This is a genomic window from Pseudomonas lundensis, assembly GCF_015377145.2.
GTDB classification, from domain to species: Bacteria; Pseudomonadota; Gammaproteobacteria; order Pseudomonadales; family Pseudomonadaceae; genus Aquipseudomonas; species Aquipseudomonas lundensis.
The window spans coordinates 227,574-284,048 of the sequence record NZ_CP062158.2 but is presented as its reverse complement, the minus strand read 5'-3'; the positions used below and the strand labels follow the sequence as shown (position 1 = coordinate 284,048).

The 56,475-nt window shown below is 58.8% G+C and carries 55 protein-coding genes (1 of these 55 cut by a window edge); 24 read left to right on the top strand and 31 right to left on the bottom strand.

Annotated features, from left to right (window positions below; all coding sequences use genetic code 11):
* Positions 1 to 422, bottom strand: the beginning of a protein-coding gene (locus IF654_RS01585; RefSeq protein WP_194862822.1) for a heavy metal translocating P-type ATPase. 1,864 nt of this gene lie to the left of the window's left edge; 422 of the gene's 2,286 nt are visible here — the first part of the coding sequence; its start codon is at positions 420 to 422; the stop codon falls past the left edge of the window.
* Between the two features lie 86 nt (positions 423 to 508).
* Between IF654_RS01585 and cadR the strand changes: the two genes are divergently transcribed.
* Positions 509 to 958: a Cd(II)/Pb(II)-responsive transcriptional regulator gene (gene cadR, locus IF654_RS01580; protein WP_047278480.1), complete on the top strand. Its 450-nt coding sequence runs from the start codon at positions 509 to 511 to the stop codon at positions 956 to 958.
* Between the two features lie 56 nt (positions 959 to 1,014).
* On the opposite strand, the gene IF654_RS01575 is transcribed toward cadR, so the two are convergent.
* The 4 genes from IF654_RS01575 to IF654_RS01560 all read right to left on the bottom strand — a co-directional run bounded on the left by IF654_RS01575 (position 1,015) and on the right by IF654_RS01560 (position 4,655).
* Positions 1,015 to 1,863, bottom strand: a complete 849-nt coding sequence (locus tag IF654_RS01575) for a hypothetical protein (protein WP_194862823.1) — start codon at positions 1,861 to 1,863, stop codon at positions 1,015 to 1,017.
* A 169-nt stretch (positions 1,864 to 2,032) separates the two neighbouring features.
* Positions 2,033 to 3,004, bottom strand: coding sequence for a thymidylate synthase (locus tag IF654_RS01570; protein ID WP_047283250.1), 972 nt, complete (start codon positions 3,002 to 3,004; stop codon positions 2,033 to 2,035).
* A 49-nt stretch (positions 3,005 to 3,053) separates the two neighbouring features.
* A complete protein-coding gene (lgt, locus tag IF654_RS01565) occupies positions 3,054 to 3,860 on the bottom strand; it encodes a prolipoprotein diacylglyceryl transferase (RefSeq protein ID WP_047278487.1) in 807 nt (268 codons plus the stop codon).
* A gap of 12 nt (positions 3,861 to 3,872) precedes the next feature.
* Positions 3,873 to 4,655 (bottom strand): sulfite exporter TauE/SafE family protein, encoded by a 783-nt coding sequence (locus tag IF654_RS01560; protein WP_047279198.1) that lies wholly within the window; start codon positions 4,653 to 4,655, stop codon positions 3,873 to 3,875.
* A gap of 118 nt (positions 4,656 to 4,773) precedes the next feature.
* Here IF654_RS01560 and IF654_RS01555 point away from each other — a divergent pair, with 118 nt between their 5' ends.
* On the top strand, positions 4,774 to 5,529 hold the full coding sequence (locus IF654_RS01555) for an NRDE family protein (protein WP_194862824.1): 756 nt from the start codon (positions 4,774 to 4,776) through the stop codon (positions 5,527 to 5,529).
* A 36-nt stretch (positions 5,530 to 5,565) separates the two neighbouring features.
* Here IF654_RS01555 and ptsP read toward each other — a convergent pair whose 3' ends face one another.
* Together ptsP and IF654_RS01545 are read right to left on the bottom strand one after the other, a co-directional pair.
* Positions 5,566 to 7,845, bottom strand: a complete 2,280-nt coding sequence (gene ptsP, locus IF654_RS01550) for a phosphoenolpyruvate--protein phosphotransferase (RefSeq protein WP_047278490.1) — start codon at positions 7,843 to 7,845, stop codon at positions 5,566 to 5,568.
* A gap of 21 nt (positions 7,846 to 7,866) precedes the next feature.
* On the bottom strand, positions 7,867 to 8,346 hold the full coding sequence (locus tag IF654_RS01545) for an RNA pyrophosphohydrolase (protein ID WP_047278492.1): 480 nt from the start codon (positions 8,344 to 8,346) through the stop codon (positions 7,867 to 7,869).
* Between the two features lie 143 nt (positions 8,347 to 8,489).
* Between IF654_RS01545 and IF654_RS01540 the strand changes: the two genes are divergently transcribed.
* Positions 8,490 to 9,146 (top strand): histidinol-phosphatase, encoded by a 657-nt coding sequence (locus tag IF654_RS01540; RefSeq protein ID WP_047281505.1) that lies wholly within the window; start codon positions 8,490 to 8,492, stop codon positions 9,144 to 9,146.
* A gap of 49 nt (positions 9,147 to 9,195) precedes the next feature.
* Here IF654_RS01540 and IF654_RS01535 read toward each other — a convergent pair whose 3' ends face one another.
* Positions 9,196 to 9,624, bottom strand: a complete 429-nt coding sequence (locus IF654_RS01535) for a DUF2269 family protein (RefSeq protein ID WP_047281506.1) — start codon at positions 9,622 to 9,624, stop codon at positions 9,196 to 9,198.
* A 40-nt stretch (positions 9,625 to 9,664) separates the two neighbouring features.
* On the bottom strand, positions 9,665 to 11,179 hold the full coding sequence (ilvA, locus tag IF654_RS01530; protein ID WP_047278497.1) for a threonine ammonia-lyase, biosynthetic: 1,515 nt from the start codon (positions 11,177 to 11,179) through the stop codon (positions 9,665 to 9,667).
* Between the two features lie 219 nt (positions 11,180 to 11,398).
* On the opposite strand from ilvA, the gene rpiA reads away from it, so the two are divergent.
* On the top strand, positions 11,399 to 12,070 hold the full coding sequence (gene rpiA, locus IF654_RS01525) for a ribose-5-phosphate isomerase RpiA (protein ID WP_047278499.1): 672 nt from the start codon (positions 11,399 to 11,401) through the stop codon (positions 12,068 to 12,070).
* Between the two features lie 54 nt (positions 12,071 to 12,124).
* Here the strand turns inward: rpiA and IF654_RS01520 are convergent, their stop codons facing one another.
* Together IF654_RS01520 and IF654_RS01515 are read right to left on the bottom strand one after the other, a co-directional pair.
* Positions 12,125 to 12,346 (bottom strand): DUF1161 domain-containing protein, encoded by a 222-nt coding sequence (locus tag IF654_RS01520; RefSeq protein ID WP_047278501.1) that lies wholly within the window; start codon positions 12,344 to 12,346, stop codon positions 12,125 to 12,127.
* A gap of 120 nt (positions 12,347 to 12,466) precedes the next feature.
* Positions 12,467 to 12,682 carry a dodecin gene (locus tag IF654_RS01515; RefSeq protein ID WP_047278502.1) on the bottom strand — a complete coding sequence of 72 codons (216 nt, stop codon included), beginning with the start codon at positions 12,680 to 12,682 and terminating at the stop codon, positions 12,467 to 12,469.
* A gap of 148 nt (positions 12,683 to 12,830) precedes the next feature.
* Here IF654_RS01515 and IF654_RS01510 point away from each other — a divergent pair, with 148 nt between their 5' ends.
* On the top strand, positions 12,831 to 13,157 hold the full coding sequence (locus IF654_RS01510; RefSeq protein ID WP_047278504.1) for an ElaB/YgaM/YqjD family protein: 327 nt from the start codon (positions 12,831 to 12,833) through the stop codon (positions 13,155 to 13,157).
* Here IF654_RS01510 and IF654_RS01505 read toward each other — a convergent pair.
* Positions 13,154 to 14,050 carry a LysR family transcriptional regulator gene (locus IF654_RS01505; RefSeq protein ID WP_047281507.1) on the bottom strand — a complete coding sequence of 299 codons (897 nt, stop codon included), beginning with the start codon at positions 14,048 to 14,050 and terminating at the stop codon, positions 13,154 to 13,156. The two genes, IF654_RS01510 and IF654_RS01505, sit on opposite strands and share 4 nt — an antisense overlap.
* Positions 14,051 to 14,163: 113 nt before the next feature.
* Here IF654_RS01505 and trpB point away from each other — a divergent pair, with 113 nt between their 5' ends.
* Both trpB and trpA read left to right on the top strand, forming a co-directional pair.
* Positions 14,164 to 15,384: a tryptophan synthase subunit beta gene (gene trpB, locus IF654_RS01500; protein WP_047278508.1), complete on the top strand. Its 1,221-nt coding sequence runs from the start codon at positions 14,164 to 14,166 to the stop codon at positions 15,382 to 15,384.
* Positions 15,384 to 16,193: a tryptophan synthase subunit alpha gene (trpA, locus tag IF654_RS01495; RefSeq protein ID WP_047278510.1), complete on the top strand. Its 810-nt coding sequence runs from the start codon at positions 15,384 to 15,386 to the stop codon at positions 16,191 to 16,193. Before trpB ends, trpA begins: the two co-directional genes overlap by 1 nt.
* 48 nt (positions 16,194 to 16,241) lie before the next feature.
* On the opposite strand, the gene IF654_RS01490 is transcribed toward trpA, so the two are convergent.
* The 7 genes from IF654_RS01490 to IF654_RS01460 form a co-directional block, all read right to left on the bottom strand.
* Positions 16,242 to 16,886: a methionine ABC transporter permease gene (locus IF654_RS01490; protein ID WP_047278512.1), complete on the bottom strand. Its 645-nt coding sequence runs from the start codon at positions 16,884 to 16,886 to the stop codon at positions 16,242 to 16,244.
* A complete protein-coding gene (locus tag IF654_RS01485; RefSeq protein ID WP_094987294.1) occupies positions 16,876 to 17,997 on the bottom strand; it encodes a methionine ABC transporter ATP-binding protein in 1,122 nt (373 codons plus the stop codon). Before IF654_RS01485 ends, IF654_RS01490 begins: the two co-directional genes overlap by 11 nt.
* Before the next feature lies 1 nt (position 17,998).
* On the bottom strand, positions 17,999 to 18,808 hold the full coding sequence (locus IF654_RS01480) for a MetQ/NlpA family ABC transporter substrate-binding protein (RefSeq protein WP_047278516.1): 810 nt from the start codon (positions 18,806 to 18,808) through the stop codon (positions 17,999 to 18,001).
* Positions 18,809 to 18,849: 41 nt separating this feature from the next.
* The gene (locus IF654_RS01475; RefSeq protein WP_094989651.1) at positions 18,850 to 20,211 is read right to left on the bottom strand and encodes an LLM class flavin-dependent oxidoreductase; all 1,362 of its coding nucleotides are present in this window, start codon (positions 20,209 to 20,211) and stop codon (positions 18,850 to 18,852) included.
* A complete protein-coding gene (locus tag IF654_RS01470; RefSeq protein ID WP_047281510.1) occupies positions 20,211 to 21,407 on the bottom strand; it encodes an SfnB family sulfur acquisition oxidoreductase in 1,197 nt (398 codons plus the stop codon). Before IF654_RS01470 ends, IF654_RS01475 begins: the two co-directional genes overlap by 1 nt.
* Before the next feature lie 14 nt (positions 21,408 to 21,421).
* Positions 21,422 to 22,663 carry an SfnB family sulfur acquisition oxidoreductase gene (locus tag IF654_RS01465; protein WP_047278522.1) on the bottom strand — a complete coding sequence of 414 codons (1,242 nt, stop codon included), beginning with the start codon at positions 22,661 to 22,663 and terminating at the stop codon, positions 21,422 to 21,424.
* A 243-nt stretch (positions 22,664 to 22,906) separates the two neighbouring features.
* A complete protein-coding gene (locus IF654_RS01460; protein ID WP_047278523.1) occupies positions 22,907 to 23,671 on the bottom strand; it encodes a hypothetical protein in 765 nt (254 codons plus the stop codon).
* Positions 23,672 to 24,347: 676 nt separating this feature from the next.
* Between IF654_RS01460 and IF654_RS01455 the strand changes: the two genes are divergently transcribed.
* Positions 24,348 to 25,280, top strand: a complete 933-nt coding sequence (locus IF654_RS01455; protein WP_194862825.1) for an SdiA-regulated domain-containing protein — start codon at positions 24,348 to 24,350, stop codon at positions 25,278 to 25,280.
* 112 nt (positions 25,281 to 25,392) lie between these two features.
* Positions 25,393 to 26,313, top strand: coding sequence for an SdiA-regulated domain-containing protein (locus tag IF654_RS01450; RefSeq protein WP_047279511.1), 921 nt, complete (start codon positions 25,393 to 25,395; stop codon positions 26,311 to 26,313).
* Here IF654_RS01450 and IF654_RS01445 read toward each other — a convergent pair.
* The 3 genes from IF654_RS01445 to IF654_RS01435 all read right to left on the bottom strand — a co-directional run bounded on the left by IF654_RS01445 (position 26,307) and on the right by IF654_RS01435 (position 29,360).
* The gene (locus tag IF654_RS01445) at positions 26,307 to 26,969 is read right to left on the bottom strand and encodes a TetR/AcrR family transcriptional regulator (protein ID WP_047278529.1); all 663 of its coding nucleotides are present in this window, start codon (positions 26,967 to 26,969) and stop codon (positions 26,307 to 26,309) included. The genes IF654_RS01450 and IF654_RS01445 overlap by 7 nt on opposite strands.
* Positions 26,970 to 27,016: 47 nt before the next feature.
* Positions 27,017 to 27,787 carry a carbonic anhydrase gene (locus tag IF654_RS01440; protein ID WP_194862826.1) on the bottom strand — a complete coding sequence of 257 codons (771 nt, stop codon included), beginning with the start codon at positions 27,785 to 27,787 and terminating at the stop codon, positions 27,017 to 27,019.
* Positions 27,788 to 27,983: 196 nt separating this feature from the next.
* Positions 27,984 to 29,360: a glutamine synthetase family protein gene (locus IF654_RS01435; RefSeq protein ID WP_020295897.1), complete on the bottom strand. Its 1,377-nt coding sequence runs from the start codon at positions 29,358 to 29,360 to the stop codon at positions 27,984 to 27,986.
* Between the two features lie 278 nt (positions 29,361 to 29,638).
* Here IF654_RS01435 and IF654_RS01430 point away from each other — a divergent pair, with 278 nt between their 5' ends.
* The 8 genes from IF654_RS01430 to IF654_RS01395 all read left to right on the top strand — a co-directional run bounded on the left by IF654_RS01430 (position 29,639) and on the right by IF654_RS01395 (position 38,886).
* A complete protein-coding gene (locus IF654_RS01430; protein WP_047283258.1) occupies positions 29,639 to 30,415 on the top strand; it encodes a gamma-glutamyl-gamma-aminobutyrate hydrolase family protein in 777 nt (258 codons plus the stop codon).
* A gap of 36 nt (positions 30,416 to 30,451) precedes the next feature.
* Positions 30,452 to 31,810 (top strand): glutamine synthetase family protein, encoded by a 1,359-nt coding sequence (locus IF654_RS01425; protein ID WP_047278535.1) that lies wholly within the window; start codon positions 30,452 to 30,454, stop codon positions 31,808 to 31,810.
* 55 nt (positions 31,811 to 31,865) lie between these two features.
* Positions 31,866 to 33,230 carry an aspartate aminotransferase family protein gene (locus tag IF654_RS01420; RefSeq protein WP_047279514.1) on the top strand — a complete coding sequence of 455 codons (1,365 nt, stop codon included), beginning with the start codon at positions 31,866 to 31,868 and terminating at the stop codon, positions 33,228 to 33,230.
* A gap of 184 nt (positions 33,231 to 33,414) precedes the next feature.
* Positions 33,415 to 34,527 (top strand): polyamine ABC transporter substrate-binding protein, encoded by a 1,113-nt coding sequence (locus IF654_RS01415; protein WP_047281514.1) that lies wholly within the window; start codon positions 33,415 to 33,417, stop codon positions 34,525 to 34,527.
* Positions 34,528 to 34,776: 249 nt separating this feature from the next.
* Positions 34,777 to 35,871, top strand: a complete 1,095-nt coding sequence (locus IF654_RS01410; protein WP_047278541.1) for a polyamine ABC transporter substrate-binding protein — start codon at positions 34,777 to 34,779, stop codon at positions 35,869 to 35,871.
* A gap of 68 nt (positions 35,872 to 35,939) precedes the next feature.
* Positions 35,940 to 37,082, top strand: a complete 1,143-nt coding sequence (locus IF654_RS01405) for an ABC transporter ATP-binding protein (protein ID WP_047278543.1) — start codon at positions 35,940 to 35,942, stop codon at positions 37,080 to 37,082.
* A complete protein-coding gene (locus tag IF654_RS01400) occupies positions 37,079 to 37,999 on the top strand; it encodes an ABC transporter permease subunit (RefSeq protein WP_047279516.1) in 921 nt (306 codons plus the stop codon). The genes IF654_RS01405 and IF654_RS01400 overlap by 4 nt, the downstream gene beginning before the upstream one ends.
* A complete protein-coding gene (locus tag IF654_RS01395) occupies positions 37,996 to 38,886 on the top strand; it encodes an ABC transporter permease subunit (RefSeq protein ID WP_047278547.1) in 891 nt (296 codons plus the stop codon). The genes IF654_RS01400 and IF654_RS01395 overlap by 4 nt, the downstream gene beginning before the upstream one ends.
* Positions 38,887 to 38,974: 88 nt before the next feature.
* Here the strand turns inward: IF654_RS01395 and IF654_RS01390 are convergent, their stop codons facing one another.
* A complete protein-coding gene (locus tag IF654_RS01390; RefSeq protein ID WP_047278550.1) occupies positions 38,975 to 39,355 on the bottom strand; it encodes a COG4315 family predicted lipoprotein in 381 nt (126 codons plus the stop codon).
* 152 nt (positions 39,356 to 39,507) lie between these two features.
* Between IF654_RS01390 and phoB the strand changes: the two genes are divergently transcribed.
* The 7 genes from phoB to epsC all read left to right on the top strand — a co-directional run bounded on the left by phoB (position 39,508) and on the right by epsC (position 48,905).
* Entirely contained in the window at positions 39,508 to 40,200 is a 693-nt protein-coding gene (phoB, locus tag IF654_RS01385; RefSeq protein WP_047278552.1) for a phosphate regulon transcriptional regulator PhoB, read from the top strand.
* A 41-nt stretch (positions 40,201 to 40,241) separates the two neighbouring features.
* Positions 40,242 to 41,564 carry a phosphate regulon sensor histidine kinase PhoR gene (phoR, locus tag IF654_RS01380; protein ID WP_047278555.1) on the top strand — a complete coding sequence of 441 codons (1,323 nt, stop codon included), beginning with the start codon at positions 40,242 to 40,244 and terminating at the stop codon, positions 41,562 to 41,564.
* Positions 41,565 to 41,687: 123 nt separating this feature from the next.
* On the top strand, positions 41,688 to 43,028 hold the full coding sequence (locus IF654_RS01375; RefSeq protein WP_047278557.1) for a hemolysin family protein: 1,341 nt from the start codon (positions 41,688 to 41,690) through the stop codon (positions 43,026 to 43,028).
* Between the two features lie 218 nt (positions 43,029 to 43,246).
* Positions 43,247 to 44,554, top strand: coding sequence for a CitMHS family transporter (locus tag IF654_RS01370; protein WP_047278559.1), 1,308 nt, complete (start codon positions 43,247 to 43,249; stop codon positions 44,552 to 44,554).
* 207 nt (positions 44,555 to 44,761) lie between these two features.
* Positions 44,762 to 46,420 (top strand): Na/Pi cotransporter family protein, encoded by a 1,659-nt coding sequence (locus IF654_RS01365; protein ID WP_047278560.1) that lies wholly within the window; start codon positions 44,762 to 44,764, stop codon positions 46,418 to 46,420.
* 81 nt (positions 46,421 to 46,501) lie between these two features.
* Positions 46,502 to 47,884 carry a M16 family metallopeptidase gene (locus IF654_RS01360; RefSeq protein ID WP_047278563.1) on the top strand — a complete coding sequence of 461 codons (1,383 nt, stop codon included), beginning with the start codon at positions 46,502 to 46,504 and terminating at the stop codon, positions 47,882 to 47,884.
* Between the two features lie 94 nt (positions 47,885 to 47,978).
* Positions 47,979 to 48,905: a serine O-acetyltransferase EpsC gene (gene epsC / locus IF654_RS01355; protein WP_047278566.1), complete on the top strand. Its 927-nt coding sequence runs from the start codon at positions 47,979 to 47,981 to the stop codon at positions 48,903 to 48,905.
* Positions 48,906 to 48,965: 60 nt separating this feature from the next.
* Here the strand turns inward: epsC and IF654_RS01350 are convergent, their stop codons facing one another.
* From IF654_RS01350 to IF654_RS01315, 8 genes are all read right to left on the bottom strand, one after another.
* A complete protein-coding gene (locus tag IF654_RS01350; RefSeq protein WP_003444581.1) occupies positions 48,966 to 49,181 on the bottom strand; it encodes a TOBE domain-containing protein in 216 nt (71 codons plus the stop codon).
* Between the two features lie 35 nt (positions 49,182 to 49,216).
* Complete coding sequence (gene ssuB, locus IF654_RS01345; RefSeq protein ID WP_094987298.1) at positions 49,217 to 50,023, bottom strand: aliphatic sulfonates ABC transporter ATP-binding protein; 807 nt, start codon at positions 50,021 to 50,023, stop codon at positions 49,217 to 49,219.
* Positions 50,020 to 50,826, bottom strand: coding sequence for an aliphatic sulfonate ABC transporter permease SsuC (gene ssuC, locus IF654_RS01340; RefSeq protein ID WP_047281518.1), 807 nt, complete (start codon positions 50,824 to 50,826; stop codon positions 50,020 to 50,022). The genes ssuB and ssuC overlap by 4 nt, the downstream gene beginning before the upstream one ends.
* A 7-nt stretch (positions 50,827 to 50,833) precedes the next feature.
* Positions 50,834 to 51,982 carry an FMNH2-dependent alkanesulfonate monooxygenase gene (gene ssuD, locus IF654_RS01335; protein WP_047278574.1) on the bottom strand — a complete coding sequence of 383 codons (1,149 nt, stop codon included), beginning with the start codon at positions 51,980 to 51,982 and terminating at the stop codon, positions 50,834 to 50,836.
* Positions 51,983 to 52,013: 31 nt separating this feature from the next.
* Positions 52,014 to 52,979 (bottom strand): sulfonate ABC transporter substrate-binding protein, encoded by a 966-nt coding sequence (locus IF654_RS01330; protein ID WP_047278576.1) that lies wholly within the window; start codon positions 52,977 to 52,979, stop codon positions 52,014 to 52,016.
* An 87-nt stretch (positions 52,980 to 53,066) separates the two neighbouring features.
* Positions 53,067 to 53,660 carry an NADPH-dependent FMN reductase gene (ssuE, locus tag IF654_RS01325; protein WP_047278578.1) on the bottom strand — a complete coding sequence of 198 codons (594 nt, stop codon included), beginning with the start codon at positions 53,658 to 53,660 and terminating at the stop codon, positions 53,067 to 53,069.
* 214 nt (positions 53,661 to 53,874) lie between these two features.
* A complete protein-coding gene (locus tag IF654_RS01320) occupies positions 53,875 to 54,513 on the bottom strand; it encodes a peroxiredoxin (RefSeq protein WP_047278581.1) in 639 nt (212 codons plus the stop codon).
* 294 nt (positions 54,514 to 54,807) lie between these two features.
* A complete protein-coding gene (locus IF654_RS01315; RefSeq protein ID WP_047278583.1) occupies positions 54,808 to 56,151 on the bottom strand; it encodes an OprD family porin in 1,344 nt (447 codons plus the stop codon).
* Positions 56,152 to 56,475 lie beyond the last annotated feature (324 nt).

Genomic DNA, 56,475 nt, shown 5'->3' with positions numbered 1-56,475 from the left:
GGCGCAGGCGGACTATCGCTGCCCGATTCCAACGGATCGGCCTGCATGCCGAGGGACTTGATCGCCTCGACTATAGGGTCGGTAGACGGCAGGTCGTGGGTCACGCCGAGCACGCGGTTGATCAGGTTGAATTCCAGTTGCTGCACACCCCCCAGCTTGCCCAGTTTGTTTTGAATGAGCGTCTGTTCGGTCGGGCAGTCCATCGCTTCAATGCGGAAGCTGCTCAGCCGGGCGCCTGCCGTGGGCGCAGCGCTGAGTTTAATCACGCTCGGACCTTCTGCCGCCGAACAGCAACTGTGGGCATGGGCCTCAAGCTCATGCGTGGCGCCGTGATCGTGATCGTGATCGTGATCGTGATCGTGATCGTGATCGTGATCGTGATCAGCGTGCGGTTTGTGCGGGGTGTGGATGGAATCGCTCATCAGGGTGCGTCCAGAAAAGGTGCTTGTTGCCAAGTAAAGACCCTGTAGCCACTATAGGGTCAAGCAACCTGTCGGAGAGAGGCGTAATGAAAATCGGGGAACTGGCGAAATTGACCGACTGTCAGGTCGAAACTATCCGTTATTACGAGCGCGAAGGGCTGCTGCCGGAGCCGGCGCGCAGTGAGGGTAATTATCGGTTGTACACCCAGACACACGTTGAGCGACTCACGTTTATCCGCAATTGCCGCAGCCTGGACATGACCCTTGAAGAGATCCGCAGCCTGCTGAACCTGCGCGACAGCCCGCAGGACCAATGCGAAAGCGTCAACGCGCTGATCGACGAGCACATCCAGCACGTGAAAGCGCGAATTGATGGCTTGCAGGCCTTGCAGACACAGCTGCTCGACCTGCGCCAACGCTGTGGCGAAGGCCCGGAGAAGGATCAGTGTGCGATATTGCAGCGTCTGGAGGTCAGCGGTTCAGTGGCTGCGCCAGAAGGCGAACCGAGCCATGTGGGCAGAAGCCACGGGCATTGATGGGTAAAGTACAGTCAATTAACAAGAAAGCGTTATTAATTGACTGTTTGAAGCGGTCAAATCAAGTCGAATTCAGCGTACGTGAGAGTACTAGCTGACCACCTCAGATTCGGGCTCATATTCGCCCCAAGAAAAATAAAGTACCGCACTAATACGTGCTTGCCGACATGGGGCTGATAGACAACCGGGGGGATCGTGAATTCCATTGATTGGTCTGGGTAAACGGTCATTTTGTGTTGAGAGTCGACCCAAATACCGGAGTCCTGTGTCCAGCGGATCTCCAGCGCGTTATATCGGTGCATGTTGGCAATGGGATCAATAATGACTTTAATGCCATCCGGGTGAGCCTTCGTATCCAGAACACCATCAACCACACCCATTACCTTCAGGATGGGTTTAGGCCCCAATGAGGGTGCGACATACACCAACGTTCCAAGCGAAGGTGTGACACCCCCCGCTTGTGGCATATGGAAATAGACAATTTCGGATTTCTTCCCTACAAATTGGACAGCCTCGGTGTCAGGCAAGGTGATCAGCACACCCTCTTGTTTGCTCTCAACACGCACGGGGTCCGATCGATATTCATAAAAATCGTCTGCCGAGAGTACAGTCCAGACCGCCCGAACTGTGTCGCCGACTTCAATCTCTGGTACATCTGTATCTATGAATACCGTTATTGCATTTCTAAAAAACGGATGTCCGATTATTTCCTGCGCAATGACCACCCCCTCGGGCGCAGTGACACCAAAATAAAAATATTCCTCCTCGTAGAGGTATATGACCTGTGGCGGGAATAAACCAGCCCGGACACTTTTACCACTCGTCCGGATATCACGTTTTATCGCTGTGCCAACTTTTTCGCTCAGCCAGAAACCTTCAGTGTTTAATTCATCTTTATGCGTCATGACAGGCTCTCCAGTTACATCGCAATTGAAGAGCCAAATAAACATGCTTCTGCTTTATCAGTAACTGTCATAACTAACAGTTGAATAGACTCTTTCGGTATAGATCCAAGCACCCATAATGCCGCGTACAACGCCAGGGTTGGACGCGGCGCGGGATCGGGAGGGTGAGTTACACCGCCATCGGCGCGGTCATGGGCGCATGGTGCTGATAGCCTTCGAGGCTGAAGTCGCTCGGCTCGATTAGCTCCAGCCATTCAGGCTGGTACACACCCGTCTTGGCAAACTCGGGCACGCGCTCCGAAATCACCAGTTTGGGCATCGGGAACGGCTCGCGGGTCAGTTGTTCGTTGAGCATGTCCAGGTGGTTTTCATACACGTGGGCATCGCCAATGAAGTAGGTGAACCAGCGCGGCGTATAGCCGGTCAAGCGGCCGATCAGGCTCAGTAAGGCAGCGCCTTCCGTCAGGTTGAACGGCGTGCCCAGGCCCAGGTCGTTGGAGCGAATGTAGAGGGTCAGGGAGATTTCCCGGGTCTCGACGTTCGGGTGGAACTGGTACAGCAAGTGGCACGGCGGCAAAGCCATTTCGTCGAGCTGGGCACAGTTCCAGCCGTGGAACAGGATACGGCGGCTGCCCGGGTCGTTGATGATCGTGTCGACGCACTGGCGCACCTGATCGATGGCCTTGTAGAGCACCACGTACGGTTGGCCGTCTTCTTCACCTTCAGCGATCTGGCGGTAGCCCTGGCTCAGGCAAAGTTCGATGGCCGCCCGATTGCTGCGGGCAACCTGCTTGTACGCGGGCCATTTGCGCCATTGCACGCCATAGATTTCGCCAAGGTCGTCTTCACCCTGACGGAACGGGTTGGCCAGCCACTGGGCGTTTTCATTGGCGTTCTGGTCCCAGACTTTGCAGCCCAGGGCGCGGAAGTCAGCCGCGCTGTTGACCGGACGCAAGAAACCGCACATCTCGCCAATGGCCGATTTGAACGCCATGCGTCGGGTGGTGATGGCCGGAAAGCCTTCCTTGAGGTCGTAGCGCAACATGGCGCCGGGCAGACTGATGGTCTTCACACCGGTACGGTTGGCTTGCAGGGTGCCGTTTTTAATGACGTCGGCAACGAGGTCGAGATATTGCTTCATGGTTTTCCTACCGTTTGAATGCAGGGCCGCGCAGCCCTGCGATTCGAATTTATTGCGCTGCTTGGCGGGCCGCCGGATCGCGGTGGTACGCCCACCAGATCAAGAACAGGCCACCGAGAATCATCGGGATGCAGAGAATTTGACCCATCGTCACCCAGCCGAACGCCAGATAGCCTAGCTGAGCATCCGGCACGCGGACGAACTCGACGATGAAACGGAAAATCCCGTAGAACAGGGCGAACATGCCGGAAACGGCCATGGTCGGGCGCGGTTTGCGCGAGTACAGCCACAGAATCAGGAAGAGTGCCACACCTTCGAGGGCGAACTGGTAAAGCTGCGACGGGTGACGCGCCAGTTGCTGCGGATCGGTCGGGAAAATCATCGCCCAGGGCACGTCGCTCGCCTTGCCCCACAACTCGGCATTGATGAAGTTGCCGATACGTCCGGCACCCAGGCCAATCGGCACCACCGGCGCAATAAAGTCCATGATCTGGAAGAACGACTTGTTGTTGCGCTTGCCGAACCACCAGGTCGCCAGCATCACGCCGATCAGCCCGCCGTGGAACGCCATGCCGCCCTTCCACACTTCAAAGATCAGCAGCGGGTTGGCGATATAAGCGCTCAGGTCGTAAAACAACACATAGCCCAATCGCCCGCCGACGATCACGCCCATGGCCACCCAAAACACCAGGTCGGAGAGTTTCTCTTTGGTCCAGGTCGGGTCGAAGCGGTTCAGGCGGCGCGACAGGATCAGCCAGGCGGCGCCAATGCCGATCAGGTACATCAAGCCGTACCAATGGATTTTCAGCGGGCCGATGGCCAATGCCACCGGGTCAATCTGCGGGTAAGGCAGCATTGCGACTCCTTGTTAGATCAGGAAACTCAAACCGACACAGAACAACAGTGCGGCAAACAGCCGTTTCAGCAAGCGCGGCGATAGTGTGTGGGCCAAACGCGCACCAAAACGGGCGAAAAACATGCTGGTCAGGGCAATCCCGAGCAGCGCCGGCAAATACACAAACCCGAGACTATGCGCGGGCAGGTCGGGGTTGTGCCAGCCGATGATCATGAAACTTAATGCACCTACCAACGCAATCGGCAGCCCGCAAGCGGCCGACGTGGCCACGGCTTGCTGCATCGGCACACTGCGCCAGCTCAGGAACGGCACGGTCAAGGAGCCACCGCCCACCCCGAAAATCGCCGACGCCCAGCCAATCACGGTGCCCGCGAGGGTCAGACCGACTTTACCCGGCACCGTTCGGCTGGCTTTGGGTTTGAGTTCAAGCGCCATTTGCACGGCGATGACCAAGGCAAAAACGCCAATGATTTTCTGCAAATGAGGACCGGCAATCGCTTCGGCCGTCAGCGCACCGATGCCCGCGCCGATCAAAATGCCCAGCGCCATCCACACAAACAGTGGCCAGCGCACCGCGCCTTTGCGGTGGTGTTCGCGGATCGAATTGATCGAAGTAAAGATGATCGTGGCCAATGAGGTGCCCACGGCCAGATGGGTCAGCACCTCGGGGTTGAAGCCCTGCAAGGTGAAACTGAACACCAGCACCGGGACGATGATGATGCCGCCCCCGACCCCGAACAAACCGGCCAATACCCCGGCAAAGCCTCCCAGCACCAGATAGAGCAGAAATTCCATGACGCCCCCCCAAATTTGACCCGCATGGTAACGGAGCAAGGGCTTGGGCTCCACACATGGCGCGAGACGCCTGAGCAATCTATAAGTACAGGGGTTAAAAAAACATTAAGGACTGACCATGTGCCTGATTGTCTTCGCGTGGCGCCCCGGCCATGCACAGCCGCTGGTGGTGGCGGCGAACCGGGATGAATTTTATGCCCGCCCCGCCAGGCCCCTTGCGCAGTGGGTCGATGCGCCGCACGTGTATGCCGGGCGTGATCTGGAGGCAGGCGGCACGTGGCTGGGCGTTGGCGCGAACGGCCGCTTTGCGGCTTTGACCAATATTCGCGAACCGCACAAACCGCCTACACGGCGTTCGCGGGGGGATTTGGTTGCGCGCTTTTTAGGCGGGAATCAATCGACTGCCGAGTATTTAAACGACGTTAGTCAACAATCAGTGAATTACGCTGGCTTCAATTTGCTGGTGGGCACCCGCAACGAGCTCTGGCATTTCAATTCCAGGGACGTCGCCCCGGTGCGCCTGAATTCGGGGGTTTATGGCCTGTCCAACGCCGGACTGGACACACCGTGGCCCAAATTAGTGAAAGCCAGGGCCGCGCTCGGCGACGTGTTAAACGCACCCGACCCGCAAGCGTTGCTGGCCATTCTGGAAGATCGACAGACTGCCTCATTCAGTGAGCTGCCCGATACCGGTGTGGGGCTGGCCACGGAGCATTTGCTGTCGAGTATCTTTATTGCCAGCACCACCTACGGCACCCGTGCCAGCACGGCACTGATTGTTAACGCTGACGGTTCAAGGGTGATGGTGGAACACAGCTTCGGGCCCAATGGCGGGCGCCTGGGGGAAGTCAGGCTGGAGCAGCCCTCACCCTGATCCGCTCCTGTGCGAGAGGGCCGGGTGAGGCGGTTGTTAATACGGCTTGATGGCCGCCGGGTTCATCATGCGGGTCAGGCCCATGTTTTTCAGGGCCAGTTGCACGGTGCTACGAATCACCTGTGGGTTGTCGATGGTCATGACTTCGGCCAGCAGCTCCTTGGCACGGCTGAGTTCAACCTGACGCAGCATCCATTTCACTTTCGGCAAGTTGGTGGCGTTCATCGACAGGCTGTCGAAGCCCATGGCCATCAACAGGATCGCCGCCGCCGGATCGCCCGCCATTTCGCCGCAGATGCTGGCAGGCTTGCCTTCGGCGTGGGCATCGCGCACCACCGATTGCAAGGCTTGCAGCACCGCCGGGTGCAGGTAGTCGTACAAGTCGGCAACGCGCGGGTTGTTGCGGTCCACCGCCAGCAGGTATTGGGTAAGGTCGTTGGAACCGACAGACAGGAAGTCCACCTGCCTCGCCAGTTCCCGGGTCTGGTAAACCGCTGCGGGGATTTCTATCATCACACCGATGGGGGGCATCGGCACATCGGTGCCTTCATCGCGCACTTCGCCCCAGGCACGGTGCAGCAAGTGCAGGGCTTCTTCGAGTTCGTGCGTGCCAGAGATCATCGGCAACAAAATACGCAGGTTGTTCAGGCCTTCGCTGGCCTTGAGCATGGCCCGGGCCTGAACCAGAAAGATTTCCGGGTGATCGAGGGTGACGCGAATCCCGCGCCAGCCGAGGAACGGGTTGTCTTCTTTGATCGGGAAGTACGACAGTGACTTGTCGCCGCCAATGTCCAGGCTGCGCATGGTCACCGGTTGCGGATGGAAGGCGGCGAGTTGCTCGCGATAAATCGCCAGCTGCTCCTTTTCGCTCGGAAAGCGCTGATTGATCATGAACGGCACTTCGGTGCGGTACAGACCTACGCCTTCTGCGCCGCGCTGTTGCGCCCGTGCCACATCGGCCAGCAAGCCGGTGTTGACCCACAGCGGCATGCGGTGCCCGTCCGGGGTGATGCACGGCAGTTCGCGCAGGGCATCGAGGCCCTGGGACAACTGACGCTCTTCTTCCACCACGTCGGCGTATTGCTTGCGCAGCAGTTCACTGGGGTTGGTGTAGACCTCGCCGTGATAGCCGTCGACGATCATCTGAATGCCGTCGACCTTGGAATACGGCAGGTCCACCAGGCCCATGACGGTCGGGATACCCATGGCCCGGGCCAGGATCGCCACGTGGGAGTTGCCCGAGCCCAGTACCGAGACCAGACCGGCCAGTTTGCCCTCGGGCACCTCGCCAAGCATGGTTGCCGTCAGCTCTTCACTGACCAGGATCGTGTGGTCGGGGTAGACCATGGTTTGTTTTCGATCATGCTGCAAATAGGCCAGCAGCCGCCGACCCAGGTCGCGCACATCCGACGCCCGCTCGCGCAGGTAATCGTCGTCCATCAATTCGAAACGGTTGACGTGGTCCGTCACCACCTGACGCAACGCGCCCTGGGCCCACTGACCGGTCTTGATTACATTTTTGACTTCGCTGCCCAGTGACGCGTCGTCGAGCATCATCAGGTAAACGTCGAACAGCGCCTGTTCTTCGGGGCGCAGTTGCGTGGCGAGTTTTTTCGACACGGCACGCATGTCATTGCGCACGCCTTCGAGGGCGGTCTTGAACAGGGCGATTTCCGCCGGGATGTCGGTGATGGCCTTGTCGGGCACCACGTCGAGATCGGCCGGGGGCAGCATGACCACCGCCGTGCCGACCGCTGCGCCGGGGGAACCGGGCACGCCGACAAACTTGGCTTCCTGGATGCCCTTGCCCTGACGCCCCAGGCCGCGAATCGAGCCGGTGGCTTCAGCGTGGGCGATCACCCCGGCCAGTTGCGCGCTCATCGTGACCAGAAAGGCTTCTTCGCCTTCGTCGAACTGGCGACGTTCTTTTTGCTGGATCACCAGAACACCGACCACACGGCGGTGGTGGATGATCGGCGCGCCCAGGAAGGCGGCATAACGCTCTTCACCGGTCTCGGCAAAGTAGCGATAGCGCGGGTGATCGGCGGCGTTTTCGAGGTTCAGAGGTTCTTCACGGGTGCCCACCAGGCCGACCAGGCCTTCGTTGGGCGCCATGCTGACCTTGCCGATCGAGCGCTTGTTCAAGCCCTCGGTGGCCATCAACACAAAACGGTTGGTCTCTGGATCAAGCAAATAGACCGAGCAGACCTGACTGCCCATGGCCTCTTTGACGCGCAACACAATAATCCCCAACGCCGCCTTGAGATCCTTGGCGGAGTTAACTTCCTGGACGATCTTGCGCAGCGTATTGAGCATGGCTCGGGGTCGAACTCCGTGTCAGGCGCGCGTTAAAAGGCGCGGGGCAAGCTCTTTGAGAGCGCGACGGTAGACCTCGCGCTTGAATGTCACCACCTGGCCCAACGGATACCAATAGCTGACCCAGCGCCAGCCATCGAATTCCGGTTTACCGGTCAAATCCATCCGCACCCGCTGCTCGTTAGAGATCAGGCGCAGCAAAAACCACTTCTGCTTCTGGCCGATGCACAGCGGCTGGCTGTGGGTACGGACCAAACGTTGCGGCAAACGATAGCGCAACCAGCCTCGCGTGCAGGCGAGTATTTCTACATCTTCGCGTTCAAGGCCAACTTCTTCGTTCAGCTCACGGTACAAGGCGTCCTCTGGCGTCTCATCAGGGTTGATACCGCCCTGTGGAAACTGCCACGCGTCTTGATTGATTCGGCGAGCCCAAAGTACCTGACCAGCATCATTTGTCAGAATAATCCCGACATTAGGACGGAAACCATCGGGGTCGATCACGGCAACAACCTCGCAAACGCATGTCGCCGCATTGTTCCACAAAGGTTGTGAACGCAGCAACGCGCCACCCTGTCTTATGTGCACTCTTCTTAAAAGACCGTATTCTTGTGGCCTTTCAACCGACAGCTCAGCGGGTAATTGCAATGCGTCTGGCTTTATTCGACTTGGACAACACCCTTTTAGGCGGCGACAGCGACCACGCATGGGGCGATTACCTGTGCGAACGCGGCATTCTCGACGGTGAGGCCTACAAAGCGCGCAACGACGCGTTTTATCAGGATTACCTGGCAGGCACACTCGATAACGCGGCCTACCTGAATTTCAGCATGGAAATCTTCGGCCGCCATGACATGGCGCAACTGGATCAGTGGCACCGTGAATTCATGCGCGACTGCATCGAGCCGTTGATGCTGCCCAAGGCCCAGGCGCTGCTGGCCCAACACCGCGAAGCTGGCGATACGCTGGTCATCATTACCGCCACCAATCGCGTGGTCACCGCGCCGATTGCCAGGCACTTGGGCGTGGAACATTTGATCGCCACCGAGTGCGAGATCGTCGATGGCCGCTACACCGGCCGCAGCGCTGACGTTCCGTGCTTTCGAGAAGGCAAGGTCACGCGCCTGACACGCTGGATGGCAGAAAACGGCCACACCCTCGAAGACAGCTACTTTTACAGTGATTCGATGAACGACCTGCCGTTGCTGGAATGTGTCACCCATCCAGTAGCCGTCGACCCGGACCCCAACCTGCTGGCCGAAGCCATCAAACGTGGCTGGAAGGTCATGTCGCTGCGCGACTGAATGCAAAAGCCCCTCTTTGCAGAGGGGCTCGTCGGGTTCAGCACACGGCTTAAACCGGCTTGGCGCCCATCAAACCGGCGATGGCGACAAAGCAAACGGCACAAAAAATCGCCAACAGCAGCGTGAAACGAGGGTGTTTGGCCACGCGCCCCAACCGCAAGCGATTGAGCCTGACCACCAGCCACACCCAGCTCAGCGAGCCCAACAGGTACAAGCAACTACCCGCCAGCAACCACAGTTGACTCAACGGCCAACCCGCCAGATGCACCAGCCACCACCCGCTGACGGGCAAGGCCAGCAGGCACAGCCCCATCAAAGCCCAGACAAAGCCCCACGGGCGTCGCAACGCGCCACCCGACACGTCTTTATCCCCGGCCCGGTTACGGCGAATAACCACCACCAGCAACGCAATGGCGCAGACGAACAGCAGCAGTGTCGACACCCCATGCAACAGCTTCAACGCGGTGAAGGTTTCCATGTCATTGCTTCCTTGAACGGTTCATTCAGCTTAGCGCCTATCAGCCAAGAAACAGCTGATAGGCCGGGTTATCACTTTCATCCCAGTACGGATAGCCAATGTCCGCCAGCGCGGCAGGCACCAGATGACGCTCGTCCGCAGGCACTTGCAACCCGGCCATCACCCGGCCATCTGCGGCGCCATGGTTGCGGTAATGGAACATCGAGATATTCCAGCGCCCACCCAGTTTGTTGAGGAAGTTGAACAAGGCACCGGGGCGTTCCGGGAATTCGAAGCGGAACAACTGCTCATCACTGACTTTGTCGGCGTGCCCGCCCACCATGTGGCGGATGTGCAACTTGGCCAGTTCGTTGTCGGTCAGGTCCACCACCGGGAAGCCTTGCTCGCGCAAGCTCGCCAGCAAGGCGCTGCGCGGATCGTTGACCGGGTGCGTCTGCACGCCGACAAAAATGTGCGCTTCACGGCCGGTGTGGTAGCGGTAGTTGAATTCGGTGATCTGACGCTTGCCGATCGCCTGGCAGAACGCCTTGAAACTGCCGACCTCTTCAGGAATGGTCACCGCGATGATGGCTTCACGGCCTTCACCCAACTCCGCGCGTTCGGCCACATGGCGCAAACGGTCGAAGTTGACGTTGGCGCCCGAGTCGATCGCAACCAGCGTCTGGCCCTTCACGCCACGCTGCTCGACGTATTTCTTGATCCCGGCCACACCCAGCGCACCGGCAGGTTCGGTGATCGAGCGGGTATCGTCGAAGATATCCTTGATGGCAGCACAGATCTCGTCTGTGCTGACCGTGATGACTTCATCCACGTAGTCTTTGCAGATATCAAAGGTGTGCTGGCCAATCTGGCCGACGGCCACGCCATCGGCAAAGATGCCCACGGTCGGCAACACCACGCGCTCGCCCGCGGCCATGGCGGCTTGCAGGCAGTTGGAATCGTCCGGCTCCACGCCAATGACCTTGATGTCCGGCCGCAAGTACTTCACGTACGCGGCGATCCCTGCAATCAGCCCGCCGCCGCCCACCGGCACGAAAATCGCGTCCAGCGGCGCCGGGTGCTGGCGCAGAATTTCCATCGCCACGGTGCCCTGCCCGGCGATGGTGTGCGGGTCATCGTAGGGATGCACGTAGACGTAGCCTTTTTGCTCCACCAATTGCAGTGAGTACGCCAGCGCCTCGGGGAACGAATCGCCGTGCAGCACCACAATGCCACCACGGGAACGCACGCCTTCGATTTTGATCTCGGGCGTGGTTTTGGGCATCACGATGGTGGCCTTGACCCCCAGCTTTTTGGCGGCCAGCGCCAGGCCCTGAGCGTGATTGCCCGCAGAAGCCGTGACCACGCCACACGCGCGCTCGGCGTCGCTCAGGTGCATCAACTTGTTGTAAGCGCCACGAATCTTGAACGAGTACACAGGCTGCAGATCTTCGCGTTTAAGCCAAATCTGATTGCCCAACCGCTCGGTCAGCTGGTTGGCGGCTTGCAAGGGCGTTTCAACGGCCACGTCATAAACGCGCGAGTTGAGGATCTTCTTAACGTACTGTTCGAGCATCGGAAAGCGTCACTGTGCGAGTTAGCAGGGACCCGGGAGTCTACCCCAGCGTTTACGCGGCCGACCACACGAAATGGGAGGTTTATACCGCCTCCTCATCCTGACCCTCTGCTAAAGGAACAGGGCACAGGGTCGCACCCGTTGTCAGACCACGCCCACAGCTCAACGCTTGTCCGTATAATGCCGGCCTTCTGTTCCCCTTCCCGCCCCGGAGCCCGCATGACCCAGGATCAACTCAAACAGGCCGTCGCCCAAGCGGCTGTCGATTTCATCCTCCCAAAACTGGATGACAAGAGCATCGTGGGGGTCGGCACCGGCTCCACGGCCAACTGCTTCATCGACGCACTGGCCCAACACAAAGGCGCGTTCGACGGCGCCGTCGCCAGCTCCGAAGCCACCGCCGCACGCCTCAAGGGCCACGGAATTCCGGTGTATGAACTCAACACCGTCAGCGACCTGGAGTTCTACGTGGACGGCGCCGACGAGAGCGACGAGCACCTGAACCTGATCAAGGGCGGTGGCGCAGCCCTGACCCGCGAGAAGATCGTGGCCGCCGTTGCCAAGACTTTCATCTGCATCGCCGACGCCAGCAAGCTGGTGCCAGTGCTGGGTGCGTTCCCGCTGCCGGTCGAAGTGATCCCGATGGCCCGCAGCCACGTGGCCCGCGAGTTGGTCAAACTGGGCGGCGACCCGGTTTACCGCGAAGGTGTCATCACCGACAACGGCAATATCATCCTTGACGTGTTCAACATGCAGATCACCAACCCGGTGGAACTGGAGCGTCAAATCAACGCCATCGTGGGCGTGGTGACGAACGGTTTGTTCGCGGCACGGCCTGCGGATTTGCTGTTGCTGGGCACACCAGAAGGCGTAAAAACCCTGTCGAAATAAAACCTCAGGCATGAAAAAGCCGACGCATGCGTCGGCTTTTTTGTACGCGTTGACTTATCCGCGCTTGTAAACGATTTCTTTGGTGTCACCGCCGCAGGTGCCGACCACTTTGCCATCAGCCGAAGCGCCCTTGTCCACGATCTCCAGCGAGTAGTGTGGAACACCCTTGGCGTCTAGTTTGGCGGCAATTTCGCTTTTCAGCTCACCGCAGTCTTTTGCGGCAAAGGCTGTGCTCGCCAGTGTCATCAAACCGACAGCCACTAAAATCTTCTTCATCCGTCACATCCCCTGTTCAAAACAAAAAGGGTGCGCCGCGCTTGTGCAGCGTCGCACCCAGACGGTGTAGCGGAGTTTATGGCAAACGGCCAGCTCACAAGTTCAAAAGGATTGCGCGACTCAGCTGCTGGCGATGCGGAATCCGACCTTAAGGGTCACCTGGTAGTGCGCCACTTTGCCGTCCTTGATGTGCCCGCGAGTCTCCAGCACTTCGAACCACTCCATGTGCTTGATGCTTTTGTTGGCCTCGGCCAGTGCATTACTGATGGCGTCTTCTATGCTGCTCGGGGACGAGCCTACCAGTTCGATTTTCTTGTAGGTGTGATGGTCAGACATAACGTTCTCCATTTATCGTTACTCGCAGCGAATGTGCTGAATACTTGGGAAGCGATGCGAAAGGAAAAGTTCAGGTTTACTGCACTTTCTGAAAACGCCGGAGTCGGACTTAACACACACAGTCACTCATCAATGCAGGAGAGCCCTAATGGCTAGCAATTCTTTACGTAAAGCCTCATTGCAAAGCATGGAAGCTGAGATCGAGAGCCTGCTTAAGTCTCTGGAAAGCCTCAAAGACGACGCCTCGGAAGAGTCCAAGAAGACCCTTAAGGCACTCAAAGGCAATGCTGAGAATGCCCTCAAACATTCCCGTCACCTGCTCAGCGAAACCTTCGAAGAAGTGAAGGACAAAACCCGCGAGACGGCCATTGCCACCCGCGAATACGCTCAAGAGCACCCCTACGCCACAGCGGGCGTTGCCATCGGCGCACTGGGCCTGCTGGCCGCTTACCTGATGTGCAAGCGCGGCAACTAAACCGCGTTACGCGCAAGCTCAGCCTTGAGCCATTGCGCCAGTTGCCGGGCGCGCCCATCTGCGGCGCGTTTGGGCAGCCATAACGCCAGTTGCGCCGGGGTTTGCACAAAACCCCACGGCGCAACCAGGCGCCCTGCCTTGAGGTCCTCGGTGACCAGCGGCTGCGGGGCAATCGCAACGCCCAACCCGGCGACTGCGGCCTCCAGCAGGTAGTACAAGTGCTCAAACCCCTGCCCATATTTCAATGCCGTTGCATCGAGTGCATGCTGCTGCGCCCAGCTGGGCCATGCCTGCGGCCTGGACGTGGTGTGCAGTAACGCCTCATCGAGCAAGGCGCCGACCGGTGCATTGCGCAACTGTTCATAACGGGCGAAGCGCGGGCTGAGCACAGGCCCGATCCACTCGCTGCCTAATTCATACACCTGCATGTCGGCGGGCCACGGCGGCTCAGCGAACACCAGCAAGGCGTCGAGTCCCGGTTTACGGGGGTCAAGATCGCCTTCACCGGCAGACAGGTGCAAACGCAAATCCGGCAAATCGGCGTTCAACCGCCCCAGCCGGGGGATGAACCAGCGCGCCAGCAAACTGCCCGAACACCCCAGCACAAACGGCGCATCAATGTGGCTTTGCGTGAGTTCGTTGCACACGTTGCGTACGCGATCAAAGGCTTCGCTGCTGGCATCTCGCAGGCGCACCCCGGCGTCGGTCAGCCTCAGGCCACGGCCTTCCTTGACGAACAGGCTCACGCCCAAGTGCTCTTCGAGGACTTTGATTTGCCGACTGACGGCGCCGTGGGTGACGTTCAACTGTTCAGCCGCCAGACTGACGCTGTTCAGGCGGGCAGTGGCTTCGAAGGCACGCAGGGCATTTAAGGGTGGGAGGTCGCGGCTCATGGTATCTGTGAGTTTTCCTGACAGGTTGCGGCGATCTTATCGGTTTTCATCGCGGTCTGTCGCGCGTAGAGTCAGGCCCATCGACCTTCGTACCTTTTCAGCTGGAGCGTCCCATGACTCAATCCAATTTGCGTACCGGCCCCGACGCCAATGGCCTGTTCGGTTCATTCGGCGGCCGTTACGTGGCAGAAACCCTGATGCCCTTGATCCTTGAGCTGGATCGCGAATACGAGCTGGCCAAGCACGACCCCGAATTCATCAAAGAACTGGCGTACTTTCAGCGCGACTACGTGGGCCGTCCCAGCCCGCTGTACTACGCCGAACGCCTGACCGAGTTCTGCGGCGGCGCAAAAATCTACCTCAAGCGTGAAGAGCTGAACCACACCGGCGCGCACAAAATCAACAACTGCATCGGCCAGATCCTGCTGGCACGGCGCATGGGCAAAAAACGCATCATTGCCGAAACCGGCGCCGGGATGCACGGCGTGGCCACCGCCACCGTGGCGGCGCGGTTCGGCCTGCAATGCGTGATCTACATGGGCACGACCGACATCGAACGTCAGCAAGCCAACGTGTTCCGCATGAAGCTGCTGGGCGCCGAAGTGATCCCGGTCGTGGCCGGTACCGGCACGCTCAAGGACGCCATGAATGAAGCCCTGCGTGACTGGGTGACCCATGTCGACAGCACGTTCTACCTGATCGGCACCGTGGCGGGCCCGCACCCGTACCCGGCGATGGTGCGCGACTTCCAGGCCGTGATCGGCAAGGAAACCCGCGACCAGATGCAGGCACAGGAAGGCCGCCTGCCCGACAGCCTGGTGGCGTGCATCGGTGGCGGCTCCAACGCCATGGGCCTGTTCCACCCGTTCCTGGACGACACCAGCGTTCAGATCATCGGCGTCGAAGCGGCCGGGTACGGCATCGAAACCGGCAAGCACGCCGCCAGCCTCAATGGCGGAGAGCCAGGGGTCTTGCACGGCAACCGCACGTTCCTGTTGCAGGACAACGACGGTCAGATCATCGACGCTCACTCCATTTCTGCCGGTCTCGATTACCCCGGCATCGGCCCGGAACACGCGTGGTTACATGACATCGGTCGTGTCGAATACACCTCGGTCACTGACGATGAAGCCCTCGACGCGTTCCATAAATGCTGCCGCCTGGAAGGCATCATCCCCGCGCTGGAAAGCGCCCACGCACTGGCTGAAGTATTCAAGCGCGCACCGACCCTGCCAGCCGACCACTTGATGGTGGTCAACTTGTCCGGTCGCGGCGACAAAGACATGCAAACCGTGATGCACCACATGGAACAGTCCCAGCAGGAGAAACAATGATGAGCCGCCTGCAAACCCGCTTTGCCGAACTCAAGGAACAGAATCGCGCCGCACTGGTGACCTTTGTCACGGCGGGCGATCCGGATTACGCCACGTCGCTGGCCATTCTTAAAGGCCTGCCTGCTGCGGGGGCGGACGTGATCGAGCTGGGCATGCCGTTCACCGACCCGATGGCCGATGGTCCCGCCATCCAACTGGCCAACATTCGTGCGCTCAGCGGCCATCAGAATCTGGCCAAAACCCTGCAAATGGTGCGCGAGTTCCGCGAAGGGAACAGCGATACCCCGCTGGTGTTGATGGGCTATTTCAACCCGATTCACCATTACGGCGTGGCCAAATTCATTGCCGAAGCGAAGGCATCCGGCGTTGACGGGATGATCGTGGTGGACATGCCGCCCGAGCACAACAGCGAGCTGTGCGACCCCGCACAAGCAGCGGGCCTGGATTTTATCCGCCTGACCACACCCACCACCGACGACGCACGACTGCCCAAAGTACTGACCGGCAGTTCGGGTTTTGTGTATTACGTGTCGGTCGCGGGTGTGACCGGGGCAGGTTCTGCGACCACCGATCAGGTCAGTGAAGCCATTGAACGTCTGCGTCGGCACACCGACTTGCCGATCAGTGTCGGGTTTGGCATTCGCACCCCGGAACAGGCGGCCGCCATTGCCCGCTTGGCCGACGGCGTGGTGGTCGGCTCGGCGCTGATCGACAAGATCGAAAATGCCGCAACCCCGGAACAGGCTGTGGATGGTGTGCTGAGCCTGTGTGCCGCCTTGGCTGAGGGTGTTCGCAAAGCCCGGGGCTAACCGTGAAAAACCTGCTGGCACGTGTGCCAGCAGGTTATCGGGACTGATTTACCGCTTGTTCAGCCCCCTCGCCAGACGATCCCCTCCCTGCTGAATCACCGCGACCAGCACCACCAGCAACACAATCACAGTGAGCATCACTTGAGTGTCAAATCGCTGGTAGCCATACCGATAGGCAATGTCCCCCAGACCGCCCGCGCCGATGGCACCAGCCATGGCGGAGGAATTGATCATGGTCACCAGAGTGATGGTGAATCCACCCACGATGCCGGGTAATGCTTCAGGCAGCAGAACGTGCCAGATGATGTGATGGCGTTTGCAGCCCATGGCTTGTGCCGCTTCGATCAGGCCATGGTCCACTTCACGCAAACTGACCTCGGCAATGCGCGCAAAAAACGGGGTTGCGGCGATGGTCAATGGCACGACTGCCGCCCACACGCCGTAAGTCGTACCGACAATCAGCCGGGTGAACGGAATCAGGGCCACCATCAGAATCAGGAACGGGATGGAACGAAACAGGTTCACGAACGCGCCCAGTGCCTTGTTCAGCGCGGGCGCCTGATAAATGCCGCCCTTGTCACTGGTCACCAAAATGACCGCCAGCGGAATCCCCAGCACCAGCGCGATCAACGACGACACGCCGACCATCAGGAAGGTGTCGATCACCCCCTGCCACAAACGATCAAATGCCATAACCGATCACCTCGACGTGTTGTGCCCAGTGTTGGGCGCGCTTGCGCAGTTCTTCCGCCCCCACTGACATGCCGCTGACACTGAGCAGCAGTTGCCCCAAGGCATGGCCCTGAATCTGTTCAACCCCGCCCTGCAGCAAGCGCACCTGGCCACCGAGTGCGGCAAACAGGGCGCCAAGGTCAGGCTCCTGCGCCTGCTGGCCTGTCAAGCGCAAGCGCAGGATCACACTCGATTGCGCCGACACCGGTTGCGCGCTAATGCGTGCCTGCACGCTTTCGGGCAACGCATCCTGCAACGGCGCAAGCAACGTTTTACTGACCTCGTGCTGTGGGTTGCCAAACACCTGCCACACCGGGCCCTGCTCGACAATGCGCCCCTGCTCCAGGACCACCACGCGATGGCAGATGTCGCGAATGACAGCCATTTCATGGGTAATGAGCACGATGGTCAGCCCCAGTCGCTGGTTGATCTCACGCAACAAGCCGAGGATCGAGTGCGTGGTTTCAGGGTCGAGTGCCGACGTGGCTTCGTCGCACAACAAAATGGCAGGGTTATGCACCAGTGCGCGAGCAATGCCCACGCGCTGTTTCTGCCCGCCTGACAGCTGCGCCGGGTAGGCCGTGTGCTTGCCTTGCAAGCCCACCAGTTCCAGCAACTCACGGACTTTTTGTTCGCGCTGCAATTTCGGCACGCCCGCCACCTTCAACGGCAACTCCACGTTTTGCCACACAGTTTTGGCGGACATCAGGTTGAAGTGCTGAAAAATCATGCCGATCTGCCGGCGCAGCGTCACCAGCGTGTTTTCATCAAACGCGCCAATGTCGACCTGATCGATCAGCACACGGCCGCGGGTGGGTTGTTCCAGACGATTGATGGTGCGAATCAACGACGATTTGCCCGCCCCGCTGCGGCCAATAATGCCGAAGATCTCCCCGCGTTGAATCGCCAGGTCGATGCCCGACAGCGCATCCACCGGGCCCTGGCGCCCGTCATAGGTTTTACCCACGCCGATAAAGCGCACATGGGCGCGGCTGAGTTCAGGGTGCAGTTCGGTCTGGGTCGCACCGGGCGACTGGGTGTCGAGCCGCGCGCGAGCAATGGCCACGCTCATGTCAGCCTCCCCAGCCCGGCTGGTACAAGGTGCCGTAGGTTTTATCCAGCGACGCTTTGACCACCGGCGAGTGCTGGTAGATGTCCACAAATTTGGCGATGCGCGGGTCGTCCTTGTTCTGCGGCTTGATGACGAACTGAATCACGTATTCCGGGTGATCGAGGCCGTCAAACAGCAGGGCAGAACCGGCATCAAAGGTTTTGGCCAGACGGATGTAGGCCGGATAACCCTGCACCAGATCGGCATCATCGTAGGCGCGGACCAATTGCACGGCTTCGACTTGCAGAATGTTGATGTTTTTCGGGTTGGCGGTGATGTCGTCTTCGGTGGCTTTGTAACCGACGCCCGGCTTGAGCGTAATCAGTCCCGCTTTAGCCAGTAATTGCAGGCCGCGACCGCTGTTGATCGGGTCATTGGCGATCGCCACCGTGGCCCCGGTCGGCAGCGCTTCCAGGCTTTTGTACGTTTTGGAGTACAAGCCGATGTTGTTGATGATCCCCGGTTTGAACGGCACCAGATCGCTGCCGGAAGCCGCGTTGGCATTCTCCAGAAACGGAATGTGCTGGAAATAGTTAACGTCGATATCGCCCGCCGCCAGTGTGGTGTTGGGCGCGATCCAGTCCGTGAACTCCACCAGTTCCACCTTCAGGCCCTGTTTTTCAGCTTCTGCTACGGCTGTTTCCAGCGGGATGGCAAAGGCGGCAGTCGTGCCAACCTTGAGGGGGTTGTCGGCTGCATGGGCGAAGCCGCTGATCAGGCCGAGGGCTAACACCAGTGCGTTGACTGGGTGGGTAATGTGTTTTTTGTTCATGGGCATGTTCCAGTCAAAGGGGGACATTCAAGAGCGCCGCTTCAGGCGCTGTGGCGGTAACCCGCACCGGTATGCCGCTGGGGCAGGTGCGCATCGCCTTCGGTAAACAGTTTTTGACGCAGGCTGCCGGGGTCATAGGCCGTTTTGTACGAGCCCCGGCGTTGCAACTCGGGTATCACCAGCTCGATGAAGTCCTGGTAGCTTTCCGGGGTGACGATGCGGGTCAGGTTGAAACCGTCCAGCCCGGTTTCTGCAATCCACGCTTCCAGCTCATCGGCAACCTGCTCGGGCGAACCCACCACCGTCATGTACCGCCCGCCCAACGCGTGCTGTTCCAGCAGTTTGCGGCGCGTCCAATCGTTGTTTTGCAGCACCTGGGTGGCGGACTGAATGGCGTTGCTCTTCACGTACTGAATCGGTTCGTCCAGTTCGTAGTCCGAGAAGTCGATGCCCGTGGAGCTGGAGAAATGCGCCACACCCGCTTCGGCGCTGGCATAGCTGAGGTATTCCTCGCGCTTGGCGTAGGCCTGTTGCTCGGTCGGCGCGACGATTACGTTGAGGCCCATGAACACTTTGATGTCATCCGGGTTGCGCCCGGCGGCCTCGGCGCTGGCGCGCACCTTGTCGACCTGCTGGCGGGTTGCCGCTTTGGTCTGACCGCTGATGAACACGCATTCGGCATGGCGCCCGGCGAAGGCCAGCCCGCGGTCGGAACTGCCGGCCTGAAACAGCACGGGCGTGCGCTGGGGCGAGGGTTCGCACAGGTGATAACCCTCCACCTGATAGAACTCGCCCTGGTGCTTCACCTTGTGCACCTTCTCCGGCCGGGCATAGATGCGCTGCGCCGGGTCGTTAATCACCGCGCCCTCTTCCCAACTGCCCTCCCACAGTTTGTAGAGCACCTCCAAGTATTCATCGGCCTGGTCATAACGGCGGTCATGCTCGACTTGTTCCTTCAACCCCATGGCCTTGGCAGCGCTGTCGAGGTAGCCGGTCACAATGTTCCAGCCCACTCGGCCACGACTGAGGTGATCCAACGTCGACATGCGACGTGCGAACAGATACGGCGCTTCGTAGGTCAGGTTCGCCGTGAGGCCAAAACCGAGGTGGCGGGTGACCGCTGCCATCGCCGACACCAACAACAAAGGGTCATTGACCGGCAATTGAATCGACTCTTTGAGCGGGACATCCACTGACTGCTGATACACGTCGTACACGCCGACAATGTCTGCGATAAACAGGCCGTCAAACAGCCCGCGCTCCAGTAACTGCGCCAGTTCAGTCCAGTACTCAAGGGTATTGAACGCCGTGGAGTTGTCGCGCGGATGTGTCCACAACCCGTGGTTGATGTGGCCAATGCAATTCATGTTGAAAGCATTGAGCAGGATCTTTTTCTTGGCCATCAGATCGTCCCCCGCAATGGCGGGTTTTCATCATTGAGGTAGTAATTGCCCACGGCGTGGTACTTCCAGCGCACCGGGTCATGCAGGGTGTGCACCCGGGCATTGCGCCAGTGGCGGTCCAGCCCGTGCTCGGCCAGGGTTGCCTGGCTGCCCGCCAGTTCAAACAAGGTGCTGCCAGCGGCCAGGGAAATCTCGGTGCTCAAGGCGCGCGCTTCGGCCACGGCGATGGAGGCAGCGGCCACTGTCTCGGCAGTCGGGTTGGCCTGGGCACGATCAAGAAACTCCCCGGCCCGTTCCAGCAGGGCTTCGGTCGCACTCAGGCGCACGCTCAGGTGGCCAAAACTTTTGAGGGTCAACGGGTCTTCACTGGCGATGTCGGTGGTGGCGTCGATCCACGGACGGGTTTTGGTGCGCACAAAGTGCAACGCGTCTTCATAAGCCGCCCGGGCAATGCCAGTGTCGATGGCCGCATGAAGGATCTGCGCCAGCGGGCCCACGGTGGTCGGGCGCTCGAAAGCGCTTTGGAACGGGATCACGTCTTCAGCGGCCACGAATACGTTGTCGAACACCACCGAACCACTGCCCGTGGTGCGCTGGCCGAAGCCACTCCAGTCATCAATGACGGTCAACCCATCGCTGTCACGCGGCACGAAGGCCAGATGCTGAATGCCGTCGTCGTCGACCACCGAGGTGGGAATGCGTTGCGCATACAGCGCGCCCGTGGCGTAAAACTTGCGGCCGGTAATACGGAAACCATGCTCAGCCTTTGCCAGATGAGTCGTACGCTCATGAGCGTTTTTGGTACCCAGCTCTGCCAGCGCATTACCGAAACGTTGACCCGCCAGGACCTCTTCATACAAACGCTGCTTTTGTTGCGGGCTGCCATTCACCCTCAGCACTTCGAGGGCATAGAAATGGTTTTGCGGGATTTGCCCCAGCGAGCTGTCCGCCGCCGCAATCACGGCAATTACGTTGGCCAGCGTGGTGTTTGAAACACCCGCGCCACCAAAGGCCTTGGGCACGGAAATGCCCCACAGGCCGGTGCGGGAAAACAGTTCGAGTTCGTCGTGGGGCAAGCGCCGTTCGCGGTCGCGCAGGGCGCTGTCGCGCTTTAAAACGGCCGCCAGCTCACGCGCTACGCTCAGGGCCTCGGCGTCGCTGCGCAGCACCGGGACCTGTTGGGATGTCAGTGACATGGTTCTCTCCAGAGTCAGATCCAGGAATGCCGGGCGGGCAAGGTGCCGTTCAGGCGATACGCACCAATGGCGTGGTATTTCCAGCGCACCGGGTCATGCAAGGTGTGTACGCGGGCGTTACGCCAGTGCCGGTCAAGGTTGAATTCGGCGAGGGTGGCGCGGCTGCCGGACAGCTCGAAGAGTTTTTCGCTGGCCAATAGCGACAGTTCGGTGCTCAACACTTTGGCTTCGGCCACGGCAATCGAGGCGCGAGCGGCGGCTTGCGCGTCGACGGGGCTGGCACTCACCTCATCGAGTACACGTCCGGCCTTGCGCAGCAGCGCTTCTGCGGCATGCAACTCGATGCTGAGTTTGCCGATGTCTGCGATCACATACGGGTCATCACTGTTGCGCTCAACCTTGGCGTCAATCCACGGGCGAGAGCGTTCACGCACGAAGCGGACGGTGTCGGCAATGGCTTCGCGGGCGATGCCCAAATCAATGGCCGCCTGAATCAGCTGCGACACCGCGCCTTGAATATTCGGGCTTTCGTTGAGTCGCCAGTTGTCGACCACCAGGTCAGCGTCAACCCGCACATTGTTGAGCAGCACGGTGCCGCTGGCAGTCGTGCGCTGACCAAAACCTGACCAGTCGTCTACCACACGCAAACCCGGCGTTGCGCGCTGCACAAAGGCGATGACCTGTTTACCTGCTTCATTCAGCGCTTTGACGGCAATCCAGTGGGCAAATAACGCACCGGTTGAGTAAAACTTCTGACCGTTGATGACGAATGCATCGCCATCAGCAGTGATACGCGCTTTAAGGTCGAGGGTGTTTTTACTGCCGCGCTCAGGGCCGGCATTTCCAATGCGCCATCCTTGCAGCACGCTGCCAAACAGTTGCTCTTTTTGAGCCTGAGTCGCCGTATTCAGAATCAGATTCAGGATGCCGACCTGATTTTGCGGGATCTGCCCCAGCGCCGGGTCGGCCGCCGAGATGATCGCAAAGACTTCAGCCAAGGTGACATAAGACACCTGAGGGCCGCCAAACTCGCGGGGGATTGAAATACTGCCCAAGCCACTCTGGGTGAACGCCTCGATCAGGGACCACGGCAGCTTGCGTTGCTGATCTCGCTTGGCAGCGTGTTCGCGGGCCACAGCAGCCAGGGCGTGCGCAGCTTCAAGGGCTTCGTTATCCGTGCGCAGAATGCGCGCAGGTAACAACAAAGGCGCGACGTCCTGGTCGCTGTGCAAATGTGCATTAGCCAAATTAGACATCAGTACCGCTCCTTGGCTGCACCCAATGCCCTGGCGTTACGCACAAGGGTGATTGTGTTACTGACCATACCTACCTCGCATCTCATGGGAGCGCCATTCAACGGCGCGGATAATCACTTGAGAGTCCGGTGGTCCGGTCTATATACCCTAATCGAGTATAAAAATTTTAAGAACTAACTTTTAGGAATATAGATAGACGTTTCTCACATCCTGTTTACTTACTTCTCACAGCGATGGCTCGGGCTATTCACGCCAGTTGGGCCTAGGTTCAGCCGCGCGTAGCAGCTCGCGGGGAGCAGGATTAACGTAACGTTTGTTGGCCCCGACCCTGATGCTGCGAGGAGGCGCCCATCGCGAGTTATTGCCGACGCGATCGATCACGCAATAGGTGATTTCCAGCTTCAGGTCTTCCCCGGCTTCCTGAATGATCTCGGGCGGGACGAATACATTCACGGGCTTACCGATATCCATCACACGCAATTTGGGCACATCCATGCGAATGTCGCCCCACATCAGTGTGATGGCATCTTCGACTGCCATGTTGGGATAAGGCTCAATGGTCAGCGGCACCCCACGCTTCATTTGGCTCGGGTTGACCCCATAGCGCTGGATCGGATCAGGAATGATCACGGGTGCCAATCCCTGGTTTTCTTCACCGATGGCCTTGCCGCCTGGGGAATCCAGTTTTACCAGGACTTTGAGTTGAGCGGACAGTGCAGGGCTGCTACCTACATGCATCACCCGATAATAAAGTCGGGCAGTACCATTTTGTATGAAACTTTCCGGCACCCTGAGCTGGCAGGGCTGCCCCACATCCAACTTTCCAACTTGTCGAGAAGTTACATAGCAACCATCCCAGAACAACTCGATCAGGTCGCCCTCCTCCATATTTGTATAGGGCATGATTGTTATGAACAGCTGCTCGGCGGCCAACGCACAAATAGTGTTTTTATTAGTTTGATAAAGGGTAGGCGCCGCGAGTTTTTGCGTGTGCGAGGTGAATGGCATATGAAAACTCCATAATCATTTATTAAGAACATAACCGCGTACGTCAGCGCAAATGAAGCCTGGCCCGAGACCCGCAGCGGATGTCATGTCCCGGAATACGTGTGATTGCCCTCCGTTCGATCGCCCCCTGCATACGGGGCGGCCGATATAAAGTGCAAACGATGGAAATCGTTTTATTAGATAAGTGGCTAAGAAGGCAGGTGTCAAGTTTGAAGTAATCGAATACAAATGTCTGCGAGCTATTCGGAAAGTTCCTACTTTCAGGATGCTTCGATCAGCAACTTTCGCCTATTTGTAGTTTTAAAAGGCACACATATGTAATGTACTTGCGTACAAGTTAAAGCGCTGCTCATCTTATTTGATGCGGCCATGCACAAGATGCATGTCGTGGATACTGAGGGGTATTTTAGTTATCGCGCGAATTTATAGATGGTTCCTACAACGACTTTAATAGGTTACGCCTAGCCGCTGGCCATTAATCTTTCGCGCTCACAGCACCATAGCCATACGCCATCACTGATGATTTTCCCGGCGTTCCTCTAAGCTTGCCTCCCTGTTGTCAGCCCTTTTGCCAATAATTTCACATGCCATCCGGATAATGCCTGCGGGAGAAATCCGTCACTGAAACCTGTTTGTGTTATTTAGACGTAGCAAAAATTTCTGGAAGAGCACACCCATGCCCACCGATCCCCTACTAAATCCGCCTGCTCGCCGACCTTCGCGCTTTGGCTTGCGCTGGTATTACTGGCTTCTACTGCTGGTTGTTTTGCTTTACGGCTTGGTGATAGCCATGCACTGGGATGATCGGGGCGCGTTATGGGTGCTGGAACGGTTCGAGAGCAAGAAGGAACAGGGCGAAAGCGTCTGGCTTCCTGATTACACGGCTGTCATTGATGCCAAAGCCTTGCCTGGCATGGAGAAAGATGAGGCCTCCGATCTGGCCTATTCGCCACTGACCAAGACGCTGTTTTCGGTCATGGGCAAAAACCCGTTTCTGGTCGAGTTAACCCTTGAAGGCGACGTATTGCGCAAAATCCCCCTGGACGGGTGGAGCAACCCTGAAGGGCTGACCGTCATGGAAAATGGGCTGTTGGCTATTGTGGATGAACGTAATCACGTCCTGACCGTTGTGAAAATCGACGCCAATACCCAGCGCTTGAACAGGGCTGACTTCCCTCAATACGACCTTGGGGTTTCGAAAGACCAGAATAAAGCCTTTGAAGCCATCGCTTGGGACCCGCGCCGCCAGCAACTGTTGCTGGGAGAGGAACGCCCCCCGGCGATGTTCATCTGGAAGAGCGATGGCAGTCAGGTGCTCACCGGGGAGAAGCAAAAAGTGCCCAGTGATGAACTGGACTTGCGCAACCTGTCGGCCTTGAGCGTCGATCCACGCACCGGTCATACGTTGGTGTTGTCGGCTGACTCGCACATGTTGCTTGAACTGGATGAGTTGGGGGAGCAAGTCAGTTTCATGACGCTGCTCGGAGGCTTCAACGGCTTGAAAGAGACAATTCCTCGTGCTGAAGGCGTCGCCATTGATGAACAGGGCACCCTGTACATGGTCAGCGAGCCCAATCTGTTTTACCGCTTCGAGAAAACCAAGAAATAACCTATAGACACGTAGGATTATTCTTGAAGGCGGCGGCGTGCTACGTAGATTAAGGTTTAATTCATACAGCCGTGGTATCTACACGGCCTGATCTGATTTGAGTTCGAAATCCATGCGCCGCACCCGTCGCTCTACTGTTTTTTTCATCAGCCTCCTGCTTGTGGTCTTTGTGGCCGCAGGCTTTGCTGCACAGCACGTTCGCCTGTTTGAGCGGGCGTGGTTCAACGCCCGCCAATTGTGGGAGCCGGTTGATCCGCAGAGCATCAATTTGGGCGAATACCAGGCCGTGCTGCAGGGTCAGAAAATTGAAGGCCTTGAAGACGATGTATCCGCACTCACCTACGACCCTCTGCGTAAAAGCCTGTTTACCGTCACCAACAAGCAAGCCGAGTTGGTGGAGCTGTCCCTGGACGGCAGGATTTTGCGACGCATCCCGCTGATCGGTTTCGGTGACGCCGAGGCAGTGGAGTTCATTGGGCCTGATACTTATGTCATCACCGACGAGCGTCAGCAGCGCCTGATCAAGGTCCATGTGGATGACAGCACCCAAGTGCTGGACGCGGCGCACGCCGAACAACTGACCTTGGGCATCAATCTGTCGGGCAATAAGGGGTTTGAAGGCTTGGCGTACGACTCGGTGGGCAAGCGCCTGTTTGTCGCCAAAGAGCGTGATCCCATGCTGATCTACGAAGTGCGCGGCTTTCCTCAGTCCAATCCCCAACAGCCGTATGCGACCCATGTAGTGAACAACCCGCGCCGCGACTCCCGGCTCTTTGTACGCGACTTGTCGAGCCTGCAATACGATGAGCGCAGCGGCCATTTGCTGGCGCTTTCGGACGAGTCGAAGCTGTTGATCGAACTGGATGTAGAAGGACGCCCTATCAGCACGTTGTCCCTGAAAAAAGGGCGGCATGGCTTGAAGAAATCAGTCCCGCAGGCTGAAGGCGTCGCGATGGACGATGAAGGCACGGTGTACGTGGTCAGCGAACCGAATCTGTTCTACGTGTTTAAAAAGCCAGCGGCAGATCAGTGATCCGCTGAAACAGGTGCCGTGCGTTTAGGCAGAAACGGCGGCAAATAGAGCGCCAGATAGGCTTCGAACACCCGCATGCCCTCTTCGGCCATGCGCGGCGTAATGCTGCCGTGAAGCTGAATCGAACGCGCGTAGACGCGATCCCCCAGCTCCATCGCCAAGGTGAAGACGTCTACGTCATCAGGCATGACGGGCAGTTGGAAATGCCGGGAAAACACGGCGTGCAGCAATTGGCCCAGTTCGAGGTCGTGTTGACGGTCGGCCTGAGTGACTTCGGTGAGGCCATGTTGCGCCAGAATCAGCTGCCGAGCAGCCGCATCCTCGTTGTATATCCTCAGCATGCGTTGTTCCACCACACGGGCCAGATCGCGCCAGCCGTGCACCTGCGCATGCTCGACGGGCACTTGCAGGCAGGCGCGAAACGCGGCGTGAACATCATTGGTGAGGGCTTCGAGCAGCCCCGGAACACCGGAAAAAAAATGGTAGACCGAGGACGGCGGAATTTGCGCCCGCTCTGCCACGCTATAAATGGACAGACTGGCGACCCCTTCGGTGGCAAGCAACGTGCGGGCGGCAGCAAGGATGGCCTCAATCCGACCCTGGCTACGTGCGCGGGCCTTGCGAGGTGTTGCACGTGAAGGGGCGGGGCGCGTCATGGGGCTCTCCTGCGGGGGAGCAGGCATTGTACGAGCCGAGTGGGCGGTTAGCCACTGACCCTCACGGCGTGCTTGATCATAGGCTCGATGGGCTGTGGATCAACCGGGAACATCAATTGAAAGGCAACAATCTGTTCCTCAGACACTTCGACGGGCGTTTTCAAGATATGCCAGCGGACCCTTTCAGTGCAGGGCGGTACAGGCAAGCCTTCTCGGTAAGTGTAGTAATGACGCTGAGCAGGAAAAAAACGCTCCACATCCAATTGCCCTAACACATAGGCATCGCCCTTGTGTCGAGGCATGACCCCTAACAACTGAGCGAGACTGCTGTTTTCTTTTCCTTTTTTGAACTGAATGGCTATCACCGCCAGCGTGCCTTTTTTGTCGCGATGAACCAGATGCGCAGACAGGGGATAAATCTGACCCTGGATTTGCACACCGCTGGGGGTATGAAAATGCAACTGGTCAAGTTCATAGACTTTATTGTCTAACCTGAGCTCACCTTTGAGGTCTGTACGAACTTCGAGCGTATGCCCGTTATGCCTCACAGTGGCAGGGCCTCTGAAATAGCGGACCTGCAAGGGGGGCAAATCGGCAAGCACCGCCTGCTCAATATTGATAGGCGACGGATGTTCCCCGGCGCTACACAACGCGTATTTTGGGTCCAGCGTTGCCAGGTGCTCTGCACGGGAAGGCGCGTGATAGCGCCAAGGCGCTTCCTCAGCCAAGGCAGAGTGATAGACCATCAACGCCATTAACAAAAGGGTCGCCGCCAGGCGGTGATGTTTGATCGCTGACCGCTTCAAGACAAGATGCATAAAAAGGCAGTCCGGTGAAGGTAATGGAGCGCCCTATGTGAGGCTCAACAAGTCGATCATCTTGGGAGCTTCAAATGTATTTTTATGTAAGATTTGTCCTGTGTGGCGACAGAAAAAGCCTGATTAATTGAACGAAAAAACCAAAAAAAACGCCGCGGGCTCAGAAGCCGGCGGCGTTTTTTTGCGCACGATCCGTTTACACGGTGTGCAAGTACCAGTTGTATTCGAGGTCGGAGATGGAGTGCTCGAACTCTTCCAGCTCACTCTCTTTACAGGCGACAAAGATATCGATGTATTTGGGGTCGATGTACTTGGCCATCACTTCGCTGTCGTCCAGCTCGCGCAGTGCATCACGCAAGTTGTTGGGCAGACTTTGCTCGTTCTGCTCGTAGCTGTTGCCTTCAACCGGAGCACCCGGCTCGATCTTGTTGGTCAGGCCGTGGTGAACACCGGCCAGAACAGACGCCATCAACAGGTACGGGTTGGCATCGGCGCCCGCTACCCGGTGCTCGATACGCACAGCGTCGGACGAACCCGTCGGAACGCGAATCGCGACCGTGCGGTTGTCCAGGCCCCAGCACGGCGAATTCGGCACGTAGAACTGTGCGCCAAAGCGACGGTAGGAGTTGACGTTAGGGCAAAGGAACGCCATTTGGGCGGGCAGGGTCTCCAGCACACCGCCGATTGCATGGCGCAATGCGGCGTTCTGCTCGGGATCCTCGCTGGCAAAAATGTTCTTGCCGTCTTTGTCCAGAATCGAAATGTGTACATGCAACCCGTTACCCGCCTGGCCCGGATAAGGCTTGGCCATGAATGTGGTGTCCATCTCATGGTCGTAGGCGATGTTTTTAATCAGGCGCTTGAGCAATACCGCATAGTCGCAGGCCTTGATGGGGTCGGCGACGTGGTGCAGGTTCACCTCGAACTGAGCCGGGGCGCTTTCTTTAACGATGGCGTCAGCCGGAATGCCTTGCTCTTTCGCACCTTCCAGAATGTCCTGGAGGCAGTCGACGTATTCGTCGAGGTCGTCGATCAGGTACACCTGAGTCGAATGCGGGCGTTTGCCAGAAATTGGCGAGCGAGGAGGTTGCGGACGACCGTTCACGTTCTCCTGGTCAATCAGGTAGAACTCCAGCTCGAACGCGGCACAGATGGTCAGGCCAAGATCGTCGAATTTGGTCACGACTTGACGCAGTACTTCGCGGGGATCGGCGAAGAAAGGTTCACCTTCAAGTTCGTGCATGGTCATGAGCAGTTGCGCAGTCGGGCGCTTTTGCCATGGTTCATTGCACAGGGTGTCAGGGATTGGATAACAGATTCGGTCTGCGTCACCGATGTCCAGACCCAGACCGGTGCTTTCCACCGTTGAGCCATTGATATCCAGAGCAAATAAAGAGGCTGGCAGGTTGATGCCTTTCTCGTAAACCTTGTGGAGGCTGGTGCGTTCAATGCGCTTGCCGCGCACTACACCATTCATATCCGCAATTAGAAGGTCAACGTACAGAACCTCAGGATGTTCCTTAAGGAACGCGTTCGCTTCATTCAGCTGAACGGCACGCGGGGGTACCGACATGATGCAACACCTTTGTTGTTAAAAATATCAATCATTGAGCGCTACGGGTTTCAGTCAACCCGAACGGCATACCGAAGTCAAGCAGCCTGTTTTTCGCCCTAAAAAAGCGCTGAAAGGCCATTTTTGACGCTTTTTAGGGCGCCATTCACTTAAAAAAAACCGTGCCGCCCGCAGGCTTGAGCGGGCCGTGTTGTATTTTTTACGGGGGTGTTGTGTAAAAAAATGAACAAGGCTAAGCTCGATTCAAACCCATAACAGCAATAATACCGGGGTGTTACATGTCACGCCTGCCGTTAATCGGCGTCACCGCCTGCACCAAGCAGATCGGTTTGCATCCTTATCACATCACTGGTGACAAGTACGTGCGAGCAGTTGCGGTGGCAGCCAAAGGCTTGCCTCTGATCGTTCCGTCGTTGGCGGAGCTTATTGATCCGATCGATATTCTTGACGGTCTGGATGGCCTGCTCTTTACCGGGTCACCCTCCAATATCGAACCTCATTTGTATCACGGCCCGTCCAGCGCGCCTGGCACGCTGCATGACCCTGACCGTGATCGCACCACCCTCCCCCTGATCCGTGCCGCGCTCGCCGCTGGCGTTCCCATGCTTGGCATTTGCCGCGGGTTTCAGGAGTTGAATGTAGCCCTCGGCGGCTCGCTTCACCAGAAACTCCACGAAGTCGAAGGCTTCATCGAGCACCGCGAAGACCCGAGCGCCCCGGTTGACGTGCAGTATGCACCCAGCCACGCCATGCACGTTCACCCCGGCGGCGTGCTAGCCGGTCTGGGCGTGCCGGCCGAATTCGCGGTCAACTCCATCCACACCCAGGGTATTGATCGCTTGGCCCCCTGCTTGCGGGTTGAAGCCACTGCGCCGGACGGTCTGGTGGAGGCGGTTTCGGTCGAAGGCGGCAAGGCTTTTGCTTTAGCTGTTCAGTGGCACCCCGAATGGCAGGTAAGCTCTAACCCGATTTACCTCGCCATCTTCCAGGCATTTGGAGATGCCTGCAGACGGCGCGCAACACAACGCGACGCCGATGCGTCAGTAAACGCCTGACTTATTCAAGTCAGGAAACTCAGCCCAGAGGCATTTATGAGTAACAACCTCGACCAGCTCACCGATTGGTTGAAAGACCACAAGATCACAGAAGTCGAATGCATGATCGCCGACCTTACCGGGATTACTCGCGGCAAGATCTCGCCGACCAACAAGTTCATTGCCGAAAAAGGCATGCGCCTGCCCGAGAGCGTATTGCTGCAGACCGTAACGGGCGACTACGTCGAAGACGACATCTATTACGAACTCCTCGATCCGGCCGACATTGATATGGTCTGCCGCCCCGACGAGAACGCCGTATTTCTCGTGCCATGGGCGATTGAACCCACGGCCCAGGTGATTCACGACACCTACGACAAGCAAGGCAACCCGATTGAGTTGTCGCCGCGCAACGTGCTGAAGAAGGTGCTTAAACTCTATGCCGACCACGGCTGGCAGCCCATCGTGGCGCCGGAAATGGAGTTTTACCTGACCAAGCGCAGCGACGACCCGGATTATCCGTTGCAGCCGCCAGTCGGTCGCTCGGGTCGCCCGGAAACCGGCCGTCAGTCCTTCTCTATAGAAGCCGCCAACGAATTCGACCCCCTGTTCGAAGATGTTTACGACTGGTGCGAACTGCAAGAGCTGGATCTGGACACCCTGATCCACGAAGACGGCACCGCGCAGATGGAAATCAACTTCCGTCATGGCGACGCGCTGTCGCTGGCCGACCAGATTCTGGTGTTCAAGCGCACCATGCGTGAAGCCGCGCTCAAGCACGACGTTGCCGCCACCTTCATGGCCAAGCCCATGACCGGCGAGCCTGGCAGTGCCATGCACTTGCACCAGAGCATCATCGACATTCAAACCGGCAAGAACGTCTTCTCTAATGAAGACGGCACCATGAGCACGCTGTTCCTCAATCACATCGGTGGCTTGCAGAAGTTCATTCCAGAGCTGCTGCCGCTGTTTGCACCGAACGTGAACTCCTTCCGCCGTTTCTTGCCTGACACATCGGCACCGGTGAACGTGGAGTGGGGTGAAGAGAACCGGACCGTGGGTCTGCGGGTGCCGGATGCAGGTCCGCAAAACCGTCGGGTCGAGAACCGTCTGCCGGGCGCCGACGCCAACCCGTATCTGGCGATTGCCGCCAGCCTGCTGTGTGGCTACATCGGCATGGTCGAAGGCGTTAATCCGAGCGCGCCGGTTGTCGGCCGCGGTTATGAGCGTCGCAACCTGCGCCTGCCGTTGACCATCGAAGATGCGCTTGAGCGCATGGAAAACAGCAAGACCATCGAGAAGTACCTGGGCACCAAGTTCATCACCGGCTACGTCGCGGTCAAACGTGCCGAGCATGAAAACTTCAAGCGCGTCATCAGTTCGTGGGAGCGGGAATTCCTGCTGTTCGCCGTCTGACACGCCGGGGCCGCGCTTGGGAAGCGCGGCTCCCCACTGAATAAAGGAGAGCCGTATGACCAACAAGAACCCGCAAACCCGCGAATGGCAGAACCTCAGTAACGATCACCACCTCGCGCCATTCAGCGACTTTAAGCAGTTGAAAGAAGTTGGCCCGCGCATCATCACTCACGCCAAGGGCGTGTACCTGTGGGACAGCGAAGGTCACAAGATTCTCGACGGCATGGCCGGCCTGTGGTGTGTGGCCATCGGTTACGGGCGTGACGAACTGGCCGACGCGGCCAGCAAGCAAATGCGCGAATTGCCCTACTACAACCTGTTTTTCATGACCGCCCACCCGCCCGTGCTGGAGCTGTCGAAGGTCATTGCCGAGATCGCGCCTGAAGGCATGAACCACGTGTTCTTCACCGGCTCGGGCTCCGAAGGCAACGACACCATGTTGCGCATGGTCCGCCACTACTGGGCGATCAAGGGCAAACCGAACAAGAAAGTCATCATCAGCCGCAAAAACGGTTACCACGGTTCGACCGTGGCCGGCGCCAGCCTGGGCGGCATGACCTACATGCACGAACAGGGCGACTTGCCGATCCCGGGCATCACCCACATCCCGCAGCCTTACTGGTTCGGCGAAGGCGGTGACATGTCCCCGGAAGAATTCGGCATCTGGGCGGCCAATCAACTGGAAGAAAAAATCCTCGAAATCGGCGTCGATAACGTCGGTGCCTTTATCGCTGAGCCCATTCAGGGTGCAGGCGGCGTGATCGTGCCGCCTGAAACCTACTGGCCGCGCATCAAAGAAATCCTCGCCAAATACGACATCCTGTTCGTGGCCGATGAAGTGATTTGTGGTTTTGGCCGTACCGGTGAGTGGTTCGGTAGCGATTTCTACGGCCTCAAGCCCGACATGATGACCATTGCCAAAGGCCTGACCTCCGGCTACATCCCCATGGGCGGCCTGATCGTGCGCGATGAAGTCGTGGACGTGCTCAACGAAGGCGGTGACTTCAACCACGGCTTTACCTACTCCGGTCACCCGGTGGCCGCTGCCGTTGCGCTGGAAAACATCCGCATCCTGCGCGATGAGAAAATTATCGAAAAGGTACAGGCCGAAACGGCACCGTATTTGCAAAAGCGTTTACGCGAACTGAACGATCACCCGCTGGTGGGCGAAGTCCGTGGTGTCGGCATGTTGGGCGCCATCGAACTGGTGCAGGACAAAGCCACGCGCAAACGTTATGAGGGCAAAGGGGTGGGCATGATCTGCCGCCAGTTCTGCTTTGATAACGGCCTGATCATGCGCGCCGTGGGCGACACCATGATTATTTCGCCACCGCTGGTGATCACCCGGGACGAGATTGATGAGCTGGTAACCAAGGCTCGTAAGTGCCTGGATCTGACCTTGGAAGTCCTGCAAGGTTAACTGCTAGGCTTCAAGCGCAAGACAACTGCCGTTTTAAAGTAGGTAATTGCGCTCGAAGCCTTAAGAATCAAGGCTCTTCCCTTGAAAGCCTGCCCCGGATCTTGCCAGACTAGCCGCCGGCTTTAGTCACCCTGAGATCAGGACGCTGAATCGGTGGTTTAAAAGAATAATTGGAGCATTACAGATGAAGGCATCAGGTTTTAAGAACGCTGGCAAGACCCTTCTCGCCCTGTCCTTGATGGGTGTGATGGCTGGGGCAGCACAAGCAGCAGACAAAGTGCTGCACATCTACAACTGGTCCGACTACATCGCACCCGATACCGTGAAAAAGTTTGAAGACCAGACCGGTATCAAAGTGGTGTACGACGTGTTCGACAGCAACGAGACCCTGGAGGCCAAGCTGCTGGCGGGCAAGTCCGGCTACGACATCGTCGTGCCGTCCAACAATTTCCTGGCCAAGCAGATCAAGGCCGGGGTTTACCAGGAGCTGGACAAATCCAAGCTGCCTAACTGGAAAAACCTCGACCCTGCGTTGCTCAAGGCCGTTGGCGATGCCAGCGACAAGGACAACAAGCACGCGTTCCCGTACATGTGGGGCACCATCGGCATCGGCTACAACCCTGAAAAGGTCAAGGCTGCCCTGGGCGTCGACACCATCGATTCATGGGACGTGCTGTTCAAGCCCGAGAACGCGGCCAAGCTCAAAAGCTGTGGCATCAGCTTCCTCGACTCGCCCACCGAGATGATCCCGGCTGCCTTGCATTACCTGGGCTACCCGACCGACTCGCAGGACAAAAAGCAATTGGCTGAAGCCGAAGCCCTGTTCCTGAAGATCCGTCCTTCGGTGGGTTACTTCCACTCCTCCAAGTACATCTCCGACCTGGCCAACGGCAACATCTGTGTCGCCGTGGGTTACTCGGGTGACCTTGAACAGTCGATTTCCCGCGCCAAGGAAGCCGGTGACAAGGTCAAGCTCAAGTACGTGATTCCGAAAGAAGGCGCTGGCAGCTTCTATGACATGGTTGCCATCCCCAAAGATGCCGAAAACGTGGACGCAGCTTATGCCTACATGAACTTCCTGCTGCAGCCGGAAGTGATGGCCGAAATCACCAACAGCGTCCGTTTCCCGAACGGTAACCAGGCTGCAACGCCACTGGTGAATAAAGATATTTCGGGCGACCCGAGCATCTACCCGTCCGACGAGGTGAAAGCCAAGTTGTACGCAATCAGCGATTTGCCACCGGCCACCTTGCGGTTGCTGACCCGCAGCTGGACCAAAATCAAGTCGGGCAAGTAAGCCATCGGTAGCGGCTGCGCAGGGTGGCGATTGAGACAAAAGGACGCAGGTATTTGCCCTTTTGAAGGCCTTCAAGGCCCTGTCGCAACCTGGCGCAGCGGTGTCAAAAACCGGCCATCGCGCAATTAATCGCAGAAAACTTTGCTGTGCAGGTTTATCGAGGGTAAGTTGCGCGCCGGTTTTGTCTTTGGCGGTACTGCTGCCGTGTGACGCGGGCAACTCAGGCCCAACTATTTTGAGGACCATCACGTGTCTATATCTTTGTTTCGCAAGACCTTGCTGGTCGGCGCTGGTTTGACGCTTGCCGTCAGCGTACAAGCGGCACCCACCGTGCACATCTATAACTGGTCGGACTACATCGCCCCGACCACGTTGGCCGATTTTGAAAAGGCCACCGGTATCAAGCCGGTCTATGACGTCTTCGATTCCAACGAAACCCTGGAAGGCAAACTGCTGGCCGGACGTACCGGTTATGACGTGGTCGTGCCGTCTAACCACTTCCTGGGCAAGCAGATCAAAGCGGGCGCCTTCCAAAAGCTCGATAAATCGCAGCTGCCCAACTATTCCAACCTCGATCCGGCCTTGCTCAAGCGTCTTGAGCAAAACGATCCGGGCAACCTGTATGCCGTGCCTTATCTGTGGGGCACCAATGGCATCGGTTACAACGTCGACAAAGTCAAAGAAGTACTGGGCGTCGACACCATCGACTCGTGGGATGTGGTGTTCAAACCCGAGAACATGAAGAAGCTGCAAAGCTGCGGCGTGGCCTTCCTCGACTCGGCCGACGAAATGCTGCCGACCGTGCTCAATTACTTGGGCAAAGACGCCAACAGCACCAACCCCAAAGACTACAAAGAAGCTGAAAAGACCCTGATGTCGGTGCGTCCATACGTCACCTACTTCCATTCTTCCAAGTACATTTCCGACCTGGCCAACGGCAACATCTGTGTCGCCATTGGTTTCTCCGGTGATGTGTTCCAGGCCAAGGCGCGTGCCGAAGAGGCCAAAAAGGGCGTCAACATCGCCTACATCGTGCCCAAGGAAGGCGGCGCCCTGTGGTTTGACATGCTGGCGATCCCCAAGGACTCCAGCAACGTCAAGGAAGCCCACACGTTCATCAACTACTTGCTCAAACCTGAAGTGATCGCTCAGGTCAGCGACTATGTCGGTTATGCCAACCCTAACCCGGCGGCCGACAAGGTGATGGACGAGTCCATTCGTACCGACGAAGCGGTTTACCCAACCCAGGCGGTACTGGACAAAACCTACGTTTCCACCGAACTACCCCCGAAAGTGCAACGTCTGATGACGCGCACGTGGACCAAGGTCAAGACGGGTAAATAACCCTCTGGATCACCTATCCAAGGCCCGACCATCTGGATCGGGCTGCTAAATTTGTTGGGAGTTTCGTAATGGCTGTTGCCTCCGGCGCCTATAAGAAAGCCCTCGAGGGCGACCAGACCCCTAAACAGGTACTGGTCAAAATCGACCGGGTCACGAAAAAATTCGACGAGACGATTGCCGTGGACGACGTGTCCCTGGAAATCAACAAAGGCGAAATCTTCGCCTTGCTCGGCGGATCGGGATCGGGCAAATCCACCTTGCTGCGTATGCTCGCCGGTTTCGAGCGCCCAACAGAGGGCCGTATCTTCCTCGACGGTGTGGACATCACGGACATGCCGCCCTACGAGCGGCCGATCAACATGATGTTCCAGTCCTACGCGCTGTTTCCGCACATGACCGTGGCGCAGAACATCGCATTCGGTCTCAAGCAGGACAAAATGTCCAACGCCGAGATCGATGCCCGCGTGGGCGAGATGCTCAAGCTGGTGCACATGAGCCAGTACGCCAAGCGCAAGCCGCACCAGTTGTCCGGTGGCCAGCGCCAGCGTGTGGCCCTGGCCCGCTCGTTGGCCAAACGCCCGAAGCTGCTGCTGCTCGACGAACCGATGGGCGCGCTGGATAAAAAACTGCGGTCGCAAATGCAACTCGAACTGGTGGAAATCATCGAGCGCGTGGGCGTGACCTGCGTGATGGTGACCCACGACCAGGAAGAGGCCATGACCATGGCCCAGCGCATCGCGATCATGCATTTGGGCTGGATTGCCCAGATCGGCAGCCCGATCGACATTTATGAAACCCCGGTCAGCCGACTGGTGTGCGAATTCATCGGCAACGTCAACCTGTTCGAAGGTGAAGTGGTCGACGACGCAGAAGGCTATGCCCGTATCAACTGCCCGGAGCTGGAGAACGACATCTACGTCGGTCACGGCATCAGCACCTCGGTGGAAGACAAGCATGTGACCTACGCGATTCGCCCGGAAAAAATGCTCGTCACCACTGAGAAGCCGACCTACGAGTACAACTGGTCGCGCGGCAAGGTGCATGACATCGCGTACCTGGGCGGGCACTCGGTGTTCTACGTCGAACTGCCGAGCGGCAAGCTGGTGCAATCGTTTGTGGCCAACGCCGAACGCCGTGGCGCACGCCCGACCTGGGACGACGAAGTTTACGTCTGGTGGGAAGACGATAGCGGCGTGGTACTGCGCTCATGAACATGCGAAAACTTAAACGCCGACTGCAACGAATAACCCCCCGGGGCCGCCATGCGGTGATCGGGATTCCATTCCTGTGGCTGTTTTTGTTCTTCATGCTGCCGTTCTTCATTGTGTTGAAGATCAGCTTTGCCGAGGCCGACGTTGCGATCCCGCCTTATACCGAGATCTACAGCTACGTTGACCAAAAGATCCAGATCCTGCTGAACCTGGGCAACTACGCCATGCTGGGCGACGATGAGCTGTACATCGCCGCTTATCTGGGCTCGTTGAAGATGGCCTTTTTCAGCACGCTGCTGTGCCTGCTGATCGGCTATCCGATGGCCTACGCCATCGCCAATGCGCGTAAAGAAATGCAGACCGTGCTGGTGCTGCTGATCATGATGCCCACCTGGACCGCCATCCTGATCCGCGTTTACGCGTGGATGGGCATCCTGAGCAACAACGGGCTGCTCAACGGCTTCCTGATGTCGATGGGCTGGATCAGCGAACCGTTGCAGATCCTCAACACCAACATCGCGGTCTACATCGGTATCGTCTATTCGTACCTGCCGTTCATGATCCTGCCGCTGTACGCCAACCTCGTGAAGCACGACACCAGCCTGCTGGAAGCCGCGTCTGACCTCGGTTCGAGCACCTTCAACAGCTTCTGGAAGATCACCGTTCCGCTGTCCAAGAACGGCATCATCGCCGGCTGCATGCTGGTGTTCATCCCGGTCGTAGGTGAGTTCGTGATCCCGGAACTGCTGGGCGGCCCGGAAACCCTGATGATCGGTAAAGTGTTGTGGCAAGAGTTCTTCAACAACCGTGACTGGCCGGTAGCCTCCGCGCTTGCCGTGGTCATGCTGGCGATCCTGATCGTGCCTATCATCCTGTTCAACCGCAGCCAGGCTAAAGAGCTGGAGGGCAAGATATGAATCGCTTCCGTTTTTCTAGCTTCATGTTGGTCGCGGGGTTGTTGTTCATCTACCTGCCGATGCTGATTCTGGTGATCTACTCGTTCAACGCCTCCAAGCTGGTGACGGTGTGGGGCGGCTGGTCGCTGAAGTGGTACACCGGCTTGCTGGACAACACGCAGCTCATGGGCTCGGTCATGCGCTCGCTGGAAATCGCGCTGTACACGGCGATTGCGGCGGTCGCCCTGGGCACCCTGGCAGCGTTCGTGCTGACGCGCATCAGCCACTTCAAAGGCCGCACGCTGTTTGGTGGCCTGGTGACGGCGCCGCTGGTGATGCCTGAAGTGATTACCGGTCTGTCGCTGTTGCTGCTGTTCGTGGCCATGGCGCAGATGATTGGCTGGCCGCAAGAGCGCGGCATCGTCACCATCTGGATCGCTCACACCACGTTCTGTGCAGCGTATGTGGCGGTCGTGGTGTCGGCGCGGTTGCGTGAACTGGACCTGTCGATCGAAGAAGCGGCCATGGACTTGGGCGCCAAGCCCTGGAAAGTGTTCTTTCTGATCACCATCCCGATGATCGCGCCTTCGCTGGCAGCGGGCGCCATGATGTCCTTTGCCCTGTCGCTGGACGACCTGGTACTGGCCAGCTTCGTGTCCGGCCCGGGCTCGACCACGTTGCCAATGGAAGTGTTCTCGGCCGTGCGCCTCGGGGTTAAGCCCGAGATCAACGCAGTGGCCAGCCTGATCCTGCTGGCGGTGTCGCTGGTGACCTTCCTGGTGTGGTTCTTCAGCCGTCGTGCCGAAGAACACCGCAAGAAAGCCATCCAGCAAGCCATTGATGAGGCGGCTGCCGAGTCATGGAAACAACCTGATGTTCGCCGTCCCAAGTCGCCCAGCGCGGCTTAAGGCAGCGCACTAAAAGAACCTCGCCTTCCTGTTCAGGGGGCGAGGTTTTTTTATGAGCGCCGGATCACGGGGCCTGCTGCAAGGCGGCTTAGGGCTTGGCGACTTTCCAGGCACCGCCCATTTCCCCGATCCCGCGCTTGTCGCCCGCTTTCTTGTCCTTCACGAAGGTGTACAACGGCTTGCCCTTATAGGCCCACTGAACCTGCTGGTCGTCCCGAATGATCGTTGACCATTTGCCTTCGCCGGTGTCTGTGCTTTCAGCCTTGAGCGGCGGCCAATACTTGGCGCATTCGTCATTGCACATCGATTTACCGTCTGTGTCTTTGGCGTAGGTGTAGAGCGTCATGCCGTTATGATCGACCAATACACCCCTTTTGATCATCGCGGGCTCTGCGGCCAATGCCAGCCCCGGCAATGCAAGTACAGCGCTTAGCAATAATGTCTTTAGGTAAAACGAGCGGTATGTCATCGGAATCGTCCTCTTCGTGGTTGTACGATTTGGACCTCAAGCGTAGGTCATTCGTCCTTCGAACGTGGCGCTTGCCCAAAGTTGTCACACGACTGCAATAATTCCGTTATCTAATGCGCCACAAGACAGATAAATGACATGAGGATTACGGCATGGTTGGCAGGAGCATTCTGATCGTCGATGACGAGGCACCGATCCGCGAAATGATCGCTGTGGCTCTGGAAATGGCGGGTTACGACTGCCTGGAGGCGGAGAATGCTCAGCAGGCCCACTCCATCATCGTCGACCGTAAACCCGACTTGATCCTGCTCGACTGGATGCTGCCGGGGGGCACGTCCGGCATTGAGCTGGCCCGCCGCCTCAAGCGCGAGGAAATGACCGGGGACATCCCGATCATCATGCTCACGGCCAAGGGTGAAGAGGACAACAAGATTCAAGGGCTGGAAGTCGGCGCGGACGACTACATCACCAAACCCTTTTCCCCGCGCGAGCTGGTGGCGCGCCTCAAAGCCGTGTTACGGCGTGCAGGCCCGGCGGACAGCGAATCCCCCATTGAAATTGGCGGCTTGTTGCTCGACCCGATCAGCCACCGCGTCACCATCGACGGCACCCCCGCCGAAATGGGCCCGACCGAATATCGTCTGTTGCAGTTCTTCATGACCCACCAGGAACGCGCCTACACCCGCGGCCAATTGCTCGACCAAGTGTGGGGCGGCAACGTGTACGTTGAAGAGCGCACCGTGGACGTGCACATCCGCCGTCTGCGCAAAGCCCTCGGCGAGGCGTACGAGAATCTGGTACAAACCGTGCGCGGCACCGGGTATCGCTTCTCCACCAAAGCCTGATACCCCCTCCAGACTCAACGGCAAGCAAGGACCCGCGCGACGTGAATCAAAACTGGCATAGCACGCTGATTCGTCATTTGTTGCTTCTGGTCACGGGCTGCCTGTTGATCGGGCTGGTCACGGGCTATTACGGCTGGAGCCTGGCCGCCGGGGTGGCCTTGTACCTGGGCTGGACCCTCAAACAGTTGCTGCGCCTGCACGATTGGCTGCGCAATCACCAACCCGATGAAGCCCCGCCCGACGGCTATGGCCTGTGGGGCGAAGTGTTCGACAGCATTTATCACCTGCAACGCCGCGATCAGCGCGTGCGCGGGCGCCTGCAAGCCGTCATCGACCGCGTGCAAGAGTCCACGGCGGCGCTCAAGGACGCTGTGGTGATGCTCGACAGCGATGGCAACCTCGAATGGTGGAACCGCGCCGCAGAGACCTTGCTGGGCCTCAAGACGCCCCAGGACAGCGGCCAGCCCGTGACCAACCTGGTGCGCCACCCGCGCTTCAAGGAGTATTTCGAGCAGGACAACTACGCCGAACCGCTGGACATCCCCTCGCCGGTCAACGACCACCTGCGCATCCAGCTCTACATCACCCGCTACGGCAACAACGAACACCTGATGCTGGTGCGCGACGTCACGCGTTTGCACCAGCTCGAACAAATGCGCAAAGACTTCATCGCCAACGTGTCCCACGAGCTGCGCACGCCGCTGACCGTCATCTGCGGCTATCTGGAAACCCTGCTGGATAACGTCGATGACGTGAACCCCCGCTGGAAACGCCCGCTGTCGCAAATGCAGCAACAGGGCGAGCGCATGCAAACCTTGCTCAACGACTTGCTGTTGCTGGCCAAACTGGAAGCCACGGATTACCCGTCGGACAACCAGCCCGTGCCGATCGACAGCCTGCTGCGCACCATCAAAAACGACGCGCAGGCGTTGTCCGGGCAGCGCAATCAAACCATTACGCTGGACGTTGAAGCCGACGTTGCCCTCAAAGGCAGTGAGACCGAGCTGCGCAGTGCGTTTTCAAACCTGGTATTTAACGCCGTCAAATACACCCAGGACGGCGGGCACATTCGCATTCGCTGGTGGTCCGACGGCTCGGGCGCGCACTTGAGCGTGCAGGATTCCGGTGTCGGGATCGACAGCAAACACCTGCCGCGCCTGACCGAACGCTTCTACCGCGTCGACTCCAGCCGCAACGCCAGCACCGGCGGCACGGGCCTGGGGCTGGCCATCGTCAAGCATGTGCTGCTGCGCCATCGCGCCCGCCTTGAAATCAGCAGCGTACTGGGCCACGGCAGCACCTTCACCTGCCATTTCCCACCGGTTCAGGTCACAAAATCGCTCAGCCCCGACCTGATTGACTGAACCCTGCGGCGTTCGCCCACTAGGCAACGGCTACATCAATGGTTACATTGCTTGCCATGTGCCTGCCCTTCAGGCACTTGACCTTTCCCTTTTTTGAAACAACGGAACCATTAAAACTCCATCATGGACCCTTCCCCTGGCTTGACCCTCGCCACACTGTTCGCCGATTTCGGCATGATTCTTTTTGCACTGATCCTGGTTTTGCTCAACGGCTTCTTCGTTGCGGCGGAATTTGCCATGGTCAAACTGCGCTCAACCCGGGTCGAAGCCATCGCCGACCAGAACGGCTGGCGCGGACGCATACTGCGCACCGTTCACAGCCAGCTCGACGCCTACCTGTCGGCGTGTCAGCTGGGCATTACGCTGGCCTCGCTGGGTCTGGGCTGGGTCGGTGAACCGGCGTTCGCACACCTGCTTGAACCGCTGCTCAGCGCGCTGGGCGTAGAGTCGGCCGAAGTGGTCAAAGGCGTGTCGTTCTTCACCGCCTTCTTCATCATTTCGTACCTGCACATCGTGGTTGGCGAACTGGCCCCCAAATCCTGGGCGATCCGCAAACCCGAGGCGCTGTCGCTGTGGACCGCTGTGCCGCTGTACCTGTTCTATTGGGCCATGTACCCGGCCATTTACCTGCTCAATGCCAGCGCCAACGCGATTTTGCGCATTGCAGGCCAGGGCGAACCAGGCGCGCACCACGACCACGCCTACAGCCGCGAAGAACTCAAACTGATCTTGCACTCCAGCCGTGGTCAGGACCCGAGCGACCAAGGCATGCGGGTATTGGCTTCGGCCGTGGAAATGGGCGAACTGGAAGTGGTCGACTGGGCCAACTCCCGCGAAGACCTCGTGACCCTCGACTCCAAGGCACCGCTCAAGGAAATCCTCGCGCTGTTCCGTCGCCACAAGTACAGCCGCTACCCGGTCTACGATGCCGAAACCAACACCTTCGTCGGTTTGCTGCACATCAAAGACCTGCTGCTGGAACTGGCAGACCTCGACCACTTGCCCGAGACATTCAACCTCGAAGAGCTGACCCGGCCGCTGGAGCGCGTGTCGCGCCACATGCCGCTGTCGCAGTTGCTTGAACAGTTCCGCAAAGGCGGCGCGCACTTCGCGCTGGTCGAAGAAGCGGACGGCAAAGTCGTGGGCTACCTGACCATGGAAGACGTGCTCGAAGTGCTGGTGGGCGACATTCAGGACGAACACCGCAAGGCCGAGCGCGGCATTCTTTCGTACCAGCCCGGCAAGCTGCTGGTGCGGGGCGATACGCCGCTGTTCAAGATCGAGCGCCTGCTGGGGGTCGATCTTGACCACGTCGAAGCCGAAACCGTGGCGGGCCTGATCTACGACACCCTCAAGCGCGTGCCGGAAGAAGAAGAACTGCTGGAAGTCGAAGGCCTGCGCATCATCATCAAAAAGATGAAAGGCCCGAAAATCGTCCTGGCCAAAGTCCTCAAACTGGACTGAAGCCACACCGGTTGTCGCTGACGCGCGCTCTTGCCCCGTCAGCGACCACCGCTTTTGCCCCCCTGACACGCCCCTTCAATCATTTCTGCCCGGCGAAAGCTGGCTGAAAGCATTCCCCTCTAGCATCGCGTCACTCCCGGCATAAGACCGGCAGGCCAGAGCAGCGGTCCAACCCGCGCTCAGCGCCCACTCGACAACAATAAGAATGGTGACTGTTTATGCTGACCTTCCTTGGCTTTGCCATGGTCATTACGTTCATGTACCTGATCATGACCAAGCGCCTGTCCGCCCTCATCGCGTTGATTCTGGTGCCTATCCTGTTTGCGCTCTTCGGCGGTTTTGCACCCAAGATCGGCCCCATGATGCTCGAAGGCATTACCAAGCTGGCCCCGACCGGGGTGATGCTGATGTTTGCCATTTTGTATTTCGCCCTGATGATCGACTCCGGCCTGTTTGACCCGGCCGTGCGCAAGATCCTCAAGCTGGTCAAGGGCGACCCGCTGAAAATCAGCGTCGGCACCGCCGTGCTGGCACTGGTGGTGTCGCTGGATGGCGACGGCGCCACCACCTACATGATTTGCGTGGCGGCGATGCTGCCGCTGTACAAGCGCATCGGCATGAGCCCGCGCATCATGGCCGGGCTGATTATTCTGGCGGGCGGGGTGATGAACATGACGCCGTGGGGCGGGCCGACTGCACGGGCCGCCAGTGCGCTGCACGTGGACCCCTCTGACATTTTTGTGCCGATGATCCCCGCCATGCTGGCAGGTTGCGCGACCATTCTGGTGATCGCCTGGTGCTACGGCCTGCGCGAGCGCGCGCGTCTGGGCCAGTTGCATGTGCAAGGCGACGACGTGGATCACAGCGAGATCAGCGTGTCGCAATTCCCCGACGCACGCCGCCCCAAACTGATCTGGTTCAACGGCGCGCTGACCCTGGCGTTGATGATGACCCTGATCGCCGGTTTGCTGCCGCTGCCCGTGCTGTTCATGGTCGCGTTCAGCATCGCGATGATCGTTAACTACCCATGCCTGCAACAACAAAAAGACCGCGTCGCCGCCCACGCAGGCAGCGTGCTGGCGGTGGTCGGGCTGATTTTCGCGGCGGGTATTTTCACCGGCATCCTCTCCGGCACCGGCATGGTGGATGCCATGTCAAAAAGCCTGCTGGCCGTTATTCCTCCGGCGCTGGGGCCGTACCTGGCGGTCATCACCGCGCTGGTCAGCCTGCCGTTTACCTTTTTCATGTCCAACGATGCGTTCTACTACGGCGTGTTGCCCGTACTGGCCGAGGCCGCGAGCCACTACGGAATCACCGCGGTCGAAATGGCCCGCGCCTCAATTGTCGGCCAGCCCGTGCACTTGCTCAGCCCGTTGGTGCCCTCCACGTACCTGCTGGTGGCGCTGGCTGGTATCGAGTTTGGCGACCACCAGCGCTTCACCCTGAAATGGGCGGTTCTGGTGTGCATGGGCATTCTGCTGGCCGCCTTGCTGCTGGGCACCTTCCCGCTGTACAGCACGCTCTGACGCCCGGCACCGCGAGCGGCCGCTGACCACGGCGGCCTCTCGCTGCGGGTTTTCTCACAAGGGTTTCAGAAATGTTTCAACCCTCCGCCAGCTATGCGATGCTGGCGCTCTGCTTATTTGCCGACTACAGCTTAAGAAACGACTGTAGGAGCTGGCCGCAGCCCTTTGATCCGGCCCACCAGGGCATCCATCGCACAGGGAGCCTGCATGCTGACCCTGCTTAATCTGCTTTCCGCCGTGACCCTGCTGATCTGGGGCACGCACATTGTCCGGACCGGTATTTTGCGGGTCTACGGTACAAACCTGCGCCACGTCATCGGGCAAAACGTGTCCAAGCGCATGCTGGCATTTGTCGCCGGTATCGTGGTGACCGCCATGGTGCAGAGCAGCAACGCCACCGCCATGCTCGTCACGTCATTTGTCGGCCAAGGCTTGATGGCGCTCACGCCAGCGCTGGCCACGATGCTCGGGGCCGATGTCGGTACGGCGCTGATGGCCCGGGTGCTGACATTCGACCTGTCCTGGCTGTCGCCGCTGCTGATTTTCCTGGGCGTGATCTTCTTCCTCTCGCGCAAGCAAACGCGCGCCGGGCAACTGGGGCGCGTGGGCATCGGCCTGGGCCTGATCATCCTCGCCCTGCAATTGATCGTCGAAGCCGCAGCCCCCATCACCCAGGCGCAAGGGGTGAAGGTGATCTTCGCCTCGCTGACCGGCGACATCTTGCTCGATGCCTTGATCGGCGCCCTGTTCGCGATGATTTCTTACTCCAGCCTGGCCGCCGTGCTGCTGACGGCGACGCTGGCCGGTGCGGGGGTCATCAGCTTGCCGGTCGCGGTGGGGCTGGTGATTGGCGCCAATATCGGCAGCGGCGTACTGGCGTTTCTCAGCACCAGCATGCAAAACGCCGCCGGGCGGCAGGTTGCGCTCGGTAGCCTGCTGTACAAGCTGATCGGGTTGCTGCTGATTATCCCGGTCCTTGACCCGCTGGTCGCGTGGATGGACAGCCTGAGCTACAGCGCCCAGGAACTCGTGATCGGCTTCCACCTGCTCTACAACACGGCGCGTTGCTTCCTGATGCTGCCCACGGTCGGGCCGATGGCGCGGGTGTGCGCATGGCTGTTGCCCGAGCGCGAAAATGCCAACGGCGCCGTCAAACCCCGTCATCTCGACTCGACCGCCCTGGAAACGCCGAGCCTTGCCCTGGCCAACGCAGTCCGCGAAACCCTGCGCATCGGTGACCTGATCGACAACATGCTGGTCAACATGCTCGACGTGCTGCGCGGCAAGCAAACAGCCATCACCCAAGAAATGCGCACCCTGGCCGATGATGTCGAAGTGCTCTACAGCGCGGTCAAACTCTATCTGGCGCAGATGCCCCGCGAAGACTTGGGCGAGCAAGACAGCCGACGCTGGGCGGAAATCATCGAACTGGCGATCAACCTCAAGCTGGCCAGTGACCTGATCGAGCGTATGTTGCGCAAAGTGCAGCAGCAAAAAACCTCCAGGCGCCGGGCGTTTTCCGAAGACGGACTGGAGGAACTGACCGGTTTGCAAAGCCAGTTGATCGACAACCTGCGGCTGGGTCTGACGGTCTTCCTCACCGGCGACCCGCAAAGCGCACGGCAATTGCTGCGTGAAAAACGCCGTTTTCGTGCGCAGGAACGTCGACTGGCGCACGCCCACGTCAGCCGTTTGCAGCGCAAAATCACCCAAAGCATCGAAACCAGCTCCCTGCACCTTGAACTGATCGCTGACATGCAGCGCCTCAACTCCCTGTTTTGCGCCAGTGCTTACGTGGTGCTCGAAACCTCTGAAACGGGCGCTCTGTTGCTGGACGAGATGACCGATACCCACCATTCGCCTTGAACGTTGCGCGATCCACTGTTGTCAGTCTTTAGAACCCGCATCGACGGCATCACACACCCGACAGGGATTCAGGGATTTTTTATGCGTTGCCTGCTGTTCATCTGCCTGCTGCTCGGCGCCGTCCAGAGCTTTGCCCTCGACCGTTCCAGCGTTGAAGGCTACCAACTGGCCAACGGCCTGCAACTGATCCTCAAACCCACCAGTGACCGCGGACACGTGTCGATCCGGCTGGTGGTCGGGGTGGGGCTGGATGATTTCAGCTGTGCCGACCAACAACTGCCGCACTTGCTCGAACACTTGCTGTTCAGCGGCACCGATGACTCGGGCGAAGGCGGCCTCGAAGAACGCATGCAGGCGCTGGGTGGCGAGTGGAACGCCTTTACCAGCCATGCTGACACCACCTTTGTGATCGAGGCGCCGGCCAAGAACCAGCGCAAGGTACTGGATCTTTTACTGAGCCTGTTGACCCAAACCCAACTCACCGAACAACGCATCGCAGACGCCAAGCAAGTGGTCGAACGCGAAGACGGCGGCCACTACTCGCACTTGCAGCGCTGGCTGGACCGCCAGGATTTGGGCCACAGCGCGAGCAATCAGCTGGCGGTCGAACTCGGCCTTAAATGCGCCGAACGCGCGCCCGTCCGCAGCCTCACCCGCGCGCAACTCGAACGCGTGCGCAACGATTGGTATGCACCCAATAACATGACGCTGATTGTCGTCGGCGAACTGGATCGCGTGCTGCCGGCCTATCTGGAGCGCACCTATGGCGCGCTGGAAGCGGTCGAGCCGAGCGATCACAAGCCGCTGGCCGACATTGATGCAAAGGCCGACGCCGAACGCGTGTTGCTGCGCGGTGTGGTGGGCGATACCGCCAAGCTGCACTGGTTGTTGCCGGAACCGGTCATCGCCGGGCAAAGCGACGAAACCTGGAACCTGCTGCGCGACTATCTGGAATGGGCGCTGTACAGCGAGCTGCGGCTCAAGCATGGCTTGTCTTACGGGCCGTGGTCAGAGCGCGAAGTGTTTGGCGGGGTGGGCTTTCTGAGCCTGAACGCCGACCTTGAGCGTGATGATGTCGAGCAAGCGCAACAGGTGATGACGCAACTGAAAACCCAGCTGCTCAAGAACGGCCTCGACCCGCAGCGTTTCGCCCGCCTCAAGCAAGCCGCCATCGCGCGTCAGGCGTGGGCTGTACAGGGCAACAGCGCGCTGGCCGACTATTACTGGAGCGCACTGGGCGATTACGACGAAAGCCGCTTTGCCGACCCGGCCAAGCGCTTGCAGACGGTGACGCTAAACGAGGCCAATCATGCGTTGCGCCAATTGTTCGCTGAACCGGGTTATGTGCGCATCGAGAAGCCGCTGTTCAGCTACAACGGCTTGAGCGTGGCGATTTTGGCAGCGCTGGTGCTGCTGGTGTTGATCGCGCTGGGCTGGCGCATCTGGCGCCATCGTCATCATTAAGTGTAATTGTCCAAAACTGACACGCCTTGATACCGTAAAATCATTGCCCTTTCGCGGCCGGCACACCCGGTCGCCAGCGTGCGGAGTATTCATCGTGAGCGAGCGTTCCAATCCTTGGCAATTGCAAACCATCGTCGGGCAGTTACGCACCGCGCGTAACCAGTGGCGCACGCAAAACGGGCGTGTCAGTGGCGAACTGGGCGGGCGAGAGCTGCCGTCCCGCGCCGCGATGGCCGACATCCTGGAAGCGCTGTGCGGTGCGTTGTTCCCGATGCGTTTGGGGCCGGTGGACTTGCGCGAAGAAAGTGAAGATTTCTACGTCGGCCACACCCTCGACGTCGCCCTCAATGCCTTGCTCGCGCAGGCCCGGCTGGAACTGCGCTACGCCGCACGTCAAAGCGGCCAGCCGGACGATGGCGTCGATGCCACCGCCACCTTGCTGATTCAGGATTTCGCCCTGGCGCTGCCGGGCCTGCGCACCCTGCTCGACACCGACGTGCTGGCCGCCTACCACGGCGACCCGGCGGCCCGCAGCGTGGATGAAGTGCTGTTGTGCTATCCGGGGATTCTGGCCGTGATTCACCACCGGCTGGCGCACCATTTGTATCGCGCCGGTTTGCCGCTGCTGGCCCGCATCAGCGCGGAGATCGCCCACTCCGCCACTGGCATCGATATCCACCCCGGCGCACAAATTGGCCGCAGCTTCTTCATCGACCACGGGACCGGCGTGGTGATTGGCGAAACCGCGATCATCGGTGAGCGGGTCAGGATTTATCAAGCCGTCACCCTGGGCGCCAAGCGCTTCCCGGCCGACGAATCCGGCCAGTTGCAGAAAGGCCACCCGCGTCACCCGATTGTCGAAGACGACGTGGTGATTTACGCCGGGGCCACGATTTTGGGGCGCATCACCATCGGTCAGGGTTCGACCATCGGTGGCAACGTGTGGCTGACCCGCAGCGTCCCCGCCGGTTGCAACCTGACCCAGGCCAACCTGCAACACGACGACGGCACCCAGAAATAACAGCGTCCACAAAAAACCCCGAAGGGCTCACGCCCTCCGGGGTTGTGGATAACTCACGCCTTACAACTTGGCGATCGAGACTTCCGTGGATTTCACGAAGGCGATCACTTCACTGCCCACCACCAGCTCCAGCTCTTTGACCGAGCGGGTAGTGATGACCGAGGTGACGATGCCGGAAGCGGTCTGCACGTCGATTTCAGACAGCACGTCCCCCAGCACGATTTCCTTGATGTGGCCTTTGAACTGGTTGCGCACGTTGATGGCTTTTATGGTCATGGTGTCGATTCCTGTCTCGGGATAGAAAAAAAAGGTTATTGCGCCCAACGCAATTGCGTGGGCAGCGGTGCAACGGGTTCCGGTTCGGGTGGCGAACCGGGTAAAGCGAGCACTCGGTTGAGCACTTCGGTTTCCAGCGCCGCCAGCCGATGTGAACCGCGCACCCGAGGGCGCGGCAATTCGAGGGTGAGGTCGAGCCCCACGGCGCCGTCTTCGATCAAAATCACGCGGTCGGCAATGGCCACGGCCTCGCTGACGTCGTGGGTCACCAGTAACACGGTGAAACCATGCTGGCGCCACAAACGCTCAATCAACTGCTGCATCTCGATGCGGGTCAGGGCATCCAGCGCGCCCAACGGTTCGTCCAGCAGCAGCAAACGCGGCTGGTGGATCAGCGCGCGGGCCAACGCCACACGCTGTTTCTGCCCGCCCGACAACGCCGCTGGCCATTCATCGGCCCGTTCGGCCAGACCGACTTCTTCCAGGGCCTTGAGGGCCTTGGGGCGCCAGTCACCGTTAAGCCCCAGGCCGACGTTGTCGATGACCTTTTTCCACGGCAGCAAGCGCGCTTCCTGGAACATCAGGCGCGTGTCGCCGTGGGCCTCGCGCAGGGGCGCGCTGCCCGCCAGCAGTTCGCCACCCGTGGGTTGGTCGAGCCCGGCGATCAAGCGCATCAGCGTGCTTTTACCGCAGCCGCTGCGCCCCACCACGGCCACAAACTGCCCGGCCGGAATGTGTAAATCGATGTCGCGCAGTACCTGACGTCCGCCAAACGCTTTGTGCAGGCCGTTGATCGCCAGCGGAATGCCCTGACGCAAACGCGGAGGTTGTTGAGCTGTCATGCTGCACCGCCTTTAACCACTTGATACGCCGGGTGCCAGCGCAACCACACGCGCTCCAGCCCACGGGCCGCGCTGTCGGCCAATTTGCCGAGCACCGCGTACAAAACAATTGCCAGCACCACCACGTCGGTTTGCAAAAACTCGCGGGCATTCATCGCCAGATAGCCAATGCCGGAACTGGCAGAGATGGTTTCAGCCACGATCAGCGTCAGCCACATAAAGCCCAGCGCAAAGCGCACGCCCACCAGAATCGAGGGCAAGGCGCCCGGCAAAATCACTTGCCAGAACAGGCTCAAACCCGACAGCCCGTAACTGCGCGCCATTTCCACCAGCGCCGGGTCCACGTTGCGGATGCCGTGATAGGTGTTGAGGTAAATCGGGAACAACGTGCCCAGCGCGACCAAAAAGATCTTGGCCGACTCGTCGATCCCGAACCACAAAATCACCAGCGGAATCAGCGCCAGATGCGGCACGTTGCGGATCATCTGCACCGAACTGTCGAGCAGGCGCTCGCCCCACTTCGACAGGCCGGTGATAAAGCCCAATGCCAGGCCGATGCTGCCGCCGATCACAAAACCCAGCCCGGCGCGCCAGCCGCTGATGGCGAGGTGCTTCCAAATTTCGCCACTGCGCACCAACTCGACCCCGGCGGCAATCACGGCGCTGGGCGCAGGCAAGATCCGCGTCGACAACCAGCCCGCCGACACGGATAACTGCCACACCGCCAGCAGCAACACGGGCAAGACCCAGGGTGCCAGGCTGTGACCGATCGTATTGAGGCGCGACGCCTTCCCCGTACTCATGCCCGCCTCAGCTCTGCGACGCAGCTTTGGGAAGAATGTCGTTGGCCACCATCTCGCCAAACGGGCTCACGTAACCGGCGCTTTTCGGTAACTCGGGACGCTCGACATCAAGGTGCGGGAACAGCAATTCCGCCACGCGATACGACTCCTCCAGATGCGGGTAGCCCGAGAAGATGAACGTGTCGATGCCCAGGTCGGCGTATTCCTTGACCCGCGCGGCCACCGTCGGGCCATCACCGACCAGCGCCGTGCCTGCCCCACCGCGCACCAGCCCCACACCGGCCCACAGGTTAGGGCTGACTTCGAGGTTGTCACGGCTGCCGCCATGCAAGGCGGCCATGCGCTGCTGGCCCACCGAGTCGAAACGCGACAGCGATGCCTGCGCCCGGGCGATGGTGTCGTCGTCCAAATGGGAAATCAGTTTGTCAGCGGCTTTCCAGGCCTCTTCATTGGTTTCGCGCACGATCACGTGCAGGCGTATTCCGAAGCGCACGGTGCGACCGAGCTTGGCGGCCTTGGCACGCACCTGTTCGATCTTTTCAGCGACCGCCGCGGGCGGTTCGCCCCAGGTCAGCACCATCTCGACTTGCTCGGCGGCCAGGTCCTGCGCCGCTTCCGAAGAGCCCCCGAAGTACAGCGGCGGGCGCGGTTGCTGGATCGGCGGGTAGAGCAACTTGGCGCCTTTGACGCTGATGTGTTGGCCGTCGTAATCAACGGTTTCGCCTTCCAGCACACGACGCCAGATGCGGGTGAATTCCACAGACGCCTGGTAGCGTTCTTCGTGACTGAGGAACAGGCCATCACCGGCCAGTTCTTCCGGGTCGCCGCCGGTCACCAGATTGAACAGCGCGCGCCCGCCGGAGAGTCGATCCAGGGTCGCAGCCTGACGCGCCGCCACCGTGGGCGAGACGATGCCGGGGCGCAAGGCCACGAGAAATTTCAAGCGCTGGGTCACTGGAATCAAGGACGCGGCCACCAGCCACGAGTCTTCGCAGGAACGGCCGGTGGGGATCAATACGCCGCCAAAACCCAGCCGATCTGCGGCTTGTGCCACTTGTTGCAGGTAACCGTAATCGACAGCGCGGGCGCCTTCGGAGGTGCCAAGGTAATGGCCATCACCGTGGGTTGGCAGGAACCAGAAAATGTTGAGGCTCATGGAGTGGTCTCCTAAATGGGTACGGCAAGCGTTAAAGGGCTTTGGCCACAGCGGCCGGTGGCGTCCAGATCACGTCTTTCACCACCAGCGGCTTGGGGATCAGCTTGAGCTGGTGAAAGCTGTCAGCGATTTTTTGCTGCGCGTTGACCACATCCGGGGTCAGGAACTGCGCGCCGTAGCCCTGACGCTTGACCGCTGTCAGCGTGATGTCGGGTGACAATCCCAGCAGCGGGGCCACTTGCTGAGTCACCTCGTCAGGGTTGGCTTTGGCCCAGTCGCCAATGTTGCGCACTTCATCGACCAGGGTTTCGATCACCTTGGGATGCTGTTCGGCGTAAGGCTTGGTGGCCAGATAGAACTGATGGTTGTCCGCGATACCGCTGGCATCGCGCAACGTGCGGGCGTGCAGTTGTTGCTCGGCGGCGGCTTGGTACGGGTCCCAGATCACCCAGGCATCGACACTGCCGCGCTCAAAGGCGGCTCGCGCATCGGCCGGGGGCAGGAAGACGGTCTGGACATCGGTGTACTTAAGGCCCGCGTCTTCCAAAGCCCGCACCAACAAGTAGTGGACGTTGGAGCCCTTGTTGAGCACAACTTTCTTGCCTTTGAGATCGCTGACCGAGGTGATCGGTGAGTCCTTGGGCACCAGGATTGCTTCACTGGTGGGGGCAGGAGGCTCGTAGGCGACGTACAGCAAATCGGCGCCTGCGGCCTGGGCGAACACCGGCGGCGTTTCGCCTGTCACGCCAAAGTCGATCGAGCCGACGTTCAAGCCTTCCAGCAGTTGCGGGCCACCGGGAAATTCAGTCCATTGAACGTCAACACCCTGCTCGGCCAGACGCTTTTCCAGCGTGCCTTTGGCCTTGAGCAGCATCAGCGTGCCGTACTTTTGATAACCGATGCGCAGGGCATCCGCTTGGGCTTCCAACACAACGCCGAAGGACACAGCCGCAGCAAACAGTGCGACCAGACCTCGACGCAAAATGACAGGGCGCATGGCGCTCTCCTTTTGTTATTCGAGATTCAGATAGCACCTGCCGAGCCGTTAGCGGATCAGTAAGGTGGGACGACATAAACGAGTGTTTCAAATACTCCAGCGAGCCGTCACCAGACGGTCGTTGAGGATGTTCGGGTCCAACGGTTTCGGGCGACGGGCCAGCGCGCTGTAGAACTGCTCCAGCGACTCGTTCAGCCGTTGCTCCAGCACCGGGGCCAATTGGGGCTGGGCGCTGCCTTCGCCATACGCAATCTGGCTGTCGTCAGCAAAAATGCCGTGCAGCATTTCCTGTGCCTTGAGCGCCGACAGCACAGGCTTGAGGGCGTAATCCACCGCCAGCATGTGAGCGATGCTGCCTCCGGTGGCAATCGGCAACACCACTTTGTGGCTCAGTGCGCGCTCAGGCAGCAGGTCGAGCACGGTTTTCAATGCGCCGCTGAACGACGCTTTGTACACCGGTGTCGCGATGACCAGCCCGTCGGCGTTTTCGATCTGTTGCAACAAGTCGATGATCTTCGGGCTGTCGAAACGCGCATGCAGCAAGTCTTCAGCCGGGAAATCACGCACCTGATAGCTCACCACTTCGACGCCTTGCTGGTTGAGCCAGTGTTTGGCGCGGTCCAGCAACACCCCGGAACGGGATCGTTGGCTTGGGCTTCCTCCGAGTGTCACGACCAGCATCTAGAGATTTCCTTGCATGAATGTGTGCAAACCGCTGTCAGCGTTTTCGCTTGAGTGGACAGAACATAACAGGCGATCTTTATATCCATAAATCATATTTATTCATTTGTTTATTCTTTATTTGCATATGCAAAGACGCATGTAATCCGTCTCGCCGCCGCGCCGGCCAACGGCCCGCTGCACACAGACACCGGGCCAGGGCGCTCAGGCTGTGTTACTTGTTCGGCTGTGGCGTGAGGCGCAGATAGGGCTTCACGGCACGGTAGCCTTTGGGGAAGCGCTGCCGGATTTCCTCCTCGTCCTTGATGGACGGCACAATCACCACTTCGTCGCCGTCTTGCCAGTTGGCAGGGGTGGCGACTTTGTAGTGATCGGTCAATTGCAGCGAATCAATGACCCGCAGGATTTCGTGGAAATTGCGCCCGGTACTGGCGGGATAGGTGATGGTCAGGCGAATTTTCTTGTTCGGATCGATCACGAACAACGAGCGCACGGTCAGCGTGTCACTGGCATTGGGATGAATCAGGTCGTACAGGTCACTGACCTTGCGATCGGCGTCGGCCAGGATCGGGAAGTTCACGACGGTGTTCTGGGTTTCGTTGATGTCATCGATCCACGCGTGGTGTGAATCCACCGGGTCCACCGACAGCGCGATGGCCTTGACGCCGCGTTTGGCGAATTCATCTTTGAGTTTGGCGGTAAAGCCCAGCTCCGTGGTGCACACCGGGGTGAAGTCCGCGGGATGCGAAAACAACACCCCCCAACTGTCCCCCAGCCATTCATGGAAGCGGATCGGGCCAGCGCTGGAATCCTGATCAAAATCGGGGGCGATGTCGCCGAGTCTGAGGCTCATGGTGCAGCTCCTTTTTATAAGGGTTGGCGGGGCGTAGAAGCCTCACTCTGCCTGCCTCATGAATGAATTAAAAAGAATGAATATCGATTTATTTAGATCAGAATCGAATATTAAAAAGTGTTTCATTGGACGCCCAAAAGCACCGGGTCCACTCTGGACTCTGGTTTAGGCAAGGGGAGCGGCAGGGAGCTGCGACGATGATTGTGTTGCGAATTGATCGTTCTGGTCTTCGGTAAACACCCTGCCCGGCATTGCGCCGGGCAGGATTTTTCTTACCTTTGCGCTACGCCCGAATTACAGCAACGGGATCGAGTAGCTGACGATCAGACGGTTTTCGTCCTGATCGCGCTGGTTGGCAATGTCGTTGCGCCACATGGCGTTTTTCCACATCAGGCCCAGGTTTTTCAGCGGGCCTTCCTGCACGACGTAGGCAACCGTGATGTCACGTTCCCACTCGGAAGCGCCATTGCTGGTTTGCTTACCGCCGCTGTAGGTGTCGATGTTGTCACCGCGCAGGTAAACAGCGCCGGCGGTCAGGCCGGGTACACCCACCTTGGCGAAGTCATACGAGTAGCGTGCTTGCCAAGTGCGCTCGCCGGCACGGCCGAACTTCTGGATCTGCATGTCGGTGATGGTGTAGTTCGACGAACCGTCGCCCTGGTTCAGCCACGGGAAGTCGCTGCTGCCGTTGCTCACCTGATAGCCACCACCGAACGTGTGACCTTCAACGGTGTACAGGAAAAGGCCGCTGTACAGGTTGTTGGAAACCTTACCTTTACCGTTAACACTGCTGCTGTAGTCGCCGTTGCTGAAGTAAGCCGGGTCGTACGCATTTTTACCGTCATCACGGCTGTTGAAATAACGCAGGTCGGTTTTCAACACGCCCGGGCCGATCGACCAGTTGTGTACCAGACCGAGGAAGTTCTGTTTGTAGAACTTGTCCAGGTTGCCGTAGTAGTACTGCAGCAACAGGTCTTTGGTGACTTTGTAATCGCCGCCAGCGTAGATGAACTTGTTGCTGTTGGCAGTGCGAGCGCTCGCGCCACCAATCGACATCTGTTCGTTGTTGCTGGAGTTACGGCCTTTAACGTGCTCGATCTGACCACCGATCAGGGTCAGGTCCTTGAACTCGTTGGAGGTGATCTGGCCACCTTCAAAGGTCTGAGGCAGCAGACGACCATCGTTGTAGGAGATAACCGGCAGTTTCGGCATCAGGGTGCCGTAACGCAGTTCGGTCTGGGAAATCTTGGCTTTGGCGGTCAGGCCCAGGCTGGAGAAATCATTGACTGCACGACCGTCGCTGTCGGTAGGAAATACCGTGCCACCATAGTTTGAGCTGGTCGGGTTACCGTGACGGCCTTTACCGGAATCAAGACGGACGCCCAATAGACCGATAGCGTCAACGCCAAAACCGACTGTCCCTTGGGTAAAACCAGAGGTGAAGTCCAACTGGAAGCCTTGGCCCCATTCTTCTTGGTAGCTGGCGTTCTTGGGTGTGCCCGAATCGCGGTTGTCGTTATTGATGTAGAAGTTACGCAGTTTCAGCGTGGCTTTGCTGTCTTCGATAAAACCGGCAGCGCCCGCTTGTTGTGCCAACAAACCTACGGCCACAGCCACGGCCAAGGTGGACTTGTTCATTGTCTTGCTCCTTTGCATTTCTAATTTTTGTAGTTCTTTAGCCCGAAATCTGACGTCTCGGTGCTACAGATGCGCGATTAGCGCCAGACAGTGACTGACAAGTCAATCGTAACTTTTCGTGTCTACGACCTTTGTCTAGTCCGCTGTCCTTTGTGCGTAGGTTAATGGCTTTCTGTTAAACCCAAAAAGAATTATTTCTAAAATTATCAGATCAAACAGCTATATACAGCGCCTTTTCCAACGCGCAGGTGAGGGAATGCTATCGGCCTTTGGTCTAATTTCTAAATGGATATTTATGAATTTTTTAAGTCTGTTTTCTTATAA

Bases quoted from the DNA above. Each gene is read 5' to 3' on its own strand.
- cadR (WP_047278480.1), top strand. From the start codon at position 509: ATGAAAATCGGGGAACTGGCGAAATTGACCGACTGTCAGGTCGAAACT.
- IF654_RS01575 (WP_194862823.1), bottom strand. From the start codon at position 1,863: ATGACGCATAAAGATGAATTAAACACTGAAGGTTTCTGGCTGAGCGAA.
- IF654_RS01570 (WP_047283250.1), bottom strand. From the start codon at position 3,004: ATGAAGCAATATCTCGACCTCGTTGCCGACGTCATTAAAAACGGCACC.
- lgt (WP_047278487.1), bottom strand. From the start codon at position 3,860: ATGCTGCCTTACCCGCAGATTGACCCGGTGGCATTGGCCATCGGCCCG.
- IF654_RS01560 (WP_047279198.1), bottom strand. From the start codon at position 4,655: ATGGAATTTCTGCTCTATCTGGTGCTGGGAGGCTTTGCCGGGGTATTG.
- IF654_RS01555 (WP_194862824.1), top strand. From the start codon at position 4,774: ATGTGCCTGATTGTCTTCGCGTGGCGCCCCGGCCATGCACAGCCGCTG.
- ptsP (WP_047278490.1), bottom strand. From the start codon at position 7,845: ATGCTCAATACGCTGCGCAAGATCGTCCAGGAAGTTAACTCCGCCAAG.
- IF654_RS01540 (WP_047281505.1), top strand. From the start codon at position 8,490: ATGCGTCTGGCTTTATTCGACTTGGACAACACCCTTTTAGGCGGCGAC.
- IF654_RS01535 (WP_047281506.1), bottom strand. From the start codon at position 9,624: ATGGAAACCTTCACCGCGTTGAAGCTGTTGCATGGGGTGTCGACACTG.
- ilvA (WP_047278497.1), bottom strand. From the start codon at position 11,179: ATGCTCGAACAGTACGTTAAGAAGATCCTCAACTCGCGCGTTTATGAC.
- rpiA (WP_047278499.1), top strand. From the start codon at position 11,399: ATGACCCAGGATCAACTCAAACAGGCCGTCGCCCAAGCGGCTGTCGAT.
- IF654_RS01520 (WP_047278501.1), bottom strand. From the start codon at position 12,346: ATGAAGAAGATTTTAGTGGCTGTCGGTTTGATGACACTGGCGAGCACA.
- IF654_RS01515 (WP_047278502.1), bottom strand. From the start codon at position 12,682: ATGTCTGACCATCACACCTACAAGAAAATCGAACTGGTAGGCTCGTCC.
- IF654_RS01510 (WP_047278504.1), top strand. From the start codon at position 12,831: ATGGCTAGCAATTCTTTACGTAAAGCCTCATTGCAAAGCATGGAAGCT.
- IF654_RS01505 (WP_047281507.1), bottom strand. From the start codon at position 14,050: ATGAGCCGCGACCTCCCACCCTTAAATGCCCTGCGTGCCTTCGAAGCC.
- trpB (WP_047278508.1), top strand. From the start codon at position 14,164: ATGACTCAATCCAATTTGCGTACCGGCCCCGACGCCAATGGCCTGTTC.
- trpA (WP_047278510.1), top strand. From the start codon at position 15,384: ATGAGCCGCCTGCAAACCCGCTTTGCCGAACTCAAGGAACAGAATCGC.
- IF654_RS01490 (WP_047278512.1), bottom strand. From the start codon at position 16,886: ATGGCATTTGATCGTTTGTGGCAGGGGGTGATCGACACCTTCCTGATG.
- IF654_RS01485 (WP_094987294.1), bottom strand. From the start codon at position 17,997: ATGAGCGTGGCCATTGCTCGCGCGCGGCTCGACACCCAGTCGCCCGGT.
- IF654_RS01480 (WP_047278516.1), bottom strand. From the start codon at position 18,808: ATGAACAAAAAACACATTACCCACCCAGTCAACGCACTGGTGTTAGCC.
- IF654_RS01475 (WP_094989651.1), bottom strand. From the start codon at position 20,211: ATGGCCAAGAAAAAGATCCTGCTCAATGCTTTCAACATGAATTGCATT.
- IF654_RS01470 (WP_047281510.1), bottom strand. From the start codon at position 21,407: ATGTCACTGACATCCCAACAGGTCCCGGTGCTGCGCAGCGACGCCGAG.
- IF654_RS01465 (WP_047278522.1), bottom strand. From the start codon at position 22,663: ATGTCTAATTTGGCTAATGCACATTTGCACAGCGACCAGGACGTCGCG.
- IF654_RS01460 (WP_047278523.1), bottom strand. From the start codon at position 23,671: ATGCCATTCACCTCGCACACGCAAAAACTCGCGGCGCCTACCCTTTAT.
- IF654_RS01455 (WP_194862825.1), top strand. From the start codon at position 24,348: ATGCCCACCGATCCCCTACTAAATCCGCCTGCTCGCCGACCTTCGCGC.
- IF654_RS01450 (WP_047279511.1), top strand. From the start codon at position 25,393: ATGCGCCGCACCCGTCGCTCTACTGTTTTTTTCATCAGCCTCCTGCTT.
- IF654_RS01445 (WP_047278529.1), bottom strand. From the start codon at position 26,969: ATGACGCGCCCCGCCCCTTCACGTGCAACACCTCGCAAGGCCCGCGCA.
- IF654_RS01440 (WP_194862826.1), bottom strand. From the start codon at position 27,787: ATGCATCTTGTCTTGAAGCGGTCAGCGATCAAACATCACCGCCTGGCG.
- IF654_RS01435 (WP_020295897.1), bottom strand. From the start codon at position 29,360: ATGTCGGTACCCCCGCGTGCCGTTCAGCTGAATGAAGCGAACGCGTTC.
- IF654_RS01430 (WP_047283258.1), top strand. From the start codon at position 29,639: ATGTCACGCCTGCCGTTAATCGGCGTCACCGCCTGCACCAAGCAGATC.
- IF654_RS01425 (WP_047278535.1), top strand. From the start codon at position 30,452: ATGAGTAACAACCTCGACCAGCTCACCGATTGGTTGAAAGACCACAAG.
- IF654_RS01420 (WP_047279514.1), top strand. From the start codon at position 31,866: ATGACCAACAAGAACCCGCAAACCCGCGAATGGCAGAACCTCAGTAAC.
- IF654_RS01415 (WP_047281514.1), top strand. From the start codon at position 33,415: ATGAAGGCATCAGGTTTTAAGAACGCTGGCAAGACCCTTCTCGCCCTG.
- IF654_RS01405 (WP_047278543.1), top strand. From the start codon at position 35,940: ATGGCTGTTGCCTCCGGCGCCTATAAGAAAGCCCTCGAGGGCGACCAG.
- IF654_RS01400 (WP_047279516.1), top strand. From the start codon at position 37,079: ATGAACATGCGAAAACTTAAACGCCGACTGCAACGAATAACCCCCCGG.
- IF654_RS01395 (WP_047278547.1), top strand. From the start codon at position 37,996: ATGAATCGCTTCCGTTTTTCTAGCTTCATGTTGGTCGCGGGGTTGTTG.
- IF654_RS01390 (WP_047278550.1), bottom strand. From the start codon at position 39,355: ATGACATACCGCTCGTTTTACCTAAAGACATTATTGCTAAGCGCTGTA.
- phoB (WP_047278552.1), top strand. From the start codon at position 39,508: ATGGTTGGCAGGAGCATTCTGATCGTCGATGACGAGGCACCGATCCGC.
- IF654_RS01375 (WP_047278557.1), top strand. From the start codon at position 41,688: ATGGACCCTTCCCCTGGCTTGACCCTCGCCACACTGTTCGCCGATTTC.
- IF654_RS01370 (WP_047278559.1), top strand. From the start codon at position 43,247: ATGCTGACCTTCCTTGGCTTTGCCATGGTCATTACGTTCATGTACCTG.
- IF654_RS01365 (WP_047278560.1), top strand. From the start codon at position 44,762: ATGCTGACCCTGCTTAATCTGCTTTCCGCCGTGACCCTGCTGATCTGG.
- IF654_RS01360 (WP_047278563.1), top strand. From the start codon at position 46,502: ATGCGTTGCCTGCTGTTCATCTGCCTGCTGCTCGGCGCCGTCCAGAGC.
- IF654_RS01350 (WP_003444581.1), bottom strand. From the start codon at position 49,181: ATGACCATAAAAGCCATCAACGTGCGCAACCAGTTCAAAGGCCACATC.
- ssuB (WP_094987298.1), bottom strand. From the start codon at position 50,023: ATGACAGCTCAACAACCTCCGCGTTTGCGTCAGGGCATTCCGCTGGCG.
- ssuC (WP_047281518.1), bottom strand. From the start codon at position 50,826: ATGAGTACGGGGAAGGCGTCGCGCCTCAATACGATCGGTCACAGCCTG.
- ssuD (WP_047278574.1), bottom strand. From the start codon at position 51,982: ATGAGCCTCAACATTTTCTGGTTCCTGCCAACCCACGGTGATGGCCAT.
- IF654_RS01330 (WP_047278576.1), bottom strand. From the start codon at position 52,979: ATGCGCCCTGTCATTTTGCGTCGAGGTCTGGTCGCACTGTTTGCTGCG.
- ssuE (WP_047278578.1), bottom strand. From the start codon at position 53,660: ATGCTGGTCGTGACACTCGGAGGAAGCCCAAGCCAACGATCCCGTTCC.
- IF654_RS01320 (WP_047278581.1), bottom strand. From the start codon at position 54,513: ATGAGCCTCAGACTCGGCGACATCGCCCCCGATTTTGATCAGGATTCC.
- IF654_RS01315 (WP_047278583.1), bottom strand. From the start codon at position 56,151: ATGAACAAGTCCACCTTGGCCGTGGCTGTGGCCGTAGGTTTGTTGGCA.